A 55,690-nucleotide genomic window follows, 5' to 3' on the forward strand; every position below is an offset into this window, starting at 1 on the left:
TCGGCGTCGTCGGCATCATCTCGGCCTTCAACTTCCCGGTCGCGGTCTGGTCGTGGAACGCCGCGCTCGCCATCGTCGCCGGCAATTCCATCGTCTGGAAACCCTCCGAAAAGACCCCGCTGACCGCCCTTGCATCGCAGGCGATCTTCGAGCGCGCCCTTTCTCGCTTCGGCGACGCCCCGGCGAACCTGTCGCAGGTCCTCATCGGCGACCGCGCCATCGGCGAAGCCCTTGTCGACAACCGCAAGGTCGCGCTCGTCTCGGCCACCGGCTCCACCCGCATGGGCAAGGAAGTCGGCCCGCGTCTTGCCAAGCGCTTCGCCCGCTCGATCCTCGAGCTCGGCGGCAACAATGCTGGCATCGTCTGCCCTTCGGCCGACCTCGACATGGCGCTGCGCGCGATTGCCTTCGGCGCCATGGGCACCGCCGGCCAGCGCTGCACGACGCTGCGCCGCCTCTTCGTGCATGACAGCGTCTACGACCAGCTCGTGCCGCGCCTGAAGAAGGCCTATACCAGCGTTTCCGTCGGCAACCCGCTGGAAACCTCGGCACTCGTCGGCCCGCTCGTCGACAAGCAGGCCTTCGACGGCATGCAGAAGGCGTTGGCAGCCGCCAAGGCCGAAGGCGGCACCGTCACCGGCGGCGAACGCGTTGCCGAAGCCGGCAAGGAAACGGCCTATTACGTCAAGCCCGCCATCGTCGAAATGCCGAAGCAGGCCGGCCCGGTTCTCGAAGAAACCTTTGCGCCGATCCTCTATGTCATGAAGTATTCCGACTTCGACAAGGCGCTGGAAGACCACAATGCCGTCGCCGCTGGCCTCTCCTCGTCGATCTTCACGCTGAACATGCAGGAAGCCGAGCGCTTCCTCGCCGCCGACGGCTCGGATTGCGGCATCGCCAATGTCAACATCGGCACCTCGGGCGCGGAAATCGGCGGTGCCTTCGGCGGCGAGAAGGAAACCGGCGGCGGCCGCGAGAGCGGCTCCGACGCATGGAAGGCCTATATGCGCCGCGCCACCAACACGGTGAACTATTCGAAGGCCCTGCCGCTCGCCCAGGGCGTCTCCTTCGACATCGAGTAGGCCGTGATGGACAACCGGACCAAGACAGAGGAGGCGGGCTTTACGCCCGCCTCGCGCATCGCCGCCATCGGCGTCTCGAAAATCCTGCAGATCGGCGCCCGCGCCGCTGCCATGAAGAAGGACGGCCTGCCGGTCATCATCCTCGGCGCCGGCGAGCCGGACTTCGACACGCCGGACAATGTCAAGGCCGCCGCCAAGGCCGCCATCGACCGCGGCGAGACGAAATACACCGCGCTCGACGGCACGCCGGAGCTGAAGAAGGCGATCTCCGAAAAATTCCGCCGCGAGAACAACGTCGACTATGCAATCGACGAGATCACCGTCGCGACGGGCGCCAAGCAGATCCTCTTCAACGCCTTCATGGCGACGATCGATCCGGGCGACGAGGTGATCATCCCGACGCCCTACTGGACCTCCTATTCCGACATCGTGGAGATCTGCGGCGGCGTGCCGGTGCTGATCCCCTGCGACGGCGAGGCCGGTTTCCGCCTGAAGGCCGAGCAGCTGGAAAAGGCGATCACGCCGAAGACCCGCTGGGTGCTGTTCAACTCGCCGTCCAACCCGTCCGGCGCCGCCTATGGCGAGGCCGACTACCGTCCGCTCCTCGACGTGCTGCTGAGGCATCCGCATGTCTGGCTGATGGTCGACGACATGTACGAACACATCGTCTACGATGGATTCAGGTTCGTCACCCCCGTCGCCATCGAACCGCGCCTGAAGAGCCGCGCCCTGACGATCAACGGCGTCTCCAAGGCCTATGCCATGACCGGCTGGCGCATCGGCTATGCCGGCGGCCCGAAGGCGCTGATCAAGGCGATGGCCGTGATCCAGAGCCAGGCGACCTCCTGCCCGTCCTCGGTCAGCCAAGCCGCCTCGGTCGAGGCGCTGAACGGCCCGCAGGATTTCCTGAAGGAGCGGCAGGCAAGCTTCAAGCACCGCCGCGACCTCGTCGTCTCGGCGCTGAACGCCATCCCCGGCCTCACCTGCCGCACCCCGGAAGGCGCCTTCTACACCTTCGCCGGCTGCGCGGGCGTGATCGGCAAGGTCACGCCGAAGGGCAAGCGTATCGAGGCCGACAGCGACTTCACGGACTATCTCCTGGAAGACGCCCACGTCGCCGTCGTGCCCGGCTCGGCCTTCGGCCTCTCCCCCTATTTCCGCATCTCCTACGCCACGTCGGAAGCGGAACTATCGGAAGCGCTGAAGCGCATCGCGGACGCCTGCGCACGGCTTTCCTGAGCCACGCCCGGTAACCCGCAAAAGAAAAGGGGCCTCGCAAGAGGCCCCATTTTTATGGTCCGCGCCTTTCCGGCGTTCTCTTCTTCCCCGCGGCTGGGCCACAGATGCGAAAACGCCCCGGCATTGCACCGAGGCGTTTGAAGGGTCTGGAAGATCAGGCGGCGCGGGCGCCGTGGTTCTCCTGGGCGTAGTAGTGGCCGAAACGGTTTGCAAGGAAGGTGTCGAGGGCGATTTCCTCCTGGCGAACGAAACCCTCGGCGCGCAGCGAACCGTCGGCGAGCATGTCGAGCACGGCGCAGATAGAGCCGGCCGTCGTGATCTGGATGGCGGAATGCAGGCTGCCGGCGACCGGGGCGCTGTAGACCTTGTTGGCGTAGGTTTCCTGGATCAGGCGGCCGCCCTTGCGGCCCGAGACGGTCACGAAGATGATGACGACGTCCTGCGTGGTGGTCGGCAGGGCGTTTTCGAAGATGTCCTTCAGGACTTCGCGGCGGTGGCGCAGGCCGAGGTCGTTCAAGAGCGCCTTCATGATGGCGGCATGGCCGGGATAGCGGATCGTCTTGTAGTTCAGCGTGCGCACCTTGCCCTTCAGCGTATCGCAGAGCGTGCCGAGGCCGCCCGAGGTGTTGAAGGCCTCGTAGGTCACGCCGTCGAGCGAGAATTCCTCGCGCTCTTCGAGAGCCGGAACCTCGATCAGCGCGCTTTCGACGATGGCTTCGCAGGGCTCGATGTATTCGTTGATGACGCCGTCCGTGCTCCAGGTGAGGTTGTAGTTGAGCGCATTGGACGGGTACTGCGGCAGGGCGCCGACGCGCATGCGCACGCTTTCGAGCGAATCGAAGCGGCTGGCAAGGTCGTTGGCGACGATCGAGATGAAGCCCGGTGCAAGGCCGCACTGCGGGATGAAGGCCGTCTTCGCGTTTTCCGCGATGCGCTTGACCTGGCGGGTGGATTCGACGTCTTCCGTAAGATCGAGATAGTGCAGGCCCGCATCGGCGGCGGCTTCCGCGATGGCAACGGTCAGGTGGTAGGGCGCGGCGGAGAGAACGGCGAACTTGCCGGCGAGAAGGGCGCGGAGCGCGGCACCGTCGGCAATGTCGACGACGGCGGTCGAAACGGCAGCATGGCGCTCGATGGCAGCAAGCTGCTCGTCCGAACGGTCGGCGACGGTGACGCGGTAATCCCCGCTGTGAGCCAGCATGCGGGCGATGGTCGAGCCGATCTTGCCTGCGCCGATGACGACGATGTCCTTCATGTGATTTCCCTCCGGCATGAATTGATGTTGATATTTTGAGGGTGAAGGCTGTCGATTTAAAGCGCCACATCTGGCATAATACATTATCGATATCGGCAGAATGACGGTAGAAATGAGCATTTCGACGCTAGGCGCCAAGGATCGCGAGCTGCTTGCCATCCTCAGCGAGAACGCCCGCGAGCAGACCGCGACGATCGCCCGCAAACTGGGCCTGTCGCGCACGACCGTGCAGGCGAAGATCGACCGGCTGGAGCGGGACGGCGTGATCGCCGGCTATGGCGTCAAGCTTTCGGACGCCTATGAGAGCGGCATGGTGAAGGCGCATGTGCTGATCACCATCGCGCCGAAGACCTTGGCGCGCATCACGACGGAACTGCACGCCATCTCGGCCGTGCGCACGCTGCATTCGGTCAGCGGCAGTTTCGACCTGATCGCCGTGGTCGAGGCGGCATCGATCGCCGAACTCGACCACCTGATCGACCGCATCGGCGCGATCGACGGCGTGGAGCGCACGCTGTCGTCGATCATTCTGTCGACGCGAATTAGGCGTTAAGAAGTCGCTCGGAACTAAGGATCGCCAATCAAAGCCGGCCAACAAGGCCCGACCCCTCTCCTCTGTCATCCTCGGGCTTGACCCGAGGATGACGGAGGGTGGGGTGAGCGCGGTGGGTGATGGCGACCGATGGGATCAGGCTGGGCGACACTCCTCGCTCCAACGACGCTTTGATACCACGCAATCGCTTTCACGCGATGAACCGCTCCGGCCGATACGGCCCGATATTGATCACCGTCCGCTCGCCCAGCATCTTTTCCGCCAGCACGCGGCCGGTGATCGGGCCCAGCGTCATGCCGTGATGGGCGTGGCCGAAGGCGAACCAGAGGCCGGCATGGCGCGGGGCCTTGCCGATGATCGGCATCATGTCCGGCGTGCAGGGGCGGGCGCCCATCCAGGGCTCCTCGTCACGCCGTTCGGCGAGCGGGAAGAATTCGCGCGCCACCTTCTCCGCCCGGCGCAGCTGGACGGGGGTCTTGCGCGTGTCGCGCTTCGCGAATTCGGCTCCCGTCGTCAGGCGGATGCCGCGCAGCATGGGCGCGAGGAAATAGCCGCGCTCGGCATCAAGCACCCAGTTGTTGAGCCTCGCGCCTTCTTCCGTGCCGTAATGCATGTGATAGCCGCGCTTGACGGCAAGCGGGAACCGGTAGCCGAGCTTGCGCGTCACCGTATCGGCCCAGGGGCCGAGCGCGACCACGACTTCCTTGCCCTCGAGCGGGCCTTCAGGGGTGGCGATGCGCCATCCCTCGCCTTCGAGAACATGTTCGATGGTCGCCGCATCGCCCGATTTCAGCTGGCCGCCGAGCGACTCGAAATAGGCGAGGTAACGTCTCAACAGGCTCTGCGGATCGAGGATCGACCACGGGTCGGTCCAGCGCAGGCCCCCGGTGAGCTCGGCGCGGATGGAGGGTTCGGCCTCCGCCACCTCCCGCGTCGTCAGCTTCTGATGGTTGACGCCGAAATTGGCGGACAATTTCTCCGCATCCGCATAGGCCTTGTCCCTCTCCTTCTCCGTGCGGAAAACCTTCATCCAGCCGTCCTTGCGGATAAGCTCCTCCGCGCCGGAGGCGGCGATGAGGTCCGCATGTTCGGAAATCGAGTTCTCGATGAGCGGCGCATAGAGATGGGCGATGCTCTGGTGCTGGCGGAAGCCGGAATGCCACCAGTAGCGGGCAAGGAACGGAATGATGCCGGGGATCGCCGAAGGGTGATAGTGGGCGTCGATCGTGTTGTTCAGCGCATAGCGGAAGAGCGCGCCGAAATCGTGTGGGAAGCCATAGGGAAAGACGCCCTCGCGCTGGATGAGGCCGGCATTGCCGTAGGAGGTTTCTTCCGCCGCCCCGCGCCGGTCGACGAGCACGACCGATTTGCCGCGCCGGACGAGATGGATCGCGGTCGAGATGCCGACCACCCCCGCGCCGAGAACAATGACATCCGTCTTCATCTGCCTGCCCCACATCCATAGTCACATGCCCTGATCCATTGCATGGGCCGAATGCGTGATGCAAGCCGCTTGGCTGCATCGCGGAAGCATGGGCAGGGAGAGGTCGACACGAGCAGCATGGAGCGATAGCGTCAGGACAGGACGAGACCTTCGAAAGGAAGCGGGATGCGGCTTGGCGTGGCAAGCGAACTCTGGCGTTATCCGGTCAGCTCTCTGACCGGCGAGCGGCTCGAAACCGTCGATATCGACGACACCGGCGTTGTCGGAGACCGGCAATGGGGTCTTTTCGAAGCGGACGGCGCAGCCGTCGCGGCGCCGGAAAAGGAAAAGCGCTGGAGACCTGTCCCGGCGCTTCGCTCCCGGCTGGAAGCCGACAGGCCGGAGATAAGCCTCGACGCCATGACATGGCATGGCGTTCCCTCGCCGTCGGCCGACAGGGTTGCCTCGGATCATCTCGGATTTCCCGTCCGGTTCCTGTGTTTCGGCGCGGCGGATGCCGCGCCGCGCTACGATCGCGGGCACCTGCACATCCTGACCACGTCTTCGCTGGCACGCCTGCAAGCGCTGCTGCCGGACGCCGTCATCGATACCAGGCGCTTTCGGCCGAACATCCTGATCGGCACCGATGACGGCGATGCCGATTTCGTCGAGCAGCGTCTCGTCGGCCGAAGGCTCGGCATCGGCGAGACGGTCGTCGAGATCACCGAGCCCTGCCCGCGCTGCGCCTTCACCGCCCTTGGACAGCCGGGCATCCCCTTCGACAAGGATGTGCTGCATGCGATTGCTAAACACGGCGGCGGCGGCTTCGGCGTGCTGGCAAAGGTCGTCGCGCCGGGCAAGGTGTCTTGCGGCGACACGGTGAGCGTGAACTAGGCTACTGCCCGGCGAGCCGCAGCAGGTTCTCGATCGCCGCCCGCTCGAAACCGCCGATGCCTTCGGAAATATCGGCCTTGATCGCCGCCGCGACGGCGTCCTCGTCGCGCTTGCGCAGCGCGGCGATGGCCTCCTGGTGGCGATCGACGAAATAGAGCTGGGCGACATGCTCCATGGCGATGCCGAGGAAGGGGCCGAGCTGGAGCCAGATGCTCTCCACCATCGGCAGGATAACCTGCTCGGGATTGGCGGTGTAGAGCGCACGATGGAATTCCTGGTTCAGCAGCAGCGCGTTGGCATTGTCCTTGCGGGCGATCGCCTCGTCCTGCGCCCTGTCGATCTCTTCCAGCCGGTCGATCCGGCGCTCCGTGATGTGCGGCACCGCCCGGCGGGCGGCGTGCTGCTCCAGCACCGAGCGCAGCGAGACGAGCTCGCTGAACCGGTCCGCCGTCATGCGCGGCACCATGATGCGCCTGTTGTCGAGCACGCGCAGCGCGCCTTCGGAGGAAAGGCGGCGCAGCGCCTCGCGCACCGGCGTCGGGCTACTCTCCATCGCCTCGGCGATGCCGCGGATCGTCAGCGATTCCCCCGGCCGGATCGAGCCGACCATGATGGCCTGGCGCAGGCGCCGATGCGCATATTCATGCGTCGTCATGCCTTCCGGCCGGTCCAGCGGCTCAAGCGCCAAGTTGCCCAATCCATCCCTCCACGAAAGGCTGCCAGATGCTATCCTATGCTTTGTGACAGGTTCTAGCAGCTTGACCCCCGACAAGAAAGTGTGCATATTTTGAAAATGTGATCACAAAAATAATTATGTGATACGGAAGGGAACCATGACTCCGAACGACGATGCCAATTGGCTGATCAATGCCGACGGCGTGGAGAGCATCCAGGCCGTGGTCTGCGACCTGAACGGCATCCTGCGCGGCAAGCGCGTGCCCGTCGGGCAGGCGGAAAAGGTGCTGAAGGGCGGCATCCGCATGCCGCTGTCCATCGTGGGCGTGGACGTGTGGGGCGAGGATATCGTCGGCTCCAGCCATGTCTTCGCCTCGGGCGACATGGACGGCATCTGCAGCCCGACCGGCCGCGGCGCGCTGCCCGTCAACTGGACGCTGAAGCCGTCGGCCGTCGTGCCGCTCTGGCTGTTCAAGGAGGACGGCACCCCCTTCCTCGCCGATCCGCGCCAGGCGCTCGCCAACATCGTCCGGCAGTACCACGAACTGGGCCTGCGCCCCGTCGTCGCCTCGGAAATGGAATTCTACCTGATCGACGCCGAGCCCGACCATGCCGAGCCGCCGATCTCGCCCTATACCGGCAAGCGGCTCGATTCCGACGCCATCCTCTCGATCGACGAGCTCGACGATTTCGGCCAGTTCTTCTCCGATGTCTATGCGGAATGCGAGCGGCAGAACGTGCCGGCGGATTCGGCCGTCGCGGAAAACGGCATCGGCCAGTTCGAAATCAACCTGATGCATTCCGACGACCCGTTGAAGGCCGCCGACGACGCGCTGTTCTTCAAGCGCATCATCAAGGGCGTCGCGCGCAAGCACGGCTTTGCCGCCACCTTCATGGCAAAACCCTACGGCATGCGCTCGGGCAGCGGCATGCACATGCATTTCAGCCTGATCGACGAAGACGGCAACAACGTCTTCGACAACGGCACGCCCGAAGGCTCCGACATCATGAAACACGCCGTCGCGGGCCTGACGCGCGGCATGGCGGAATCGACGCTGCTCTTCGCGCCGCACTTCAACTCCTACCGCCGCCTGCGCCCCGACACGCACGCGCCGACCTCCGTCTCCTGGGGCTACGAGAACCGCACCGCCGCCATCCGCATTCCCGGCGGCAGCAACAAGGCGCGGCGCATCGAGCACCGCGTCGCCGGCGCGGACGCCAACCCCTACCTCGTCATGGCCGGCATTCTCGGCGCCGCCCTCGTCGGCATCCGCAACACCTGGGAGCCGCCGGCGCCAGTTTCGGGTCGCGCCTATCAATCGCAGCTGCCGCGCATTCCCTCGGAATGGGGTTCGGCCGTCACCGCCTTCGAGAACGGCTCGATCGTCTCCGAGATCTTCGACGCGGACCTCCGCTCCATGCTGATCGCCTGCAAACGGCAGGAAATCGCCGGTTTCGCCGAACAGGTGACCGACTTCGAATTCAGCGCCTATCTGGAAATCGTCTGATGGCCAACAATGCCTCCTATGCCGGCAACGGCGCCTATCCCGACAGCTACTACGCCGCCTCCCGCAATATCATCCGCACGCCGAAGGTGCTGGAGGGCGCGGTCACGGCCGATGTCGCCGTGCTCGGCGCCGGCTATTCCGGCCTTTCCACCGCCATCCACCTTGCCGAAAAGGGCTACAAGGTGGTGATGGTCGAGGGGGCGGGCATCGGCTGGGGCGCTTCGGGGCGCAATGGCGGCCAGATCGTCAACGGCCTCAATGCCAGTCTCGACACGATCAAGCGCCGCTACGGCGATCAGGCCGGCGCCTTCGTCGGCGGCCTCGTGCAGGAGGGCGGCAGGATCATCCGCCGCCTGGTCTCGCAGTATGATATCGATTGTGACCTAAAGGACGGCAACATCTACGCCGCTTACACGCCTGCCCACATGAAGGACCTCGAGCACAAGAAGGCGCTGTGGAAGAGCTACGGCATGGACGACCACCAGATGCTCGACAAGGCGGCGATGCGAAAGCTCGTCAACACCGACGCCTATATCGGCGGCATGCTGGATACGACCGGCGGCCACATGCACCCGCTCAACCTCACGCTTGGCGAGGCCAGGGCGCTGGAGACGCTCGGCGGCGTGATCTACGAGCAGTCGCCCGTCACCCGCGTCGAGCACGAGGCGGAAAAGCCCGTCATCCACACGACGAAGGGCAGCGTCACGGCAAATGTCGCCGTCATCTGCGGCAATGCCTATCTCGGCCATGTCGTGCCGAAGCTGGTTTCGCGCGTCATGCCGGTCTCCACCCAGATGATCGCCACCGAGCCGCTCGGCGCCGAGCGCGCCGATGCGCTGATCCCGAGCGACATGTGCGTGGAGGACGTGCGCTACATCCTCGATTATTTCCGCCTGTCGGCCGACAAGCGCATGATCTTCGGCGGCGGCACCGTCTACGGCGGCACGGACCCGGCCGACGTCAGGGCTAAGATTCGCCCGAACCTCGAAAAGGTCTTCCCCTCGTTGAAGGGCTTGAAGATCGATTATGCCTGGAGCGGCAATTTCGCCCTCTCCTTCTCGCGCGTGCCGCAGATGGGCAAGATCGGCAAGAACACCTATTTCGCCCATGGCTACAGCGGCCACGGCGTCACCGGCTCGCATCTCTTCGGCCGCATCCTCAGCGAGGCGATCGACGGCGACCTCTCGCGTTTCAGCCAGTTCGAGAAACTGCCCTGGATCCCCTTCCCGGGCGGGCGCATGTTCCGCGCGCAATATTCCACCATCGGCTCCTGGTGGTACCAGTTCAAGGACGCCTTCGGCCTTTGAGGCCGAATGGACAAGTCGCGCTTGCGCGAGCCCTAGGATTATTGGCGAAGTCCGCCAACCTCTCCTCCGTCATGGTCGGGCCTGACCCGACCATCCACAGTCGCGGATGACGCATGGATCCTCGGGTTAAACCCGAGGATGACGACAGAAGGCGGGGTGATGTGTGTCATCGAACCAAGCCTGGCGCCAGCACCGGCCTTCCGCTTGCCCCTTGCGCGCCGCCTCGCGCAGGATTATGCCTTGCCTTGCTCTAACGGGGTGCCCGGGGTTCTTTCCTCCGGCTGAGAGGCGGTTTCGCCAACCCGAAGAACCTGATCCGGCTCGTACCGGCGGAGGGATTAGACGGCACATCCAGCGCCCTACTCCCGTTTTGTGAACAGCAAGGAGGCGCGGATGCGCAAGACTTCTCTTTCCACCATCGCGGCACTCGCCGTTTCCCTCGCCTTTCCCGCGCTCGCGCAGGAAAAGACGCTGACCGTCTACACCTATGAGAGCTTCGTCGCCGAATGGGGCCCCGGCCCCAAGGTCAAGGAAGCCTTCGAGAAGACCTGCGGCTGCACCGTCGAGTGGGTCGGCGTCGCCGACGGCGTCGAACTTTTGACGCGCCTGAAACTCGAAGGCGAGGGCACGAAGGCCGACCTGGTGCTCGGCCTCGACACCAACCTGATCACCGAGGCCAAGGCGACCGGCCTCTTCGAGGTGCACGGCCTTTCGCCGGCGGACCTCACCGTGCCCGGCGGTTTCTCCGATGATACGTTCCTGCCCTACGACTACGGCCATTTCGCCGTCGTCTATGACAGCGAGACGCTCAAGAACCCGCCGGCGAGCCTGAAGGAGCTGGTCGAGGGCGATCCCTCGCAGAAGATCGTCATCGAGGATCCGCGCACCTCGACGCCGGGTCTCGGCCTCCTGCTCTGGGTGAAGTCGGTCTATGGCGACAAGGCGGGCGAGGCGTGGGGCAAGCTGAAGGACCGCGTGCTGACCGTCACGCCCGGCTGGTCGGAAGCCTACGGCCTCTTCACCAAGGGCGAGGCGCCGATGGTGCTGTCCTACACGACCTCGCCGGCCTACCACGTCATCGCGGAACAGAGCGAGCGCTACAAGGCCGCCGCCTTCTCCGAGGGCCACTACGTGCAGATCGAGGTCGCCGGCCTGACGCGCACCGCCGACGACAAGGACCTTGCCCGCCAATTCCTGACCTTCATGACCGGCCCGGACTTCCAGTCGATCATCCCGGAGACCAACTGGATGATGCCGGCCGCGAAGACGAAGAACCCGCTGCCGGCCGCCTTCGACGCGCTGGTGAAGCCGGAAAAGACCTTCCTGATGCCGTCGGACGAGGTCGCGGCCAACCGCAAGGCCTGGATCGACGAATGGCTGGCGGCGATGAGCGCCAGGTAGCGTGATCTTCGCCCGCACTGAGCGACGGACGCTGCGTGTCGCCGGGGGCCTCGCCCTCGGCACCGTGCTCGCCTTCGTCGGCGCGGCGACGGCCGTGCTTCTCGCCCATGCCGGCCCCGGCGCCGGCGCGCCGCTCCTCGATGCCTATATCGGACGCGTCGCGCGGTTCACGCTGCTGCAGGCGACGCTCTCCACGCTGCTGTCCGTCCTCCTCGCCATTCCCGTCGCCCGGGCGCTCGCCCGGCAGCGGGATTTTCCGGGTCGCGTCTGGATCATCCGGCTGTCCGTCGTACCGCTCGGCCTGCCGGCGCTGGTCGCCGCGCTCGGCGTCATCGAGATCTGGGGCCGGCAGGGCGTCGTCAACGACCTGCTCGGGCTTGCCGGGCTGCAGAGCCCGTTCAGCGTCTACGGGCTTGCCGGCATCCTGATCGCCCACGTCTTCTTCAACCTGCCGCTCGCCGCGCGCTTCCTGCTGGCGGCCCTCGACCGCATTCCGGCGGAATACTGGCTGACCTCCGCCAATCTCGGCATGGGCGGCGGCGCGGTGTTCCGGCTCATCGAATGGCCGGTGATCCGGCGGGTCCTGCCGGGCATCGCCGGCCTCGTCTTCATGCTCTGCGCGACGAGCTTCACCATCGTGCTGACGCTCGGCGGCGGACCGGCGGCGACCACGATCGAAGTGGCGATCTACCAGGCGCTGCGCTTCGATTTCGACCCCGAGCGCGCCGTGCTGCTCGCCTTCCTGCAAATCCTCGTCACGGCAAGCCTGCTCTGGCTGATCTCGCTGTTCGGCCGCCCGCCCGAGGAAGGCATGACGGCGGGCCGCGCCATCCGCCGTTTCGACGGCCGCGGGCGCCGCCTCCCCGATGGCCTTGTCATCCTTCTCTTCACCCTCTTCACCGCCGCCCCGCTCGCCGCCACCCTCGTCTCGGGCCTTTCCGCCGATCTCGTCCGACTGGCGCTCGATCCGCTGCTGCACCGGGCGCTCCTTACCAGCCTCGCCATTTCCTTCGCCTCGGCCTGCCTCAGCCTCGCGATCGCGCTGCCCATCGTGCTCGTGCCGCGACTTGCCGAAACGGGCGAGGCGGGCATCGCGACGCGGCTGATGGGCCGCGCACTGCCGGCAGTCGGCTCGCTCATCCTGCTCGTGCCGCCGGTCGTCGTCGCCACGGGCTGGTTCCTCGTGCTGAGGACTTTCGGCGAGACCGGGCGCTTCGCCCCCGCCGTCGTCACCGTCCTCAACGCGCTGATGGCGCTGCCCTTCGTCGTGCGCGTGCTGGAGCCGGCCTATCGCACCCATCTTGCGCGCACCGCGCGGCTCGCGCTCAGCCTCGGCGTCACCGGATTGCATCGCCTGCGATGGATCGACCTGCCGGCCCTGAAGAAGCCGCTGCTAACGGCCTTCGCCTTCGCCATGGCGCTGTCGCTCGGCGATCTCGGCGCCGTCGCCATTTTCGGCGCGGAAGGCTTCGTCACCCTGCCCTGGCTGCTTTTCTCCCGCATGGCGAGCTATCGCACGGCGGACGCCGCCGGCATCGCGCTGCTGCTCGGCGTGATATGCCTTCTCCTGACGCTACCCTCGACCACGGCGGAGCGCCCGACCGAAAGCCAAAGCGCCGATGCCTGACCTTGCCATCCGCCTCACCGACGTCACCGTGCGCTTCGAGGAGAAGCGGCTTTCCTTCGACTGCGCCATTCCCGCCGGCGCCGCAGTCGCCGTAGCAGGCCCCTCGGGCGCGGGAAAATCGACGCTGTTCAACGTGATCGCCGGCTTCCAGGCGCCAGCTTCGGGCGATGTCCGGCTGCTCGGCGAAGACATGGCAGGGCGGGACCCCGCGGAACGGCCGGTCTCGATCATCTTCCAGGACAACAACCTCTTTGCGCACCTGACGATCGCCGACAATGTCGGCCTCGGCATCGATCCAGCGCTGCGGCTGGACGCGCCGGCGCGCCAGCGCGTGTTCACGGCGCTCGCGCGCGTCGGCCTCGGCGGCTACGAGCGGCGCCTGCCGGGCTCGCTCTCCGGCGGGGAGCGGCAGCGCGTGGCGCTCGCCCGCGCCCTCGTGCGGCGCCGGCCGATCCTGCTGCTCGATGAACCCTTCGCCGCGCTCGATCCGGCCATGCGGGCGGAGATGGCGAAACTTCTGGCGGAACTGCGCGACGAAACGAAGAGCACGATGCTTTTCATCACGCATCAGCCGGAAGACATCCGCCGGCTGGCCGACCGGGTGATGTTTCTGGAGGCGGGCGCGATCCTTCTCGATGAGCCCGCCGGCGATTTCCTCTCGCGGCGCGAACCGCCGGCCGTTGCAAAATTCCTCGGTCATTCCGCGCTTTAGCAGCACGGCCGGCAGGGCATCCCGGCGGCACGCCACAATTTGGACGCCCCCCTGTGTCACCGGAGCCACAAGGGAAGCGTTTGTCGAATCGGGAGTTGCCGGCCAGGTATGGTGCGTCTATCTCATCCATTCGAGGACCCGGTTCGGGCTGTGGGCAAGAGATATGGCGAGAGCAACGCAGGAAGCTGCAATGGTATGCGGACGCGGGGTTTTGAAGCCCCTTGCGGCGTTGATGCTTGCCGGCACGCTGCTGTCAGGCTGCCAGTCGATCATCGAGCAGACCTATGAGCCGACGATCTCGCCCTCGTCCAATCCGCAGATCGTCGAAGAGGTGCAGAAGAACGACCCGCGCGCCCAGATGGGCGCCCGCGAGCACCCGCGCATCGTGGCGAGCTACGGCGGCGAATACAAGGACGCCAAGACCGAGCGGCTCGTCGCCCGCATTGCCGGCGCGCTGACGCTCGTTTCGGAAAACCCGAACCAGTCCTACCGCATCACCATCCTGAATTCTCCCGCGATCAACGCCTTCGCGCTGCCGGGCGGCTATCTCTACGTCACCCGCGGCCTGCTGGCGCTCGCCAACGACGCCTCGGAGGTCGCCGCCGTGCTCTCGCACGAAATGGCGCACGTCACCGCCAACCACGGCATCGAGCGCCAGAAGAAGGAAGAGGCCGAGGTCATCGCCAGCCGCGTCGTGGCCGAGGTGCTTTCCAGCAACATCGCCGGCAAGCAGGCCCTGGCGCGCGGAAAGCTGCGCCTTGCCGCCTTCTCGCGCAACCAGGAACTCCAGGCGGACGTCATCGGCGTGCGCATGCTTGGCGAAGCGGGCTACGATCCCTATGCCGCCGCGCGCTTCCTCGATTCCATGGCGGCCTATGCCCGCTTCACCGCGGTCGATCCCGATTCCGACCAGAGCCTCGACTTCCTGTCGAGCCACCCGAACGCGCCGCAGCGCGTGGAGCTGGCGCGCCTGCATGCCCGGGCCTTCGGCGCAGAAGGCTCGATCGGCGACCGCGGCCGCGACTACTACCTCGCCGGCATCGACGGCCTGCTCTACGGCGATGCGCCGGAAGAGGGCTATGTGCGCGGCCAGACCTTCCTGCACGGCAAGCTCGGCATCCGCTTCGACGTGCCGGCCGGCTTCCAGATCGACAACAAGGCTGATGCGGTGCTGGCGACGGGTCCCGGGGATGTCGCGATCCGCTTCGACGGCGTCGCCGACAGCCGCAAGCAGAACCTCGTCAATTATATTTCGAGCGGCTGGGTGACCGGCCTTCGGCCGGAGACGATCCAGCCCATCACGATCAACGGGCTGGAGGCGGCGACGGCCAAGGCGGCGGCCGACCGCTGGGAATTCGACGTCACGGTCGTGCGCATCGACAACCAGATCTACCGCTTCCTGACCGCGGTACCGGTGGGCTCGAAGGCGCTGGAGCCGACCGCGGCGATCCTCAGGGCCTCGTTCCGCAAGCTGACGCCGCCCGAAGTCGCCTCGCTGAAGCCGCTGCGCGTGCGCGTCGTCACGGCGCGGGCGGGCGACACCGTCGCCTCGCTCGCCGGGCGGATGATGGGCACGGACCGCAAGCTCGACCTCTTCCGCCTGATCAACGCGATGACGGCGGCAAGCACCGTCCGCCCCGGCGAAAAGTTCAAGATCATCAGCGAATAGGCATCTTGCCAAACAGAAACCCCGCCGGAAACGGCGGGGTTTCTGTTTGTTTACGTACCTCGCCTCACCCCCGACGTCATCTTCGGCCTTGAGCCGAGGATCCACCGGCGTGCCCCGGATCGTGGATGGTCGGGTCAAGCCCGACCATGACGGAGGAGAGGTTTGGCGGACTGTCTCTCTTCGAAGTGAGACCCCGCCGTCTCCGGCGGGGTTCTTTCATTCAGCCATCCATCCGGCTTGGCGTTACTCGCGGTTGCCGAGGAAGCGCAGCAGGAACAGGAAGAGGTTGATGAAGTCGAGGTAGAGCGTCAGCGCGCCCATGATGGCCTTGCGGCCGGCCACGGCGACGTCGTCGGCTTCAAAATACATTTCCTTGATCTTCTGCGTGTCCCAGGCCGTCAGGCCTGCGAAGACCAGGACGCCGATCGCGGAGATCGCGAAGTCGAGCGCCGAGGACTGCAGGAACAGGTTGACGAGCGAGGCGATGATCAGGCCGAACAGGCCCATGATCAGGAACGAGCCGATCGCGGACAGGTCCCGCTTCGTCGTGTAGCCGAACAGCGACAGCGCGCCGAAGGCGGCGGCGGAGACGAAGAAGGTCTGCGCGATGCTCGCGCCGGTATAGATCAGGAAGATCGACGACAGCGACAGGCCCATCAGGCCGGCATAGACCCAAAAGGTCGTCTGCGCGGCTGAAACGCTCATCGTATGGATGCGGAAGCTCAGGAAGAAGACCAGCGCCAGCGGGGCGAGCATCACGACCCACTTCAGCGGGCTCACATAGATCGCATAACCGAAGCTCGTGAGCTGGCCACCGGCAAAGGCGGCCTGCGAGGCGAAATACGCCACGACACCGGTGATCGCGAGACCCAGGGCCATCAGGTTGTAGACCCGGAGCATATAGGCGCGCAGGCCCTCGTCGATGACGGCACCGGCCTGAGCGCCGGCATTGGCCGTTCGGGTCTGGTAGTTGCGGAGATCAGCCATGTTTTCCTCTCGTAAAGCCCCCTCGTGGTGACGGTGTCGGGTTCCCGTTTATTCGCCGAGGGTCCGGCGCAAGGGATCCGGGCAGCCGCTGCGGGGCTCCAGCTTGCCTGCACTCAATATGCGCATGAATTGTGTCTCGTACAAGACCCGCGCGCCCTGCGGGAGCCCGGATCCTGCCGATGTCAGAGCTCGCGCAGCACGGGCGCGGCCTTCTGCCCCAGGATGCGCCAGGTCCCGGCAAGGCCGATGCCGACGGTCATGACGAGCGCCGTGACGACCGTCATGACGGCCACGTCCGGCAGGAAGCTCGACGGCAGCGTCATGATGCGGCTCACAACGAACCAGGCCGCCACCCCGCCGGCGAAGAGCGCGAAGACCGCCGTCGCCAGCCCGAGCATCAGATATTCGTAGCTGAAGGCGCGGATCAGCGTGGCGCGCGTCGCACCCAGCGTCTTGAGGACCACCGCATCGTGCACGCGCGCCCGGTTGCCGGCGGCGAGCGCCCCGGCGAGCACGAGGATCGAGGCGATGAGCGCGACGGCAGCCGCCGCCCGGATCGCGGTGGCGAGCTGGCCGACCAGCTCGTTGACCACGTCGAGCGCATCCTTGACGCGCACGCTGGTGATCGTCGGGAAGGCATTGGTGACGGCCTTCAAGGTCGCCGCCTCCTGCCCGGCCGTCGCCTGCGGGTCGATCACCGTCGCCAGCCAAGCATGCGGCGCGCCGGCAAAGGTGTTCGGCGAGAAGACCATGACGAAGTTGATCGACAGCGATTCCCATTCGACATTGCGGAAGTTCGCGATGCGCGCCGTGATGTTGCGGCCGAGCACGTTGACCGTCACGCTGTCGCCGATCTTGAGGCCGAGCTCGCGGCCCTCCTCGGCGGCGAAGGAGACGAGCGGCTCGCCGGAATAATCCTCCGGCCACCATTCGCCCTCGGCAAGCGTGGAGTTTTTCGGCGTGCGCTTGGCATAGGTGATGCCGCGGTCGCCGCGCAGCACCCATTGCCCCTCCGGCGGCACCTTGACCTTCGAGACCTCGACGCCGTTCAGCTCCATGACGCGGCCGCGCAGCATGGGCACCTCGATGATCTTGCCGTCGGGCATGTTCGCCTGCAGCACGGTGCGGAACCCGTCGAGCTCGCTGCCCTGGATATCGACGAAGAAGAAGTTCGGCGCGCGCTCCGGCAGGTTGCCGGTCAGTTCTCGCCGCAGGTTGCCGTCGATCAGCGTCAGCGTGACGAGAAGCGCAAGGCCGAGGCCGAGCGACAGCACGACGGACGCGGTAAGCGCGCCCGGCCGGTGGATATTGCCGACCGCCAGCCGCAAGGCGGGCGAATTGACGCGCGGGCTGCGTTTCGCGACCGCGGTGATCAGCATGGCGACGACGCGCAACACGACGAAGGCGAAGGCGATCGCCCCGAGGAAGACGACGGCGATGTAGCGGTCATAGGCCGTGGCGATGGCAAGCCCGGCCAGCGCCGCAAGAAGCAGCGCCGCGCCCGCGACATAGGGCCAGCTCGGCAGGCGGCCGGCCTCGAAACCCTGCTCGCGGAAGAGCGCCGTCGCCGGCACCTCGCGGGCATGGCCGAGCGGCATGATGGCGAAGGCCAGCGCCGTCAGGAGGCCGAAGACGGCGGCAAGCAACAGGGCCGGGGGATAGATCGTCGCCTCCGCCGGCACCGGCAGCACGTCGTCGAGGAAGCCCATCGCCACCACGGGCATCAGCGCGCCCGCCACGAGGCCGATCAGGATGCCGACCGCGGCGATCAGCGCGATCTGCGCAAGATAGACCAGCGCCACCAGCGAGGCCGGCGCGCCGAGGCACTTGAAGGTGGCGATGACGGAGCGCTTGGAATCGAGATAGGCGCGCACCGCATTGGCAACGCCGACGCCGCCGACGATCAGCGCCGTCAGGCCGACCAGCGTCAGGAACTGCGAGAAGCGCGTGATGTTGTTGGTGAGCGAAGGCGCCGCGCTGTTGGAGGTGCGGATCGACCAGCCGGCCTGCGGGAAGGCTTTCGTGGCGTCCGCCCGCACCCTGGACAGCGATATGCCGGCATCGGCAAGCCGGATGCGATAGGCGTTCTCCACGAGGCTGCCGGTCTGCACGAGACCGCTCGCCTGCATGGCCTCTTCCGAGATCATCAGCCGCGGCGCGAAGCCAAACCCTTCCGAAACCGCGTCGGGCTCGCGCACCAGCGTCGCCGTCACCTTCAGCCGGGCCGTGCCGAGCAGGATCTCGTCGCCGACGGCAATGCCGAGACGGTCGAGCAGCAGCGGCGCGACGACCGCGCCGTAGCTCTCCCCCTCCCTGGCGAAGAGCGCGGCGGACGGCTGCTGCGGGCTGGTCTCCAGCGTGCCGTAGAGCGGATAGGCTCCGTCGACGCCTTTCGCCTCGACCAGCGTCTGGTCGGACCCGTCGGGCAGGCGCGCCATGGAGCGCAGGCTGGAGGAGAGGGAAACATCGCCCAGCCCCTGGAAGTGCTTCAGCTCTTCCGGGGTCGCGAAGCGGTTGTTGAATTCGAAGCGCACGTCGCCCGCAAGCAGGCTCTGCCCCTGCGAGGCGATCGCCTGGGCGATGGCGCTCGACACCGAGTTGACGCCCGCGATCGCCGCCGTTCCGAGCGCGATGCAGGCGAGGAAGATGTAGAACCCCTTGAGGCCGCCGCGCATTTCGCGCAGTGCCAAGCGAAGCGCCAGCGGAAACTGTCTCAGGACCGTGCCGATCCTCATGCCGGCACCGCCTCGGCCAGCGTCGCCTTGATCGGCGCCGCGCCGGAAACGATCTCGCCGGAGCGCATGGCGACCTGCCGGCTGCACCGGGCGGCGAGCGAGGGATCATGCGTCACAAGCACCAGCGTCATGCCGCGCTCGGCCTGCTTGGCGAAGAGAAGATCGGCGATCTGCCGGCCGGTCTCGGTGTCGAGGTTGCCGGTCGGCTCGTCGGCGATCAGCAGTTTCGGCGAGGGCGCGAGCGCCCGGGCGATCGCCACGCGCTGCTGCTCGCCGCCCGAAAGCTGGCCGGGATAGTGCGACAGGCGCTCGCCGAGGCCGACCGCCGTCAGTTCCCGCCGGGCGATCTCGAAGGCGTCCCGCACATTGGCGAGCTCCAGCGGCACAGCGACGTTTTCCAGCGCCGTCATGTTGGGAATGAGGTGGAAGGACTGGAAGACGATGCCGATATTGCGGCCGCGGAAATCGGCCACCTGGTCCTCGGTCATGCCGTGCAGGCCTGCGCCGTCGATATGGATCTCACCGCTGTCCAGCCGTTCGAGCCCGGCCAGCACCATCAGGAGCGTCGACTTGCCGGAGCCGGACGGGCCGACGATGCCGACCGATTCGCCCCCCTCGATCGAAAGGTCGATCCCCTTCAGCACATGAACGGAGGCGGCCGCCCGGCCGAGGGTGAGATCGGCTTTTTTGAGATCGATGATGGTTTTGGCCAAGGAATTCTGCCCTATATGTCTTGAAGCAACTGGAATGCCAGCAATCTAGGATCAGCGACATGTCGTTTAAAGCGGCGCTTGGATTTTTCGCCTCACTTGCAATCACAGCTTTGTTATCCGTGAATGCCGCCCGGGCGGAGCCCGTGAAGCTCGTCGGCTTCGGCGACAGCCTGATGGCCGGCTACCAGCTACCCGCGACGGACGCCTTTCCGGTGAAGCTGGAGAAGGCGCTGCGCGAAAAGGGCTACGAGGTCGAGATCGCCAATGCCGGCGTTTCCGGCGACACGAGCTCCGGCGGCCTTGCCCGGCTCGACTGGTCGATCCCCGAGGGCACGCAAGGCGTGATTCTGGAACTCGGCGCCAATGACGCGCTGCGCGGCATTCCGCCGGAACAGACGGAGAAGAACCTCGACGCCATGCTGACGCGCCTCAAGGAGCGCGGCATCGCGGTGCTGCTTGCCGGCATGCTGGCTCCGCCGAACATGGGCCCCGACTACGGCGAGCGCTTCAACGGCATCTACCGGCGCATGGCGGAAAAGCATGGCGCCGCGCTCTATCCGTTCTTCCTCGACGGGGTCGTCACCAAGGCGAACCTGCAGCTCGACGACGGCATGCATCCGAATTCCGAGGGGGTGGACGTGATGGTCGCGACGATGCTTCCGGCCGCCGAAGCGTTCATCAAATCGATACCGGCGAAGGAGTAGTTTTCGCGGGTGCGAAATAAGGGTTGCGCAAAAATCCATTGCGTGATTCGCTGACAGTACATTCCAGCAGGGAGAAGTCGCCATGCCGAGACTTTTCGTCGCCCTCGAAGTGCCGCGCAATGCTGCCATGAGCCTCTCCTTGCTGAGAGGCGGACTTCCCGGAGCCCGCTGGATCGATGTCGAGAACTTCCACATTACCTTGCGTTTCATCGGCGATATCGACGGCCGCACCGCCGACGAGGTGGTCGACAAGCTCGACCGCATCGAGCGCCCGGAATTCCAGCTCGCCCTGTCGGGCCTAGGCTCCTTCGGCTCGAAGAAGCCGCATTCCGTCTTCGCCGGCGTGACGCAGGCGCCGGAAATGTACGCCCTCCAGGGCGAAATCGAGCGCATCTGCCAGCGCCTGGGCCTTCCCGCCGATCCGCGAAAGTTCACGCCCCACGTCACGCTCGCCCGCCTGCGCAACGCCCGCATCGAGGACGTCGCCCACTACCTTTCCGGTCGCGGCAATTTCCACACCGCCCCCTTCACGGTGAACCGCTTCGTGCTGATGTCCTCGAAGGAATCCGTCGGCGGCGGGCCATACCTCACGGAAGAGGTTTTCCCGCTTTACGAGTCCGGCGGCGGCTGGGACGGCGCGGACCTGCGCGACCATCCGGTTTGACCGGCGATACGGCGCACATCTCCAGGAGAGGACCGCCCTAACCGGGCAGCGGCGGCAAATCGGGTGCGTTCAGTCCCTGAAAGGGATCGCGCCACGCATCCAACTTTTCGAGCCGCTCGTTCCAGCGTTCTATCGCGGGATATTCGGTAAGCGGCAGCCGGGCGGCGTCGTTGAACGGCAGAAACGTCGCCATGCGGAAATCCGCAAAGGAAACCGCATCGCCGACGAGCCATGCACGGTTTGCCAGTTCGCTCTCCAGCATGGCGGCGGCCTTGTGAAACTGCTGCAGTCCCTCTTCAACCATCCGCTCGTCGCAAGGGCCGAAGCCGTAACGCTGTTTCGTGCCGCGCTCCCAATGCACGATGTCGCATGCCTTGACGAAGTTTTCCTTCGCCCAACTGATCCAGCGGATCATGTCCGGTTCCTCGTCGTCCGTCCGCCAGAAGTTCGAACCGGTGCTGCGGGAGAGCCAGCAGACGATGGCATCGCTCTCCCACAATGTCCGGCCGGGCAATTCCAGAATTGGCAACAGCAGGTTCGGATTGAGTGAAATGTAACGCTCCGCCTGGCCCGGGGCACGGGGAGCGGCGAACTCGAATTCGACGTCGGCGTCCAAGAACCGGGCCGCAGCGACCGTCAGGCGAGGGTTGGGATTACGGCTGAAATGGATCTTCATCTGGCTTGTCTCCGCTTGTCACGCCTCAAGGACGAACGAAGCGGTCACGGTCCGACACGGGAAGATGGAATCATGGCCGCTCGCGACTTCGCTTCGCGCCGGTCGGCCCATCAGGGCGCAGCCGCATCGCGCTTAATCCTTGATGCGATTCGGTATTTCGTGGCGCCGCAGCCAACCCCGCCAGTCCATTGTGGTGAACAAACCCTGAATCATCCCATGTCAGCGATTCGTCTCCGATTTGTTCGCAGACTGTTCCAGGCGCCGTTCAATGCTGGAGAAAAGCGGCGCTTTTCGCCTTGCCCCTTGCCATTGTCCGCCTCGATGGGCATCTGTTGCCTGCCGGATGCGTCCGGCGAGAGTTGAAACCTGCCGGGGCGTGACTTGTCGCAAGCACCCATGATCTTGAGCGGCCGCGGGGTCACCGCGGTGCTCGGCCCGACCAATACGGGCAAGACCCACTACGCAATCGAACGCATGGTGGCACATGAGACGGGCATCATCGGCCTGCCTCTGCGCCTCTTGGCGCGCGAGGTCTATACGCGCCTCGTCGACAGGGTCGGCCAGCACAATGTGGCGCTCGTCACCGGCGAGGAGAAGATCACGCCGCACATGGCGCGCTATTCGGTCTGCACGGTGGAGGCGATGCCGCGCGAGACGCGCGCCTCCTTCGTCGCGATCGACGAGGTGCAGCTTGCCGGCGATCTCGAACGCGGCCACATTTTCACCGACCGGGTGCTGCATCTGCGCGGCCGCGACGAGACGCTGCTGCTTGGCGCCGCCACCATGAAGCCGATCCTCGAACAGTTGCTGCCGGGCCTCAACGTCGTCGAGCGCCCGCGGCTTTCCCAGCTCTTCTATTCCGGCTCCAAGAAGATCACCCGCCTGCCCCAGCGCACGGCTATCGTCGCCTTCTCGGCCGACGAGGTCTACGCGATCGCCGAACTGATCCGCCGCCAGCGGGGCGGGGCGGCGGTGGTGCTCGGCGCACTTAGCCCCCGCACCCGCAACGCTCAGGTCGCGCTCTACCAGGAGGGCGACGTCGAATATCTCGTCGCAACCGATGCGATCGGCATGGGCCTCAACCTCGACGTCGACCATGTCGCCTTCGCCCAGGACCGCAAGTTCGACGGCTACCAGTTCCGCAACCTCAATCCCGCCGAGCTCGCCCAGATCGCCGGCCGCGCCGGCCGGCACCTGCGCGACGGCACCTTCGGCGTGACGGGCCGCGTCGATCCCTTCGACGACGAGCTGGTCAAGCGCATCGAGACGCACCAGTTCGACCCGGTGCGCGTCCTGCAATGGCGCACGCCCCGCTTCGACTATTCGTCTCTTGCAAACCTGCGCAAGTCGCTCGATGCGCCGCCGCCGATAGGCGGGCTGACGCGGGCGCTGCCGGCCGTCGACCAGCAGGCGCTGGAGCACCTGTCACGCTACCCTGACGTCCGTGATCTCGCGACGACGCCGGAACGTGTCGAAAAGCTCTGGGAGGCCTGCGCGCTTCCCGACTACCGCCGCATCACCCCCGCCCAGCACGCCGACCTCATCTCGACGCTCTATGCGGACCTCATAAAACGCGGCACGGTTAACGAAGACTTCATGGCCGACCAGGTGCGCCGCGCCGATAGAACCGATGGCGAGATCGACACGCTTTCGGCACGAATCGCACAGATAAGGACATGGACCTATGTGTCGAATCGGCCCGGATGGCTTGCCGATCCGACACACTGGCAGGAAAAGACGCGGGAAATCGAAGACCGATTGTCCGATGCGCTACATGAACGGTTGACGAAACGCTTTGTTGATCGCAGGACATCTGTGCTCATGAAGCGCCTGAGAGAGAATGCGATGCTGGAAGCTGAAATCAGTGTGAATGGCGATGTCTTCGTAGAGGGACATCATGTCGGGCAGTTGGCCGGTTTCCGGTTTACGCTGGCCTCCGGAACGGAAGGTCCCGATGCGAAGGCCGTGCAGGCGGCTGCGCAGAAGGCGCTCGCGCTGGAGTTCGAAGCCCGCGCCGCACGCCTGCACGCCGCCGGCAACAGCGATCTCGCGCTCGGCTCCGACGGCACCGTACGCTGGCTCGGCGATCCCGTCGCGCGCCTGGCGGCAAGCGACCACGTCATGCGCCCGCGCGTCATCCTGCTCTCCGACGAGCAGCTGACCGGCAATGCGCGCGACCACGTCGCCGCCCGCATCGAGCGTTTCGTGAACCATCACATCGCGACCGTGCTGAAGCCGCTCGACGACCTTTCGCGCGCCGAAGACCTGCAGGGCCTCGCCAAGGGCCTCGCCTTCCAGCTCGTCGAAAACCTCGGCGTGCTCTTCCGCCGCGACGTGGCGGAGGACGTGAAGTCGCTCGACCAGGAAGCCCGCGCCTCGATCCGCAAGCACGGCATCCGCTTCGGCGCCTACCACATCTTCATGCCCGCGCTCCTGAAGCCGGCCCCGGCCGAGCTCATCACCCTGCTCTGGGCGCTGAAGAACGACGGCCTCGACAAGCCGGGTTACGGCGACCTCATCCCGGTGCTCGCCGCCGGCCGCACCTCCGTCGTCACCGATCCGAGCTTCGAGCGCGCCTTCTACAAGCTCGCCGGCTTCCGCTTCCTCGGCAAGCGGGCCGTGCGCATCGACATCCTGGAGCGCCTTGCCGACCTCATCCGCCCGCTGCTGCAGTGGAAGCCGGGCACGCCGCGCCCCGAGGGCGCCTATGACGGCCGCCGCTTCATGGCGACGACCGCCATGCTCTCCATCCTCGGCGCGACGCCGGACGACATGGAAGAGATCCTCAAGGGTCTCGGCTACCGTGCCGACAGCGTGAAGGCCGAGGAGGTCGCCGCCCATCTTGCCGCCGCGACCCCGGCTCCGGCCGATGCCGCCGCCGCAGCGCCCGCCGAAGCAAATACGGAAGTGTCCGACGAACACGACGCCGATGCGGCGGAGGGCGAAACCGAGGCCCCGGCCGTCGCCGCAGAGGCATCGGCCGCCCCGGCCGAAGCCCCGGCCACCGAGACCGCCGAAACCGCGGAAGCACCGGCAGCGGCGGAAGCCGCCGCCGAAGGCGAGCCGGCCGAAGCCAAGCCGGTGCTGCTCTGGCGTCCGGGCTCGCGCCATGACAACCAGCGCCAGGGCCACCGCCACGGCGGGGAACGGCAGGGCGATCGCCAGGGCCAGGGGGCGCGTCGTGGCGGCGAGCGCCATCGTGGCCAGCCGGCCGGGGAGCGCGGCGAGCGGCGCGACGGCGGCCGCGGCCGTCCGGACCAGGCCAAGGGCCGCGACGGAAAGCCGCAGGGCGGCAATCGCCCCGATCGCAATGAGCATCGCCCCGATCGCAACGATCGCGGCGGCAAGCCGCAGCAGGCGAAATTCGAGGCCCGGCCGCCCCGCAAGGAAAAGCCGATCGACCCGGATTCGCCCTTCGCCAAGCTTGCGGCGCTCAAGGAGCAGCTGAAGAAGTAAGCCGATGGCGCGCGACGAGGAACAGCCGGCAGGTCAGGCGCGACAGCGCATCGACAAATGGCTGTTCTTCGCGCGGCTGCGCAAGTCGCGCTCGCTGGCGGCGAAATCCGTGGAAGCGGGCGATGTCAGCGTCAACGGCCAGAACATCCGCCAGCCATCGCATATGGTGCGCCCCGGCGATGTCGTGGTGCTCTCGCTCGACCGGCACGACATGGTGGTGAAGGTGCTGCAGGCCGGCGAACGCCGCGGGCCCTACGAGGAAGCCCGCCTTCTCTACAGCGACATGACGCCGCCCCCGCCGCCGCGCGAGGAGCGCTCGCTCTTCGAGCAGGCGACACGCGAGCGCGGCGCCGGCCGGCCCACCAAGCGGGAACGCCGCGAAACCGACCGCCTGCACGGTTTTCCCGGCGACGACGAGGATTAGAATTCTATACCTCGCATGCGCCCGGCAGCGCATGTATTACGCTTGCAAACCGCCCGCAAAGCCTTTACCTCAGCCACCGGACGGCCCTCGATGCGCGCGGCCTCTCCTGTCCGGCAAGCCGGTCGCGTAACGGGTTCTGTGGTGACGGACGGCCTCGTCCGCGCCCGCCTTATGACGTTTCTGGAGTTCCTCATGACGTATGTCGTGACCGACAACTGCATTCGCTGCAAGTACACGGACTGTGTGGAAGTGTGCCCCGTCGACTGTTTCTACGAGGGGGAGAATTTCCTCGTCATCCACCCCGACGAATGCATCGATTGCGGTGTCTGCGAACCGGAATGTCCCGCCGAGGCGATCAAGCCGGATACCGAGCCGGGCCTCGACAAGTGGCTGCAGATCAATGCGGAATTCGCATCCGTCTGGCCGAACATCACGGTCAAGCGGGACGCGATGCCGGAAGCGAAGGAAATGGACGGCGAGGAAGGCAAGTACGAGAAGTACTTCTCTCCCAATCCGGGCCAGGGCGATTGATCGCCGCGCAGGGCGGCAACCGAAGCTGGGGAAAAAGACCTGCTCCCGCCAAAAGGCGATGGGACAGGCTTGATGACCCATGCGAAGCAAATTATTGATTTCGGCACTTTTTTGTGGTAGGGTCCCGATACTGATCCACATCGCGGCATTTTGCGTGCCCGAACACCACCACGAAAGCAAACGATCCCTCAACGCCGCTCACCTCCCATAGGCAGCCCCGGTTGCTCAAATGTGAACGCGTCGCAGTGGACCTTTTTGCGCATGGCGGACGGACCAGAGTGGTGACACCGCAACGGTGCCCCCCGTCTTTCCCGGGTCCCCGGACCCACCCGGCCATGCCGGGAGCGTAACAGGGAGTATTTGAACAGAATGACGACCCAGCAGAAGAAATCTTCCACGCGCCAGGGCTTCAAGACCGGTGAATCGATCGTCTATCCCGCTCACGGCGTCGGCCAGATCGTCGCCATCGAGGAGCAGGAAGTCGCCGGCATGAAGCTTGAGCTTTTTGTCATCGATTTCGAAAAGGACAAGATGCGTCTCAAGGTGCCGGTTGCCAAGGCCGTTTCGATCGGCATGCGCAAACTGTCGGAGACCGATTTCGTCGACCGCGCGCTGAAGGTTGTCCAGGGCAAGGCCCGCGTGAAGCGTACCATGTGGTCGCGCCGCGCGCAGGAATATGATGCCAAGATCAATTCGGGCGACCTGATCTCGATCGCCGAAGTGGTCCGCGACCTCTACCGTGCGGAAAACCAGCCGGAACAGTCCTATTCCGAGCGCCAGCTCTACGAAGCCGCGCTCGACCGCATGGCCCGGGAAATCGCCGCCGTCAACAAGATGTCGGAAACCGAGGCCGTCCGCCTCGTCGAGACGAACCTTGCCAAGGGCCCCAAGCGCGGCAAGGCGATCGAAGAGGACGACTCGCAGGACGAAGCCGCCTGATCTAGGGCAGCGCTTCCGATTTTAAAGCCCGGCTGGCAACAGCCGGGTTTTTTATTGGAACTTTTCCGGCGGCAGGCCGTTTGGCGATCGAGGACGATCCGGCTTCGGGCGGCCGGCGGGGTGGCTTGGTCACTTTATTTTCTCGAAAACCGTTTTCGAGTGATCCGTTGGTCTTTCCGAAACGTCATCGTCAAGCAGGGCGCAAGGCCAGGAGCAGGAATGGGCCTGCTTGCGCCGGTTCGGTTTACGTGGAGAGACCCGCCATGGCTACGACGACCGCAGACCGCCGCATGATCAAGCTCGCAATGTCCGCGCCCTATCTCGAACGGGACGAGGAGCAGGCGCTGGCCCAGGCCTGGAAGAACAACAAGGACCAGGAAGCCCGCAACCGCATCGCCATGGCCCATATGCGGCTGGTGGTCTCGATGGCCGGAAAGTTCAGGAACTTCGGCCTTCCGCTCGGTGATCTCGTGCAGGAGGGCTATATCGGTCTCTTGGAAGCCGCCGCCCGTTTCGAGCCGGAACGGCAGGTGCGCTTTTCCACCTATGCCAGCTGGTGGATCCGCGCCTCGATCCAGGACTACGTGCTGCGCAACTGGTCGATCGTGCGCGGCGGCACCAGTTCGGCGCAGAAGGCGCTCTTCTTCAACCTCAGGCGCCTGCGCGCCCGGCTTGCCCGCGGCGACATCCATCTGACCGCCGAGGCGATGCACCAGGAGATCGCGGCCGCGCTCGGCGTCAGTACCGCCGACGTGCGCACCATGGATGCCCGTCTTTCCTCCTCCGATGTCTCGCTTCAGGCGCCGATCTCCTCCGCCGAGGGTGAGGGCTCGAACCGGCTCGACTTTCTCACCAGCGACGCCCCCCTTCCCGACGAACAGGCGGAAGGCAGCATCGACGGCGAACGCCGCCATCACTGGCTGCATGCCGCGCTCGGCCAGCTCAACGAACGCGAGATGAAGATCATCCGTGCCCGGCGGCTGGCGGAAAACGGTGCGACGCTCGAGGAACTCGGCGCCGTGCTCGGCATTTCCAAGGAGCGTGTACGCCAGATCGAGAATCGCGCGCTGGAGAAGCTGCGCGCCGTGCTGGTCAGCAAGACCACGGATTTCGCCTACGCCTGACGGCAAGGCTGACCTCAGGGTCCCGGGACGGCCACGGGACCCACGCTGCAAGATCGCGCCGTTTCGCCCGGCAATCAAACGTGATCATCCCCGTTCATTGACGTTCCTGCCGATTCATGCGCATTGCTACGCAATCGTGCATGTTTGGATTCGACGATGTCGGGACAAGACCTTCTTCTGCTCGGGGAACGGCAAGACCTGATCCGCGCGCGGCTCGACCTTTCGGGGCGGGTGATCGCGGCGGAACTGGCACAGGAGCTCGGCGTGTCGGAAGACACGATCCGGCGGGACCTGCGTGAAATGGCGGCCTCCGGCCTCTGCCGCCGGGTCTATGGCGGGGCCCTGCGCATGACGCACGCTTCCACCACGATGAACGAGCGCATGGCGATTGCCGGCGCGCGCAAGGCGGCGCTCGCCCGCGCGGCCGCCGGGCTCATCCCTGCCGGCACCACCGTCTTCCTCGATGCCGGCAGCACCAATGTCGCGCTCGCCCGCGCCTTGCCGACGGCCTCCGGCCTCACCGTCGCCACCAACGGGCCGGCCATCGCCGCGGCGCTTCTCGAGCGCGACATCGCGACGATCCAGCTCGGCGGGCTGATCGATGCGCGCTCGGGCGCGGCGATCGGCGCCAAGGCGATGCGCGATGCGGAGGCCCTTCGGCCTGACATCCTGGTGCTCGGCGTCTGCGGCATCGATCCGGAGGCCGGCGTCACCGCCGACAGTTTCGAGGAGGCGGAATTCAAACGCTTCGTCGCCTCGCGCAGCCGGACGGTGATCGTCATCGTCACCAACGACAAGCTTTTCACCGCAGCCCCCTATTCGGTCGCCCCCCTTGCCCGCGTGGCAAGCGCCGTGATCGAAGCGGATGCGGGCGAGGCCGAGGCGGCAGCGCTCGCCGCCGCCGGCATCGACATCCTGCAGGCCGGATAGGCGCCCCTCCCAGAATCCTGAAACGGACCTCCCATGACGACGCCCGAAAATGCCATCAAAGGCACCGCCTTCGCGAGAACCCATTTTCCCCCGACACGGCTGGCCGTCTCCGGCCTTTTCCTGCTGAACGGCACCTTCGCCGGCGCCTGGGCGCCGAAAATCCCGGAGTTCGCCAGCCGCCTGTCGCTCTCCGAATCCGGCCTCGGCCTGATGATCATGTGCTTCGGCATCGGCTCGCTCGTGCTGATGCCGATCGCCGGCATCCTGATCGCCCATTACGGCACGACGCGCACGGTCAAGGGCGCTGCGGTCCTCTTCCTGTCCACCCTCATCCTGCTTTCCCTTGCTCCGACCGTCCTGCTCGGCGCGCTCGCCATCTTCCTCTTCGGCGGCCTGATGGGCGCGATGGACGTGGCGATGAACGGCAATGCGGTCGAGGTCGAAAAAACCATGCGGCGGGCGATCATGTCGTCCTGCCACGCCTTCTGGAGCCTCGGCGCCTTCATCGGCGCCACGACCGGCGGTTTCCTGATCGAGACGCTCGGCGTGACGGGCCATGCGGCGCTGCTCACCGCGCTCGGCGCCGTCGCGCTCGGCCTTGCCTGGCCCTTCGTGCTGCACGACGCGCCGCACCCGAACGAGGAGCGCCAGAAGGTGCGCCTGCCGATGACGCTCCTGCCCTGGCTGATCGGCCTCATGGCGCTGTTCTCCATGGTGCCGGAAGGCGCGATCCTCGACTGGGGCGCGCTCTACATGCGCGACGAGCTCGGCGCCTCGCTGGCAGTCTCCGGCTTCGCCTTCGGTGCCTTCTCGCTCACCATGGCCGCCATGCGCTTTGCCGGCGACCATGTGCGCGACCGTCTCGGCGCGGTGAAGACGCTGCGGTTCTGCACCGTCATGGCGATGATCGGCATGGTGGTATCGGGCATGGCGCCGAATGCCTATGTGGCGGTCCTCGGCTTCGCCATCTGCGGCATCGGCATTTCCAACATGGTGCCGATCGCCTTTTCCGCCGCCGGCAACCTGCCGGGCTTCGCGCAGGGCGTGGCGCTCTCCGTCGCGACGGTCATGGGCTATTCGGGCTCGCTCTTCGCACCCTCCGTCATCGGCTTCATCGCCGAGCATACGGGCTTCTCCATCATCTTCGCCCTGCTGCCGGTGCTCTTCGTCGTCGTGCTGCTGCTCTCGCACCATGCCGTGCATGCGGACGTGCGCGAACGGCCTTGAGCGCGCAACGCGCGGCGATCAAATCGTCGCGCGTTCCGGCCCCGGCGGTTGACAAGCCCCGTTTCCTGATCCACCTGAGGGCAAAGGCTGCACGAGCGATGCCGCGTGCGGCCGGTTTTCGAGCAAGAGGCTCCAGAATGTCCTTCTCCTTCGACTTTGAACCGAAGCCGCGGCGCCGGTCCGTCGGCGTCGATGTCGGCGGCGTGCTTGTCGGCGGCGGTGCGCCGGTCGTCGTGCAGTCGATGACCAATACGGATACGGCCGATATCGACGGGACGGTGGCGCAGGTCGCCGCCCTCCACCGCGCCGGCTCGGAGATCGTGCGCATCACGGTCGACCGCGACGAGAGCGCGGCGGCGGTGCCGAAGATCCGCGAACGCCTCCTGCGTCTCGGCATGGACGTGCCGCTCGTCGGCGACTTCCACTATATCGGCCACAAGCTGCTCGCCGACCATCCGGCCTGCGCCGAGGCGCTGGCGAAATACCGCATCAATCCCGGCAATGTCGGCTTCAAGGACAAGAAGGACAGGCAGTTCGCCGCCATCGTCGAGACGGCGATCCGCCACGACAAGCCGGTGCGCATCGGTGTCAACTGGGGCTCGCTCGACCAGGAGCTCCTGACCCGGCTGATGGACGAGAACCAGGACAAGGGCTTTCCGCTTACCGCCCAGCAGGTGATGCGCGAGGCGATCTGCCAGTCGGCGCTGCTGTCCGCCGAGCTTGCCGAGGAGATCGGCCTGCCGCGCGACCACATCATCCTCTCGGCGAAGGTCTCCAACGTGCAGGACCTCATCGCCGTCTATGCGATGCTCTCGGCACGCTCCGACCATGCACTGCATCTCGGCCTGACGGAAGCCGGCATGGGCACGAAGGGCGTCGTCGCCTCCTCCGCCTCGCTCGGCATCCTCATGCAGCAAGGCATCGGCGACACGATCCGCATCTCGCTGACCCCGGAGCCCGGTGGCGACCGCACCCGCGAGGTGCAGGTGGCGCAGGAACTGCTGCAGGTCATGGGCTTCCGCCAGTTCATACCCGTCGTCGCCGCCTGTCCGGGCTGCGGGCGCACCACCTCCACGGTCTTCCAGGAACTCGCCCAGAAGATCCAGGACGACATCCGCAAGAACATGCCGGTCTGGCGGGAAAAATATCCCGGCGTCGAGGGATTGAAGGTCGCGGTCATGGGCTGCATCGTCAACGGCCCGGGCGAGAGCAAGCATGCCGATATCGGCATCTCGCTGCCCGGCACCGGCGAATTGCCGATCGCTCCCGTCTATGTCGACGGCAAGAAGGCCCTGACGCTGCGCGGCACCAACATCGCCGGTGAATTCGAGACGCTCGTCAACGACTATATCGAGAAGCGCTACGGCCAGGGCCAGGCGGCCGCCGAGTAGGCGGCGGTCCTGGAGGATTTGTCGCATTTCCAGGAAAACCGGTATCCGCTTTTCCTGGAAGTGCTCCAAACCTCAGACGATCTCCTCGACAGCCGCGATCAGCCGGTCGCATTCCTCGGGCGTGCCGATGGTGATGCGCAGGAAATCGGAGATGCGCGGCTTGGCGAAATGGCGCACCAGCACGGCGCGCTCGCGCAGGCCCCTCGCCAGCGCCTCGCCGCTCACGGCCGGATGGCGGGCGAAGACGAAATTCGCCTGCGAGGGCAGCACCTCGAAGCCGCGCTGACGGAGCGCGCCTGTGACGCGCTCGCGCGTGTCGATGACCTTGCCCCGCATCTCGTCGAACCATTCGCGATCGTCGATGGCGGCCGCGGCGCCGGCCTGCGCGATGCGGTCGAGCGGATAGGAGTTGAAACTGTCCTTCACGCGCTCCAGCGCGTCGATCAGCGGGCGCTGGCCGATGGCATAGCCGACGCGCAGGCCCGCCAGCGAGCGGGACTTCGACAGCGTGTGCACGACCAGCAGGTTGTCGTATTTCCTGGTCAGCGGGATCGCGCTTTCACCGCCGAAGTCGATATAGGCCTCGTCGACCACCACCGGCTGGTCCGGGTGTGCGGCAACCAGCGCCTCGATGGCGGCAAGCGGCAGGCCGATGCCGGTGGGGGCGTTCGGATTCGGCAGGATGATGGCGCCGCAGGGCCGATCGTAGTCAGCAAGATCGATGGTGAAGTCGTCCTTCAGCGCAATCTCCTCCGCCTGAATGCCGAAGAGCCGGCAATAGGTCGGGTAGAAGCTGTAGGTGATATCAGGATAGACGAGCGGCTTGTCGTGCTTGAGGAGCGCGACGAAGGCGTGCGCCAAGACTTCGTCCGAACCGTTTCCGACAAAGACCTCATCCACGTCCACGCCGTGGAAACGGGCGATCGACTGGCGCAGCGCCAGCGCGCTCGGATCCGGATAGAGCTTCAGGCTGTCGGCGACGGCGGCCTGCATGGCGGCGATCGCCTTCGGCGACGGGCCGTAGGGGTTTTCGTTGGTGTTGAGCTTGATGAGGTTTTGAATGCGCGGCTGTTCGCCAGCGACATAGGGCTTGAGCGTGGCGACGATCGGCGACCAGAATTTGCTCATGACGTCAATTCCTGCGATTGGCAATGAAATGGGCGGTTTCGATCAGGATGCCGGCGCGATGGCTGAACGGCGCAAGAAGCGCCTCGGCCTCCGCCACGAGTTCCCGAAGACGGTTTTCCGCCCAGGCCTGGCCGCGCCGGGCGACGAGCGTCGCCTTGCCGCGATCGGCATCCTTGCCGGTCGCCTTGCCCATGGTCGCGGCATCGGCGGTGAGGTCGAGCAGGTCGTCGGCGATCTGGAAGGCAAGGCCGACCGTCTCCCCGTAGCGGCGCAGCGTCTGCCGGTCCCCCGCCGAGGCCCCCGCGACGATGGCGCCGGCCTCGCAGGCGAAGCGCAGGAGCGCGCCGGTCTTCATCTTCTGCAGCGTCACGATGCCCGCCTCGTCCGGCGCATCGGTCTCTGCCGCAAGGTCGAGCGCCTGGCCGCCGGCCATGCCGCCGATGCCGGCGGCGCGGGCGAGCGCCAGCACCAGCGCCGTCTTGGTGGCATCGGGCAGACGCGTTTCGGGCGCCGCAACGATATCGAAGGCCAGCGTCAGCAGGCTGTCGCCGGCAAGGATCGCCGCCGCCTCGTCGAAGGCGATATGCACGGTCGGCTGGCCGCGGCGCAGGTCGTCGTCGTCCATGGCCGGCAGGTCGTCATGCACGAGCGAATAGCAGTGGATGCATTCGAGCGCGGCGCCGACGCGCAGCGCCGCCGTGCGCTCCACGCCCGGAAAGAGCGCGGCGGATTCGATGACGAGGAAGGGCCGCAGCCGCTTGCCGCCGTTGAGCACGCCGTGGCGCATGGCGGCGAGCAGCCGTTCGGGGCGGGCGATCTCGTCCGCCGAGACGCTGCCCGACAGCAGCGTTGCCAGCAGTGCCTCCACCGCCTCGGCATTGCCCTTCAGCAGGGACTGGAATTCCTGGTAACGTTCGCTCATGGCCGCTCTTTGGCATGGGCTCCGGGCCGAAGCAACGGCCATGCCCGGGCTGCTTCAAAGAATCGCGCCGCAGACTGGTTTTTGGCGAGCCGTGACGGTATGAAGGCGCAACGACGGAAGGACGGACGCCGGCTCTTGGACATCGTACCGGAAACACGCACAGATTCGGTCAACACGGAGGCAGAAGCCGGTGAAAGGGACGGTTGGATGAGCCGGCTTCGCCGGAACTGGCGACGCCTCGTGCTTGTCGTCCTGGCCATCGTCGCGCTGCCCTATGTGCTGATCCTGCTCTACACGATCGAATTCGTGCGCCCGGTTTCCACGCTGATGCTGCGCGATCTCGCCCTCCTGCGCGGCTACGACCGGCAATGGGTGGCGTTCGACGAGATCTCGCCCAACCTGGTGCAGGCGGTCATGATGTCCGAGGACGGCCAGTTCTGCCGCCATGGCGGGGTCGACTGGGGCGAGATGCGCGCCGTCGTCAACGAGGCGCTGGCCGGCGAGCAGACGCGCGGCGCCAGCACGATCCCGATGCAGACGGCCAAGAACCTGTTCCTCTGGAACGGCCGCTCCTTCGTGCGCAAGGCGATGGAACTGCCGCTCGCCGTCGCGGCGGATTTCGTCTGGAGCAAGCGGCGGCTGATGGAGATCTACCTCAACATCGCCGAATGGGGCCCCGGCATCTACGGCATCGAGGCCGCCGCGCAGCACCATTTCAAGGTACCGGCCGCCAAGCTCTCGCGCCGGCAGGCCGCCCTTCTCGCCGTTTCCCTGCCCAACCCCTACGAGCGCAATGCCGGAAAGCCGGGACGCGGCCTGCAGCGCCTCGCCCGCCTGATCGAGCGGCGCGCCAGCCGCTCGGGCGAATATATCAAGTGCCTTTATGAGTGAGTTCAGGCCTTTTCATTGGTGCCGGCCCCGGTGAAGGCCTAGGGTCTCCGCCGTATCAAGAGCGCGCGGGAGCACCATGTCGGACCTCATCCTCTATATCGGCAACAAGAACTATTCCTCCTGGTCCTTCCGGCCCTGGATCGCCATGACGGCGGCCGGCGTGCCGTTCACCGACAAGGTCATCCCCTTCGACTTTCCCGCCGGCAACCCGGAATTCAGCAAGATCTCGCCGACGGGGAAGGTGCCGGTGCTGCATCACGGCGCGGTGCGGGTGTGGGAATCGCTCGCGATCATCGAATATGTCGCCGAGCTCTTTCCCGATGCCGGGATCTGGCCGAAGGACGGCGCGGCACGGGCCGAGGCGCGGGCAATCTCGATGGAGATGCTCTCCGGCTTCCGGGCGCTGCGCAATGCCTGCCCGATGAACATCCGCCGCAAGCCGGGCGAAATCGACCTGCCGGACGGCGTGACGGATGACGTCGCCCGCATCGAGACGATCTGGAAGACGGCGCTCGCGCGCTCCGGCGGGCCGTTCCTGTTCGGCGCCTTTTCCGCAGCCGATGCGATGTATGCGCCGGTCGTCAACCGGTTCGAGGCCTATTGCTTGACCCGCGACGAAACCGTATTGGCCTATATGGCGCGCATGAAGGCGCATCGGGCCTGGCAGACGTGGCAGGCGGCGGCGCTGGCCGAGCCGTGGATCGTGCCCGAGGACGAGGCGTGACCGGCGGAATCGAAAAAAACCGCCCGGGGACTGGTCAAGCGGGATTTTGCTGTGTATAAGCCGCCCCAATTTCCGAGATAAAGACATGTCCCTGTCGCCCATCCGGTGGCCCGTGGATGTGTTTGCCCGATAAGTGGAGTTAGTGAAATGGCTGTACCGAAAAGAAAAACGAGCCCGTCCAAGCGCGGTATGCGCCGTTCCGCAGACGCTCTGAAGGGTTCGACCTACATCGAAGACAAGAACTCGGGCGAACTGCGCCGTCCGCACCATATCGACCTGAAGACCGGCATGTACCGCGGTCGCCAGGTTCTGACGCCGAAGGAAAACGCATAAGCGTTTTCGGCATCAGCTGATATCAGGGGCCGGCTTGCCGGCCCTTTTCTTTTGGGCCATCCGCCCCCCCCGAATGCCTGTCGTCGCGGCGGCGACATTTTCTTGCGCCGATTCGTGGGCTAAGAGAGAAACGGGGCCGCTCGTGCGAAGACGGTCGTTGGAGCATTTCCGCTTTTCTTCGAATCGTAAAAACGCTCTATCTGTTTGTTTTACGCAATTCCGGATGCAAGACCGCTTCGCACTTTTGCTGGAATTGCCCTGGATTCTTGTTTTCCGCATTATCCGGCGCCGAAGCGACTTCGCTTCGGCTGGAAATGCTCTAGGAGACCGCCGCCCATGCTTCTGGCCATACCGCTGCTGATCATCCCGTTCGCCCTCTACAACCTCGCCATGACCGGCCTTTTCGGCGACGGCGGCGTCGCCGTGCTCGACAGCGAGGTGATGGCGGTCAACATGTTGTCCGGCACGACCTGGACCATGGCCTTCGGCGACCTCCTTATCCTCATCGCGCTCGTGCTGCTCTTCGTGGAGATCCTGAAGGCCACGCGCCCGGGCTCGCGCGCGCTGCTCGATCACATGCTCTCGATGGTGCTGTTCGTGGTGTTCCTCGTCGAGTTCCTGCTGGTGCAGGGCGCGGCGACGCAGATCTTCTTCATCCTGATGACGATCACCTTCATCGATGTCATCGCGGGTTTTGCCGTGTCGATCCGCACGGCGAGCCGGGATCTTTCGATCGGGCTGTGACGGGCGCGGGGCAGGCCCGCGCCGGCCGTGTCGTCAGCTCAAGCTGTCGAGCTTCGTCTGGAGCGCGCGCAATTGCTCCTTCAATTCGTCGAGGTCCTTGGCGTCCGCCTTGCGGGTCTCCTTCGGCGGCGCAGCATTGGCGAAGGGCGAGAACATCTTCATCGCCTGCTGGAACAGCTCCGTATTGCGCCGCGTCGTCTCCTCGATCAGCGCCATCGGCACCTGCAGGTTCTTGCCGAGCGGCGTATCGCCGAAGGTCTTGTTGATCTGCTCGCGCATCTGCGACTGCTGCTCGGTGAAGGCCTGCATGGAGTGTTCGAGATAGCTCGGCACCACCATCTGCATCTGGTCGCCGTAATAGGAGATCAGCTGGCGGAGGAACGAGATGGGCAAAAGCGTGTTGCCGGTCTTCGATTCCTGCTCGAAAATGATCTGCGTCAGCACCGAATGGGTGATGTCCTCGCCGGATTTGGCGTCCTGCACGGTGAAATCCTCGCCCTTCTTCACCATGACCGCGAGATCGTCCAGCGTCACATAGGTGCTGGTGCCCGTATTGTAGAGCCGCCGGTTCGCATATTTCTTGATGACGATCTGACCGTCGTTCCTGGCCATTAGGGTCTCCTCATCCCCGTATTTCCATTTCTTTTTTGGTCCTGACGAGTATCGGCAAAAAGACGCGCGCTGACAATCGAATTGTGCGATGCGGCGAGCAATGCTGCGCAACATGGATTTTCATGCTGCACGCCGCGCCGATGAAATTTTAGCGGCATCGGATATCCCGTTTGACTCTCCTCCTCCGCTTTGCCAGTTTTGATTTCGGGAGAACCGCCGGGCTCGCGCCGTTCGTGCGCCGGGCCTGGTTCCAAGGCCGGCCGCAAGGTCGTCAGAACTGAGGAAGCACACATGAGCACCCCATCCATCGTCATCGCCAGCGCCGGCCGCACCGCGGTCGGTTCCTTCAACGGAGCTTTCGCCAACACGCCCGCCCACGAGCTCGGGGCGGCGGTCATTTCGGCGGTTCTGGAGCGCGCGGGCGTTGCGGCGGGCGAGGTGAACGAGGTGATCCTCGGCCAGGTCCTGCCGGCCGGCGAAGGCCAGAACCCGGCCCGCCAGGCCGCCATGAAGGCCGGCGTCCCGCAGGAGGCGACCGCCTGGGGCATGAACCAGCTCTGCGGCTCGGGCCTGCGCGCCGTGGCGCTCGGCATGCAGCAGATCGCCACGGGCGATGCCGGCATCATCGTCGCCGGAGGCATGGAATCCATGTCCATGGCACCGCATTGCGCGCACCTGCGCGGCGGCGTGAAGATGGGCGATTTCAAGATGATCGACACGATGATCAAGGACGGCCTGACCGACGCCTTCTACGGCTACCACATGGGCATCACCGCCGAGAACGTCGCCAAGCAGTGGCAGCTTTCGCGCGACGAGCAGGATGCCTTCGCCGTTTCCTCGCAGAACAAGGCCGAAGCCGCCCAGAAGGAAGGCCGCTTCAAGGACGAGATCGTTCCCTTCATCGTCAAGGGCCGCAAGGGCGACGTCACGGTCGACGCCGACGAATATATCCGCCATGGCGCCACGCTCGATTCGATGGCCAAGCTGCGGCCCGCCTTCGACAAGGAAGGCACCGTGACGGCGGCCAATGCCTCCGGCATCAATGATGGCGCGGCCGCCGCCCTCCTGATGAGCGAGGCGGAAGCCTCCCGCCGCGGCATCCAGCCGCTCGCCCGCATCGTCTCCTGGGCGACCGCCGGCGTCGATCCGAAGATCATGGGCACCGGCCCGATCCCGGCCTCCCGCAAGGCGCTCGAGCGCGCCGGCTGGAAGATCGGCGACCTCGACCTCGTGGAAGCCAACGAGGCCTTCGCCGCCCAGGCCTGCGCCGTCAACAAGGATCTCGGCTGGGATCCGTCGATCGTCAACGTCAACGGCGGCGCCATCGCCATCGGTCACCCGATCGGTGCCTCCGGCGCCCGCATCCTCAACACGCTCCTCTTCGAGATGAAGCGCCGCGGCGCCTCGAAGGGCCTCGCCACTCTCTGCATCGGCGGCGGCATGGGCGTGGCGATGTGCGTTGAGAGCATGTAAGCAAAAGCTTACAAGCTACTTTGCCAGGACCCGCCGCCGGCGGGGCGACGGGTCGACTCGAAAAACAGTTTCAGGGGAGTGAGCCACATGAGCAGGGTAGCATTGGTAACGGGCGGATCGCGAGGCATCGGCGCGGCCATTTCGGTGGCGCTGAAGGCCGCCGGATACAAGGTGGCCGCGAACTATGCCGGCAATGACGACGCCGCGAACGCCTTCAAGGCGGAGACCGGCATCCCGGTCTACAAATGGGACGTTTCGAGCTACGAATCCTGCGTCGAGGGGATCGGCAAGGTGGAGGCCGATCTCGGACCGGTGGACATCCTCGTCAACAATGCGGGCATCACCCGCGACGCGATGTTCCACAAGATGACGCCGGACCAGTGGGGCGCGGTGATCAACACCAACCTCACCGGCCTCTTCAACATGACCCATCCGGTGTGGTCCGGCATGCGCGACCGCAGCTTCGGCCGCGTCATCAACATCTCCTCGATCAACGGCCAGAAGGGCCAGATGGGCCAGGCGAACTATTCCGCCGCCAAGGCCGGCGACCTCGGCTTCACCAAGGCGCTCGCCCAGGAAGGCGCCGCCAAGGGCATCACGGTCAACGCCATCTGCCCGGGCTACATCGGCACCGAGATGGTGCGCGCCATCCCGGAAAAGGTGCTGAACGAGCGGATCATCCCGCAGATCCCGGTCGGCCGCCTCGGCGAGCCGGACGAGATCGCCCGCATCGTCGTCTTCCTCGCCTCGGACGATGCCGGCTTCATCACCGGCTCGACCATCTCGGCCAACGGCGGCCAGTTCTTCGTCTGACCGCCTTTCATCACAAACGGAACACGGCGCCTTCGGGCGCCGTTTTCCATGGTAGGATCGACCGGAAAGGAGCGCGCCATGAAACAGGAAAAGTTGAGCGAAGAGGCGATTTCCGCGGCGATCGCGGCCCTTGACGGCTGGACCCGCTCGGATGACGGCATCGCCATCGAGAAGAAATTCAAGTTCAAGACCTTCCGCGAAGCCTTCGGCTTCATGACCGAGGGCGCGCTGGCGGCGGAAAAATTCAACCATCATCCCGAATGGTTCAACGTCTACAACCGCGTCGAGGTGCGCCTCACGAACCACGATGCGGGCGGCCTCACCGAGCTCGACGTCAAGCTGGCGACGGCAATGGACAACGCGGCGGCCGCGCGCACGAAGAGTTGAAGACCTGTGAAGCCGTTCCCATATCATTCCCGCCGGGTTTTTTCCGGCATCGCCACCTGAAGGAGGCCGTGCATGGATGATGTGAAGATCGGCGAGATTCTTCTGCCGGGAGACGAGGACGAGCAGGAGCGTCAGGAGAACCGCGTGAAGAAACGGTTCTGGCCGGTCCTCAAGCGCGCGATGCGGCAGGTGCCGTTCTCCCGCGACCTCGTCGCCGCCTACTATTGCGCGCTGGATTCCCGCACGCCCACCAAGGTGCGCGGCATCCTGCTCGCCGCCCTCGCCTATTTCGTATTGCCGCTCGACGGCATTCCGGATTTATTCGCCCTTGTCGGCTTTTCCGATGACATCGCCGTGCTGACCGCCGCCTTCGCCGCCATCCGCGGGCATATCCGCGAGGACCACTACGTGGCCGCCGACAAGGCGCTCGCGGACGAGCCGGATGTCCAACCGGCCGGCTGAGCCCGGCCGCCGCCCGTCCTGCACTCGACCCGCGGTGGCGAAGTCAAATTCTTGCCCTATTCCTTGTGCCTTAAATGGCTTCGACGGGTTCTATCTCACCAAATGGGGACTGGGCACGCTCGCCTTTCTCAGCGAATCCAGCAAACGTGCATAGCGGTTTTGCGCCCGGGATTGCGCCGACAGGAGCGGGAGCGTTTTCACGACCGGCGGAAGCGCTCCGGAAGGCAGCAGCGGAAACTTGACGCGAATTTGTCCCGGTGCGGCGCGGATGACCTTTGTAAAATGAGCGCATGTTGACGGTTTGGTAACCTGAATTAAGTCAAAATGAATCAAATCGTCATCATGCGTGGCCGACACCGGCATCGAGGGCACCGCCTTCGGCCGGGCAATCACTGGCAAGACAACCGGCAGGAAAACATGTTCGTAAGAAAGCTCGCAACCGCACTCGCCCTCGTCGTCGTGACCGCAGGCGTTGCCTCGGCCCAGACGCCGACGCGCATTCAGCAGTTCAATGCCTGGGGTGCCTATTCCTACCAGGCGAAAGGCGGCAAGGTCTGCTACGTGCTGTCGGTGCCGAAGGAGAAGAACCCGGCCGGCGTCGACCATGGCGACGTCTTCTTCCTCGTCTCCCAGCGCCCGGGCCAGAACATCAGCTACGAGCCGCAGGCGATGATGGGCTATCCGCTGCAGGAGGCCTCCAAGGTCAACGTCGTCATCGACGGGCGCACCTTCGTGATGTTCACCAAGGGCAATTCGGCCTGGGTGGAGAACGCCGCAGAAGAGCCGGCCTTGGTCGCGGCCATGAAGGGCGGCAGGGACATGCAGGTCCAGGCGAAATCCCGCCGCGGCACGGGCACGTCCTACTCCTATTCGCTGTCGGGCATTTCGGCGGCGCTGAAGCAGATCGAAAGCTGCCGCTGATTTCCCTGCGGGCAGAAACGGAAAGGGCCGGCGTTCGCGCCGGCCCTTTCGTTTGCGGAATGCTCAGGCCTTGCTTTGCGCAAGAAGGATGAGGGCCGCAAGGACAAGCGCCGCCGCCACCGCGAAGGTTATGTGCATGCCTGTGGCGATCGCCGCGGGGTCCGCGCGCGTCACCGCCTTCGTGCCGACGGCGAGCGTGAAGATCGCGCCCATCAGGGAGGCGCCGGTGATGAGGCCGAGATTGCGCGACAGGACGAGCAGGCCGGACGTGACGCCACGCTCCCCGGCGCCGACGCCGCCCATGACGGCCGCATTGTTGGCAGCCTGGAAAAGCTGGTAGCCCGGCGTCAGCACGGCGATGGCCATGACATAGCCGGCAAGGCCGAAGAGCGCGGACAGAACGGACAGCCCGAGCGCCCCCGCGACCATTACGGCAAGCCCGCCCAATGCCATGCGCCGGGCGCCGAACCGGTCGACGAGGCGTCCTGCGACAACGCCGCTTGCCGTGGAGACGAAGGGCCCGACCGCCAGCACGAAGCCGACGCCGGCCGGGCCTAACCCCAGCGCGCCGGCAAGATAGAACGGCCCGACGACGAGCGTCGCCATCATCACCGTGGCGACCAGTCCATTGGCGGCAAGGCTTGCGCGAAACCCGGCGCGGTGGAATGCGGCGGGCCGGATCAGCGGCACCGCCGCCCGCTGCTGCCGCAGGATGAAGAGAGCCATGCCCACCGCAGAAGCGGCAAGGAAGACGGCATTGACCGGCCCGAAGGCGCTCGTCCCCATGGTCATCGCCAGCGCATAGGCCGTGAGCGTTGCGGCGAGCAGGCCGGCGCCCGGAAAATCGAAGCGGGCGACCGCCGCGCTGGCGCGATCGGCGGGCAGGAAGCGCCAGGCCAGTGCCAGCGCGGCAAGGCCGAAGGGGACGGCGACGAGGAAAATCGCCGGCCAGCCGAAGCCGGCGATCAGCAAACCGCCGAGCGAGGGGCCGAGAGCAGTGCCGATAGCAGACATGGTGCCGATGAGGCCCATGCCGCTACCGATCCGCTCCCGTGGCACGGTCTCGCTGACGAAGGCCATGGCGAGCGCCATCATCGCCGCCGCCCCCAGCCCCTGCAGGGCCCGGGCGGCGATCATGAGCGGCAGCGTCGGAGCCAGACCCGCCAGCGCCGACGCGGCGGTGAACAGTGCAAGCCCGGCCAGAAGCAGCCGGCGACGACCGAAAAGGTCGCCGAGGCGGCCGAGGCCGACGACCAGCACCGTGCTCGCCAGAAGATAGGCCAGTACCACCCACTGCACCTGCCCGAACGGCGCGGCAAAGGTTTCCGCAAGCGTCGGCAGGGCGACATTGGCGATGCTGGTGCCGAGCGAGGAGAGCAGGATGGCGAGCGACAGCCCGCAAAGCGCGCCGGTCGTGCGGCGTGTCGTCGTGATGGTCGGTGTATCCGCCATGGCGCTCTCCTGTCGTTGTCTCCTCCGACAGATAGATTCTCACCGGATAGGGCGGAAGGCGCATCGCCTGCACTTCATTCGTGCATCTGGCGCCATGTCATCCTCCTGGGAAAATGCTAGGATCGCGCCATGGCCCGGCCCGATCTCAACCTTCTCGTCACCCTCGACGTGCTGCTCGCCGAAGGCAGCGTCGCGCGCGCGGCGCAGCGGCTGCGGCTCAGCCCTTCCGCCATGAGCCGGGCGCTCGCCCGTCTTCGCGACGTGACCGGCGATCCGCTCCTGGTGCGCGCCGGGCGCGGCCTTGTGCCGACGCCGCGGGCGCTCGTCCTGCGCCAAGCGGTCGGGCGCGTCGTCGAGGAGGCCGAAACCCTGCTGCGGCCGGCCGAACTGCTCGACCCCAAAACCCTCGTGCGAACCTTCACGCTGCGCAACCGCGAGGGTTTCGTCGAGACCTTCGGGCCCGCCCTCCTGGCGTGCGTCGCCCGGGAGGCGCCGGGCGTGAAACTCCGCTTCGTGGCGAAGCCCGACAAGGAGAGCACGCCTTTGCGGGACGGCGCGGTGGATCTCGAAACCGGCGTGATCGGCAGCACGACAGGGCCGGAAGTACGGGCGCAGGCACTGTTTCGCGACCGGTTCATCGGTGTCGTGCGTAAAAAGCATCCGCTCACCGAAGGCCCGGTGACGCCTGAGCGTTATGCAGGCGGAACGCACATCCTCGTCTCCCGACGGGGACGCGATGGCGGCCTAGTCGACGAGGCGCTCGCCCGGCTCGGCCTGGCGCGCCGCATCGCCGTCACCGTCGCGAGCTTTTCCGAGGCTTTGGCACTCGCCCGGGACTCGGACCTCGTCACGGAGGTGCCGGAGCGCTATACGGCGCGGCTGCGGGAGGGCATGGCGGACTTCGCCCTGCCGCTTGCCCTGCCCGAGCACACCGTCTCCATGCTCTGGCATCCACGCGTCGATGCCGATCCGGCCCATCGCTGGCTGCGGGCGTGCCTGCGCGCCGTCTGCACGGAGAGGTGACTTTCCGCCGGAACAGTGCTAAAGGGCCGGCAACCGGGCCGCAAGCCGCGTTTTCAGACGCTCCTGGCCCCCAATGAACTTCTATCGAGCATGGACCGCTTGCGGCGCAGGAACCTGCGCCGGCGTGCCATGATCTTGAGGATGACCCGATGGCAAGCATGGACTTTCTCAACACGGCCGAGCCCGTCAAGGCGCCGCTGGTGCGCACCCTTCCCGCCGCTGAAAAGCCCTCGCTGATCGGCCTTTCGCGCGAGGAGATGGGCCGCGCGCTCGTCGAAAAGGGCGTCAACGAGCGCCAGGTGAAGATGCGCGTCAGCCAGCTCTGGCACTGGCTCTATGTGCGCGGCGTTTCCGATTTCGACGACATGACCAATGTCTCCAAGGACATGCGCGAAATGCTGAAGACGCATTTCACCATCGCCCGCCCCGAGATCGTCGACGAGCAGATCTCCAGCGACGGCACGCGCAAATGGCTCTTGCGTTTTCCCCCGCGCGGCGCCGGCCGGCCAGTCGAGATCGAGACCGTCTATATTCCCGAGGAAGGCCGCGGCACGCTCTGCATTTCCAGCCAGGTCGGCTGCACGCTCACCTGTTCCTTCTGTCACACCGGCACGCAGAAGCTGGTGCGTAACCTGACGGCCGAGGAGATCCTCTCGCAGCTGCTGCTCGCCCGCGACCGGCTGGGCGATTTCCCGGACCGCGACACGCCGGCTGGCGCCATCGTACCGGCGGAAGGGCGCAAGGTCTCCAACATCGTCATGATGGGCATGGGCGAACCGCTCTACAATTTCGAGAGCGTCAAGACGGCGCTGCTGATCGCCACCGACGGCGACGGCCTGTCACTCTCCAAGCGCCGCGTGACGCTGTCGACCTCGGGCATCGTGCCGGAGATCTATCGAACCGGCTCGGAGATCGGCGTCATGCTGGCGATCTCGCTGCATGCCGTGCGCGACGACCTGCGCGACATGCTGGTGCCGATCAATAAAAAGTATCCGCTGAAGGAGCTGCTCGACGCCTGCCGCGCCTATCCGAGCCTGTCGAACGCCCGGCGCATCACCTTCGAATATGTGATGCTGAAGGACGTCAACGACACGCTGGAGGACGCCAAGCTGCTGGTGCAGCTGCTGAAGGGCATTCCTGCGAAGATCAACCTCATCCCCTTCAATCCCTGGCCGGGCACCAACTACCAGTGTTCCGACTGGGAGCAGATCGAGCGTTTCGCCGATTTCATCAACCAGGCCGGCTACGCCTCGCCGATCCGCACCCCGCGCGGCCGCGACATCCTCGCCGCCTGCGGCCAGCTGAAATCGGAATCCGAGCGCATGCGCAAGGTCGACCGCATGGCCTTCGAGGCGATGATGATCGTCGGGCACGGCGAGGACGACTGAAAGGCCCCTCATCCGGTTGCGCCGGGGCCGCGTCCTCCCGAGGTGAGAACCTCTCCTCCGGCATGCTCGGGCTCGACCCGGGCGTCCACGCCGCGGGTGCCGACACTTTGCCGCACCCATCTCATCATGAATTGTGATTGAAGCAGTCGATTCCGAGAATTGATTTGAAGGCACGTTTTGCCTAGAACCGGCCTAAAATCATTCTAGGGAGACCATCCATGCGCCATCTTCTGCTCGCTTTCGCGGCGACGCTCGCGATTTCGCTGCCGGCCAAGGCCGAGGACGTCACGGTTGCCGTGACCGCCATCGTCGAACATCCGGCCCTCGACGCCGCCCGTGACGGCGTGAAGGAAGCGCTGGAGGCCGCCGGCTACAAGGAAGGCGAGAACCTGAAGTTCCTCTACGAATCGGCGCAGGGCAACCCCGCGACGGCCGCGCAGATCGCCCGCCAGTTCGCCGGTGAAGACCCGAGCGTCATCGTGCCGATCTCCACGCCCTCCGCCCAGGCCGTGGTTTCCGCGACGAAGGACATCCCGATCGTCTTCACGGCCGTCTCCGACCCGCTCGGCGCGCAGCTCGTCAGGGACATGGACAAGCCCGGCGGCAACGTCACCGGCCTTTCGGACATGTCGCCGGTCGCCGAGCACATCGCGCTGATCCAGGAAATCCTGCCCGAAGCCAAGACGGTCGGCTACCTCTACAATTCGGGCGAGGCGAACTCCGTCTCGCTGCTCGCCGTCTTGAAGGAAGAAGCCGAAAAGGCCGGCCTGACAGTCGTCGAATCCGCCGCGACCAAGTCCGCCGAAGTCCAGGGCGCCGCCCGCGCGCTCGTCGGCCGTGCCGACGCGATCTATATCCCGACGGACAACACGATCATCTCGGCCCTCGAAGGCGCGGTTGCCGTCGCCGAGGAAGCCAAGCTGCCGCTCTTCACCGCCGACACGGATTCCGTTTCGCGCGGCGCCATCGCGGCGCTCGGCTTCAACTACAAGGACGTCGGCAAGCAGACAGGCGAGATCGTCGTGCGCATCCTCAAGGGCGAGACCCCGGGCGACATCGCCGTGAAGGTTGCCGCCGGCACCGACCTCGTCGTCAATAAGGGCGCGGCTGCCAAGATGGGCGTCACGCTTCCGGAAGCCGTCGTCGGCCGTGCGACCCGCGTGATCGAATAAGCCCGGGTTATCCGGACATTCCCAATCGGAATCAACCGCTGCCGGATCGCCCGGCAGCGGTTGATCTGTTAAGAAGACCCCTCCCGCGGAAAATGCGGAACGGGTGACAAAGAGAAAGCCGAAACCGTGAGCCTGATTGCCTTCTGGGGTGCCGTCGAACTGGGGCTGGTCTATGCCTTCGTCGCGATCGGCGTCTACCTTGCCTTCCGCGTGCTGGATTTTCCGGACCTGACGGTGGACGGCTCGTTTCCGCTCGGCGCGGCCGTCGCGGCCGTGCTGATCATCGCCGGCGTCAACCCGTGGATCGCCGCGGCGGTCGCCATGGTGGCCGGCGCCATTGCCGGCCTCGTCACGGCGACGCTGAACGTGCGCTTCCGCATCCTCAACCTGCTCGCCTCGATCCTGACCATGATCGCGCTCTTCTCGGTCAACCTGCGCGTCATGGGCAAGCCGAACGTCGCGCTGATCAATGCCGACACGATGATCAGCCCGTTCTTCGGCCATGGGCTGCGCGATTTCTATGTCCGCCCGCTCTTCGTCGGCATCCTGGTCGTCGTCGCGGTCGTGGTCGTCTGGCGCTTCCTGGAAAGCGATGCCGGCCTCTCGATGCGCGCGACGGGGGCGAATGCCCGCATGGCCCGCGCGCAGGGCGTTAACACCAACCGCCAGATCTATCTCGGCATCGCGCTCTCCAATGCGCTCGTCGCACTGGGCGGTGCGCTCTTCGCCCAGACGAACGGCTTTGCCGACGTCACTTCGGGCGTCGGCACCATCGTCGTCGGCCTTGCCGCCGTCATCATCGGCGAGACGCTGTTCGGCGCCAGGGGCATCCTCATCGCGCTGATCGGCTGCGTGCTCGGCTCGATCCTCTACCGCATCGCCATCCAGCTCGCGCTCTCCTCCGACGTGCTCGGCCTCCAGGCCTCCGACCTCAATTTCGTGACGGCCCTGCTCGTCACCGTGGCGCTCGTCCTGCCGCGCCTTCGCCGCGGGGGAGCCGCCTGATGATCTCCGTCTCCGATATCAAGGTCGTCTTCGGCAAGGGCACGCCGCTGCAGAAGCAGGCGTTGAACGGCGTCAGCCTCACCATCGAGGAAGGCCAGTTCGTCACCGTCATCGGCTCGAACGGCGCCGGCAAGTCGACGCTGCTCGGCGTTCTCGCCGGCGACGTCATCGCCACCGAAGGCCAGGTCAAGATCGGCACGACGGACGTGACCCGCCAGGGCACCGCCGCCCGCGCCGGCCGCGTCGCCCGCGTCTTCCAGGACCCGCTGACCGGCAGCTGCGGCGCGCTCTCCATCGAGGAGAACCTTGCGCTCGCCGCCCGCCGCGGCGAACGGCGCGGCCTTGCCTCCGCCCTCGGTCCCCAGCGCCGCGCACTTTTCCGCGAGCGCATCGCCGAACTGAACCTCGGCCTCGAAAACCGCATGCGCGACCGGATGGACCTGCTCTCCGGCGGCCAGCGCCAGGCCGTCTCGCTCGTCATGGCGACGCTCGCCGGCTCCGACGTGCTGCTGCTCGACGAGCACACCGCGGCGCTCGACCCCGGCATGGCCGAGTTCATCATGACCCTCACGCAGAAGATCGTCTCCGAGCGCAAGCTGACGACGCTGATGGTGACGCACTCCATGCGCCAGGCGCTGGACTACGGCCACCGCACCGTCATGCTGCACGGCGGCGAAATCGTTCTCGACGTCTCCGGCGACAGCCGCAAGACGCTGCAGGTCGAGGACCTGATCGCCATGTTCCGCAAGATGCGCGGCCAGACGCTGGACGACGACGCGCTGCTGATCGGCTGAGGCGCCACCAAAGCGCCCGATTCCCTGCGCAGCGTGCGGCGTCGGAGAAGGAGGCGCCCATGCTGTTTCGTCGCGCGCTGCTTGCAGGCGGCCTGGCCTCGGGGGCCGCCCTCGTTTTGCCGGCGGGCTTGCGGGCACAGCCAGCCGAAGACGACGCGCAAAAACTCGTGGCGGCGGCGCGGCGACAGATCGGCGTTACGCTGACCTATGATCCCGCCTATTCCCGGCTGGACTATCCCGGCGGCGACGTGCCGCGGGAGCGGGGCGTGTGCACCGACGTGATCGTGCGCGCCTATCGCGACGGCCTTGCCGTCGATCTCCAGGTCCTCGTGCACGAGGACATGCGCAAGGCCTTTTCCGCCTATCCGCCGCTCTGGGGCCTGAAGCGCACCGACCGCAACATCGACCATCGCCGCGTGCCGAACCTGCAGACCTTCCTGAAGCGGGCGGGTGCCGCCCTGCCGGTCAGCAGGGACGGCGCGGACTACCGGCCGGGCGACATCGTCTCGCAGATGCTGCCGGGCAACCTGCCGCATATCGGCATCGTGGCGGACGACCGCAGCGCCGACGGCGCGCGCCCCCTCCTCGTGCACAATATCGGTGCCGGGGCGCGGCTGGAGGACGTGCTCTTCGCCTATCCCCTCACCGGCCACTACCGCTATCGGGTGTGACCCTGCTCAGCGCGCCTGCGTGAACAGGATCTTTGCCGCGAAGACGGAGAAGACGCCGGCAAACGTATAGTCGATGCCGCGCAGCACCCTGGGGTTCTGCTGGAGCCAGGACGCCAGCTTGTCGGCGGCGAGGATCACCAGGATGTTCACGGGAATGCCGACGACGATGAAGAACAGGCCGAGGAAGATCAGCTTGCCGGTGACATCGGGATCGCCCGCGCTGATGAACTGCGGCAGGAAGGTCATGAAGAAGATGATGACCTTCGGATTGAGCAGGTTCACCCAGAAGCCGCTGGAAATATTGGCCAGCGCCGTGCCGCGCGGCCCCGCCGTCGCCTTGACGGAGAGGCTGGAGCCGTAGCGGATCGCCTGGATGGCCAGCCACAGGAGATAGGCGGCGCCACCGGTCTTCAGCATCAGGAAGGCGGTCGGCGAGGCGGTGATGAGGGCGGAGATGCCGAAGGCGACCAGCAGCGTGTGCACCACGATGCCGAGGCTGGTGCCGGCCACCACATAGAGCGCCGGCCCGCGCCCCTGCGAGAGCGCACGGCTGATCGACAGCGTCATGTCGGGGCCGGGCGTCATAGCGAGCAGCAGGCTCGCGGCCGTGAAGGCGAGAAGCGTCGGAAGCGTGGGCAGGAAGTCCATGGTGAAGCCCTGAAAGCCGGAGGAAGTGAGAAACCTCTAATCCGGCTTTCCGGAAAATGCCAATCAAAGTCTATGATCGGCTGTAACGGCGATCCTTTGTCACCCGCCCTCCGCCATGACGGGATGCCTGGGCAAGGCTCGCCGGCATCAGGCGCCTTCGACGAAGGCGCGGAACTTTTCGGCATAGTCCTTGTGCCAGCGCGACAGCGGCGGACGGTTCTCGATCACGTCGCCGATCGCCCAGGCCATGCGGCGCTCGTCGAGCGCGCGCGGCACGTCGTTGTCCGGGCACAGGATGTAGAAATCGCCGCGCTCCAGGCTCTCCATCATGAAGGCGACGGTCTGGGCCGGCGTCCAGGCGGCATCCGGCTTCTCCGTCCGGTCGCCCTTCGTCAGCTCTGTGAAGACGAAACCGGGGATCAGGAGATGGGCCGAGAGCCGGGCCCCCGCCGTATTGCGCAATTCGTGCTGGAGCGCCTCGGTGAAGACCTTCACGCCGGCCTTGGAGACATTGTAGGCGGGGTTGCCGGGCGGCGTGGTGATGCCCTGCTTGGAGCCGGTGTTGATGATGAGGCCCGCTTCGCCATGGGCCAGCATGTTCGGGCCGAAGACCTGCGTGCCGTGGATGACGCCCATCAGGTTGACGGCGAGGATATGGTCCCAGTTCGCCTCGGCGCTGAAGATGGAGGTGTCCGGCTGGATGCCGGCATTGTTCATCAGCACATGTACGCGCCCGAAACGCTGCAGCACGGCGCGCTCCAGCGCCTCCAGCTCATGCCGGTGCGCGACGTCCGTCTCCACGGCCATGACATTCGCCTCGCCGGCAATGGCCTCGAGTTCGGCGCGCGCCTCGCCCAGCCGGTCGGCGTTGAGATCGGCGATGGCGATGCACATGCCGGCCTCGGCGAAGCGCCGTGCTGCGGCAAGGCCGATGCCGGCCGCGCCGCCCGTGATGACGGCGACATTGGATTCCTTGATGATGTCTCGCATGTTCGTCATGGGATCATCCCCTTCAATGGTCCACTCAGGGAAATATGGGACCTGCGCCGGCCGGGTCAAATCACCCTTGCGTCACGTCGCGTCGGCACGCGCCCTTGCGTCACGCGCCAATCTCGCTAAAAGTGCCGCGATACCGGGCCTTCGCGGGTTTGCCGCGCCCCTTCATGCAACGGACCTCATCACCATGGCATCACATAAAGACGTGAAGAAAGTCGTGCTGGCCTATTCGGGCGGCCTCGACACCTCGATCATCCTGAAATGGCTCCAGACCGAACTCAACGCGGAAGTCGTGACCTTCACCGCCGATCTCGGCCAGGGCGAAGAACTGGAGCCGGCGCGCAAGAAGGCCGAGATGCTCGGCATCAAGGAGATCTTCATCGAGGACGTGCGCGAGGAATTCGTGCGCGATTTCGTCTTCCCGATGTTCCGCGCCAATGCCGTCTACGAGGGCGTCTACCTGCTCGGCACCTCGATCGCCCGCCCGCTGATCTCCAAGCATCTCATCGAGATCGCCGCCAAGACCGGCGCCGACGCCATCGCGCACGGCGCGACCGGCAAGGGCAACGACCAGGTCCGCTTCGAGCTGTCCGCCTATGCGCTGAACCCCGACATCAAGATCATCGCGCCCTGGCGCGACTGGTCGTTCAAGAGCCGCACGCATCTCCTGGAATTCGCCGAGCAGCACCAGATCCCGGTCGCCAAGGACAAGAAGGGCGAAGCGCCGTTCTCGGTCGACGCGAACCTCCTGCACTCCTCCTCCGAGGGCAAGGTGCTGGAAGACCCGGCCGTCGAGGCACCGGAATATGTGCATATGCGCACCATTTCCCCGGAATCCGCACCGGACAAGGCGACTATCATCAAGGTCGGCTTCGAGCGCGGCGATGCCGTCTCCATCAACGGGGTGCGCATGTCGCCGGCGACGCTCTTGGCGACGCTCAACAATTACGGCCGCGACAACGGCATCGGCCGCCTCGACCTCGTGGAAAACCGCTTCGTCGGCATGAAGTCGCGCGGCGTCTACGAGACGCCCGGCGGCACGATCCTGCTCGCCGCGCACCGCGCCATCGAGAGCATCACGCTCGACCGCGGCGCCGCGCATCTCAAGGACGAGTTGATGCCGCGCTACGCCGAACTGATCTACTACGGCTTCTGGTTCTCGCCGGAGCGCGAGATGCTGCAGGCGCTGATCGACAAGAGCCAGGAGCATGTCGAGGGCGAAGTGACGCTGAAGCTCTACAAGGGCAATGTCATGGTCATCGGCCGCGAATCGGACAAGTCGCTCTACTCCGACACGCTGGTCACCTTCGAGGACGACCAGGGCGCCTACGACCAGAAGGATGCCGCCGGCTTCATCAAGCTGAACGCGCTGCGCCTGCGTACGCTCGCCGCCCGCAAGCGCCGCGGCTGATCACCGGATCGCGACCAGACCAGAGGCCCGCTGCCGGGAACGGCAGCGGGCCTTTTCGTTTCCGGCAGGCGTTATTCCGCCGGCTCGGCGGCAAGCTGCGCATCGCGGCTGCAGATCGCACGATACCAGGCGTAGGCAAGGATCCCCACCAGGCCCATGGCGGGAATGATGGTGCCGAAGGCGAAGAGCGGCATGCCGATGGCGGCGGCAAGCAGGCCCGCAAGAAAGCCGGCCCCCATCTGGATGAAGCCCATGGCCGCGGAAGCCGAACCGGCGATCTCGGGGAAGGGCTCCATGGCGGCCGTCATCATATAGGGCATGACGAAGGCGATGCCGAAGGCATAGATGCCGACCGGCCCCATGACGCTGAGGAAGCTCGGCGTCAGCAGATGCGACGTGAGCGCGATCAAAATGCTGGCAAAGCCGATGAAGCAAAGGCCGGGCAGCACGATCCGGGCGGGCGCGACCGTGCGCAACAGAAGGCGCACGCAGACCGTGCCGGCGAAGAAGAAACCCGACTGCATGAGCATGCCGACGCCGAACTCCGTCGGCGTCAGGCCGACCGTGCCGATCAGGACGAAGGGCAGCATGGTCGCCTGGCCGTAGAGCGCCCCGACCGCGCCGGCCATGACGAGCGTGGCGGAAACGAAGCGGCGGCTCGTGGCAAGCGCTGCATAGCCGGCAAGGATCGGGCCGATGCGTCCCTTCGCCGGATCCGGCACCGTGGTCTCGGCCATAAAGAAATAGACCGCGCCGCAGGCCGCCAGCGCAAAGCCCACCATCAGGAAGAAGATCGACTGCCAGCCGAACAGGCCGAGCGCGAAACCGCCGAGCGTCGGCGAGACGGCCGGGCCGACGGCGAGCATCATGCCGACCATGTTCATGATGCGGGCGGCCTCGGTGCCGGTGAACTGGTCGCGCACGATGGCGCGCGAGACGGTCATGCCGACCGACGCGCCGATGCCCTGCACGAGACGGCCGGCCAGGAGCACGCCGACGCTCGGCGCGAAGGCCGCCATCAGGCTGCCGGCGAGATAGACGGTCATGAAGATCAGCGTGGTCTTCCGCCGGCCGAGCACGTCCGACATGGTGCCGGAGACGAGCTGCGACAGCGCGAAACCGGCGAAATAGAGCGAAAGCGTCAGCTTGATCGCCGATTCCGTCGAGGAGAAGGCGCGCACCAGCTCAGGCATGGCCGGCGTATAGAGCGCCATGGAAACGGGGCCGAGCGCAACGAGGAAGGCGGCGATGATGCTGGTGCGGCGCTCGCTCATGCGCGGCGTCGTCATCGGCCGGCTTCCTTTGCCAGCACGGGTGCGGCGCCGTCTTCCTCGAGGGCGCAGAGATTCGCGCGCAGCCGCTTCAGCCGGTCGCGCATCAGTTCCAGCTCCTCCGGGCCGATGCCGCTCGTCACATGCTCCATCAGCTCGATCTGCTCGGTGCGGATACTGGCGATGAGGGCGCCCGCGATCGGCGTAGTGAAAATCAGCTTGGCCCGGCGATCGGCCGGGTCGGGGCGGCGCTCGATGTAGCCGAGGCTCTGCAGGCGGTCGAGATAGGTCGAGAGCGTCATCGGCTCGATACCCATGCGCTGGGCGATGTCGAGCTGGCGACTGCCTTCCAGCGTGGCGATGCGCACGAGGGTGCGCGCCTCGCCCGGTGTGAGGCCGAGACCGGCGGTGGCGATGCGGCGCTCGAAGGCGCTGCGCAGCATGCGGGCAACGTCGATGAGGACGAAACCGAGGGCGTCGGGATCGGGTCGAGAGGACATGTTCGCTTTCTGGCTTATTGTAAGCGTAGCTTACTATGCATTGCCGGAAGGAACAACCGCCCAGCTACGGCCACAACGCATGGCTGCCTTGCGAAACGGCAAATTTTGCCGGGCACCGCTCGGATGAAAACAACCGGAATGCTGAAAATTCAACAGGATAGCCAGAATCCTCGACCTGCTATTCGGCATCGTCATGGCTGCCCTGCTTCAAGCTCGGCACTCCTTCCCCGTAGCAGAAGGCAGGGGAGAGGGGCGGTGGCAAGGCACGCATTCCCGGACAGCAGGGTCCTAACCATCCACCGCAGGGAAGCGGATCGTCACGCAGAGGCCCCGGCCGTCCGCACCGCTGTCCAGCACCATCGTCGCATCGAACAGGGCGGCGATTTCCTCCACGATGGGCAGGCCGAGGCCCATGCCCGGCGCATCGCGGTGCTCGCCGCGGGAGAAGCGCTGGCGCACGAGGCCGCGGCGCTCGGGCGGAATGCCGGGACCGTTGTCCTCCACGCCGAGAAGCACGGCATCCGCGGCGCGGCGCACGCGAACCGTCACCTCCGCCCCGTTGCCGGCATAGGCGATGGCGTTTTCCAGGAGATTGCGCAGGAGCTCGCCGAAAAGCAGCGGCTCAGCCCGGGCGAAGGCAGGCCCCTCTCCCTCGAAGCCGAGATCGATGCCGGCCTCGGCGGCCGTGGGCACGCGGTCGGCGGTGAGCTGCTGGGCGAGCGCGGCGATATCGACCGGCGCCGTCTTCTGCGGCTCGTTGGAGCCGGCGGCATCGATCTTGGCCATCAGCAGGAGCTGGGCGAGGATGCGCTCGGCATGGGCGACGGCGGCATCACCCTTGCGGGCGGCCTCCTGCGCCTCCTCCAGCGTGCCGGCGCGGCTCGCCAGCGCGAGCTGGGTGCGGATGATGGCGAGCGGCGTGCGCAGCTGGTGGCTGGCATTGCCGGAAAAATGCCGGAGCGCGTCGAGCGCCGATTGCAGGCGCACCATGAAGGAGTTGACGGTATCGACGAGGCCCTGCACCTCGCTCGGCACGCGCTGCTCGATCGGGTGCAGGTCGTTCGGGCTGCGTTCGGCAATGGCGTCGCTAAGCCTGTAGAGCGGCCGGAGCGACACGGTGACGGCGATCCAGACGATGAGGGCGGCCCCCGCGATCATCATGGCAAGCCGCAGCGCCGACCGCAGCAGGATCGTCTGGGTCAGCTGGCGGCGGGCGATGGTGGTCTCGGCGACGGTGACGGCAAAGGGCACGGAATTGATGCCGGTCGACGCCGAACGCTGCAGCACCGCGATGCGGATCGGCTCGCCGCGGAAGGTCGCATCCGCAAAACCCATCGGCTGGCCCGCCGTCTCCGGGATCGTTGGCAGGGTCTGGTAGCCGGTGATGAACTGGCCGGGTGGTCCGTCTACGCGGTAGAAGACCCGATCCTGCGCGGCCGATGTCAGCATTTCCAACGCGACATAGGGAATGTCCACCTCGAGCGTGCCGTTCTCCGTCACCACGACGCGTTCGGCGATCGCCAACGCGGACCCGGCCAGCACCCGGTCGGAAACCTCGTTCGCCGTCTTGACGGCCTCGTGATAGGTATCGACGAGCGCGACCGTGCCGATCACCGCCGTCGAGACGAGCAGCCAGAGCAGCAGGCGGCGACGCAGCGATGAGGCCGGAAGGAGCGTCAAGCGGCGGGCGCCTTGTCGAGATAGTAGCCGATGCCGCGGGCGGTGCGCACGGTCAGCCCGTGCGGCGCCAGCCTCTTGCGGAGCCGGCTGACATATTGCTCGATGGCATTGGCCGAGAGATCGTCGTCGAAGGCGGCGAGCGATTGCATGATCGCTTCCTTGGCGACCACCTTTCCGGCGCGCATGAAGAGGATTTCGAGCAGGCCGAGTTCACGGGCGGGAATGTCGAGCGGCGCGCCGTCGGCGGAAAAGCTGCGCGAGTTGAGATCGAGCACGACGCCGCCGAAGGTGATCGCCGCCGAACGCAGCCCCGCCTGCCGGCGCAGCAGCATGCGCACGCGCGCCTCGAATTCCGAGATGTCGAAGGGTTTTATCATGTAGTCGTCGGCGCCGAGGTCGAGGCCGCGCACCCGCTCCTCCGGC

Annotated in this window: 53 protein-coding genes and 1 riboswitch (2 of these 54 running past the window's edge); of the genes, 36 read left to right on the plus strand and 17 right to left on the minus strand. The window is 66.0% G+C overall.

Annotated elements, in window-relative coordinates:
• Both amaB and WMC41_RS19795 read left to right on the plus strand, forming a co-directional pair.
• Positions 1-1,082, plus strand: the 3' portion of a protein-coding gene (amaB, locus tag WMC41_RS19790; RefSeq protein ID WP_432345879.1) for an L-piperidine-6-carboxylate dehydrogenase. The gene continues 442 nt to the left of window position 1, outside the view; 1,082 of the gene's 1,524 nt are visible here — the last part of the coding sequence; the start codon falls outside the window, past its left edge; its stop codon occupies positions 1,080-1,082.
• Between the two features lie 6 nt (positions 1,083-1,088).
• Positions 1,089-2,321: a pyridoxal phosphate-dependent aminotransferase gene (locus WMC41_RS19795; protein WP_244769205.1), complete on the plus strand. Its 1,233-nt coding sequence runs from the start codon at positions 1,089-1,091 to the stop codon at positions 2,319-2,321.
• 154 nt (positions 2,322-2,475) lie between these two features.
• On the opposite strand, the gene WMC41_RS19800 is transcribed toward WMC41_RS19795, so the two are convergent.
• Complete coding sequence (locus tag WMC41_RS19800; RefSeq protein ID WP_432345882.1) at positions 2,476-3,576, minus strand: saccharopine dehydrogenase NADP-binding domain-containing protein; 1,101 nt, start codon at positions 3,574-3,576, stop codon at positions 2,476-2,478.
• 112 nt (positions 3,577-3,688) lie between these two features.
• On the opposite strand from WMC41_RS19800, the gene WMC41_RS19805 reads away from it, so the two are divergent.
• On the plus strand, positions 3,689-4,129 hold the full coding sequence (locus WMC41_RS19805) for an Lrp/AsnC family transcriptional regulator (RefSeq protein ID WP_206362188.1): 441 nt from the start codon (positions 3,689-3,691) through the stop codon (positions 4,127-4,129).
• A 190-nt stretch (positions 4,130-4,319) separates the two neighbouring features.
• Here WMC41_RS19805 and WMC41_RS19810 read toward each other — a convergent pair whose 3' ends face one another.
• On the minus strand, positions 4,320-5,573 hold the full coding sequence (locus WMC41_RS19810) for an NAD(P)/FAD-dependent oxidoreductase (RefSeq protein ID WP_432345884.1): 1,254 nt from the start codon (positions 5,571-5,573) through the stop codon (positions 4,320-4,322).
• Positions 5,574-5,738: 165 nt separating this feature from the next.
• On the opposite strand from WMC41_RS19810, the gene WMC41_RS19815 reads away from it, so the two are divergent.
• A complete protein-coding gene (locus tag WMC41_RS19815) occupies positions 5,739-6,446 on the plus strand; it encodes an MOSC domain-containing protein (RefSeq protein ID WP_432345886.1) in 708 nt (235 codons plus the stop codon).
• Between the two features lies 1 nt (position 6,447).
• Here WMC41_RS19815 and WMC41_RS19820 read toward each other — a convergent pair whose 3' ends face one another.
• Positions 6,448-7,101, minus strand: a complete 654-nt coding sequence (locus tag WMC41_RS19820; protein WP_244769419.1) for a GntR family transcriptional regulator — start codon at positions 7,099-7,101, stop codon at positions 6,448-6,450.
• A 178-nt stretch (positions 7,102-7,279) separates the two neighbouring features.
• Between WMC41_RS19820 and WMC41_RS19825 the strand changes: the two genes are divergently transcribed.
• From WMC41_RS19825 to WMC41_RS19850, 6 genes are all read left to right on the plus strand, one after another.
• A complete protein-coding gene (locus tag WMC41_RS19825; RefSeq protein WP_432345888.1) occupies positions 7,280-8,629 on the plus strand; it encodes a glutamine synthetase family protein in 1,350 nt (449 codons plus the stop codon).
• The gene (locus WMC41_RS19830; protein ID WP_432345890.1) at positions 8,629-9,936 is read left to right on the plus strand and encodes an NAD(P)/FAD-dependent oxidoreductase; all 1,308 of its coding nucleotides are present in this window, start codon (positions 8,629-8,631) and stop codon (positions 9,934-9,936) included. The genes WMC41_RS19825 and WMC41_RS19830 overlap by 1 nt, the downstream gene beginning before the upstream one ends.
• Positions 9,937-10,180: 244 nt before the next feature.
• Positions 10,181-10,291: riboswitch (TPP riboswitch) on the plus strand.
• Between the two features lie 38 nt (positions 10,292-10,329).
• On the plus strand, positions 10,330-11,337 hold the full coding sequence (gene thiB / locus WMC41_RS19835; protein WP_432345892.1) for a thiamine ABC transporter substrate binding subunit: 1,008 nt from the start codon (positions 10,330-10,332) through the stop codon (positions 11,335-11,337).
• A 1-nt stretch (position 11,338) separates the two neighbouring features.
• Entirely contained in the window at positions 11,339-12,964 is a 1,626-nt protein-coding gene (gene thiP, locus WMC41_RS19840; RefSeq protein ID WP_432345894.1) for a thiamine/thiamine pyrophosphate ABC transporter permease, read from the plus strand.
• Entirely contained in the window at positions 12,957-13,676 is a 720-nt protein-coding gene (thiQ, locus tag WMC41_RS19845) for a thiamine ABC transporter ATP-binding protein (protein ID WP_288081155.1), read from the plus strand. The genes thiP and thiQ overlap by 8 nt, the downstream gene beginning before the upstream one ends.
• 190 nt (positions 13,677-13,866) lie before the next feature.
• Positions 13,867-15,345 carry a M48 family metalloprotease gene (locus tag WMC41_RS19850; RefSeq protein WP_244769196.1) on the plus strand — a complete coding sequence of 493 codons (1,479 nt, stop codon included), beginning with the start codon at positions 13,867-13,869 and terminating at the stop codon, positions 15,343-15,345.
• 243 nt (positions 15,346-15,588) lie between these two features.
• On the opposite strand, the gene WMC41_RS19855 is transcribed toward WMC41_RS19850, so the two are convergent.
• The 3 genes from WMC41_RS19855 to WMC41_RS19865 form a co-directional block, all read right to left on the minus strand.
• Positions 15,589-16,332, minus strand: a complete 744-nt coding sequence (locus WMC41_RS19855; protein WP_244769195.1) for a Bax inhibitor-1/YccA family protein — start codon at positions 16,330-16,332, stop codon at positions 15,589-15,591.
• 182 nt (positions 16,333-16,514) lie between these two features.
• On the minus strand, positions 16,515-19,067 hold the full coding sequence (locus WMC41_RS19860) for an ABC transporter permease (protein ID WP_432345897.1): 2,553 nt from the start codon (positions 19,065-19,067) through the stop codon (positions 16,515-16,517).
• Positions 19,064-19,780 carry an ABC transporter ATP-binding protein gene (locus WMC41_RS19865; protein WP_244769193.1) on the minus strand — a complete coding sequence of 239 codons (717 nt, stop codon included), beginning with the start codon at positions 19,778-19,780 and terminating at the stop codon, positions 19,064-19,066. Before WMC41_RS19865 ends, WMC41_RS19860 begins: the two co-directional genes overlap by 4 nt.
• A 59-nt stretch (positions 19,781-19,839) precedes the next feature.
• Here WMC41_RS19865 and WMC41_RS19870 point away from each other — a divergent pair, with 59 nt between their 5' ends.
• Positions 19,840-20,484 carry an arylesterase gene (locus WMC41_RS19870; protein ID WP_133034468.1) on the plus strand — a complete coding sequence of 215 codons (645 nt, stop codon included), beginning with the start codon at positions 19,840-19,842 and terminating at the stop codon, positions 20,482-20,484.
• A gap of 82 nt (positions 20,485-20,566) precedes the next feature.
• Positions 20,567-21,148 carry an RNA 2',3'-cyclic phosphodiesterase gene (gene thpR, locus WMC41_RS19875; RefSeq protein ID WP_064331857.1) on the plus strand — a complete coding sequence of 194 codons (582 nt, stop codon included), beginning with the start codon at positions 20,567-20,569 and terminating at the stop codon, positions 21,146-21,148.
• 37 nt (positions 21,149-21,185) lie between these two features.
• On the opposite strand, the gene WMC41_RS19880 is transcribed toward thpR, so the two are convergent.
• Complete coding sequence (locus tag WMC41_RS19880) at positions 21,186-21,824, minus strand: glutathione S-transferase family protein (protein WP_432345899.1); 639 nt, start codon at positions 21,822-21,824, stop codon at positions 21,186-21,188.
• Between the two features lie 396 nt (positions 21,825-22,220).
• On the opposite strand from WMC41_RS19880, the gene WMC41_RS19885 reads away from it, so the two are divergent.
• From WMC41_RS19885 to ispG, 8 genes are all read left to right on the plus strand, one after another.
• Positions 22,221-25,280 carry a helicase-related protein gene (locus tag WMC41_RS19885; protein WP_432345901.1) on the plus strand — a complete coding sequence of 1,020 codons (3,060 nt, stop codon included), beginning with the start codon at positions 22,221-22,223 and terminating at the stop codon, positions 25,278-25,280.
• A 4-nt stretch (positions 25,281-25,284) separates the two neighbouring features.
• Positions 25,285-25,704, plus strand: coding sequence for an RNA-binding S4 domain-containing protein (locus WMC41_RS19890; RefSeq protein ID WP_272807049.1), 420 nt, complete (start codon positions 25,285-25,287; stop codon positions 25,702-25,704).
• Positions 25,705-25,896: 192 nt separating this feature from the next.
• Complete coding sequence (fdxA, locus tag WMC41_RS19895; protein ID WP_425314253.1) at positions 25,897-26,235, plus strand: ferredoxin FdxA; 339 nt, start codon at positions 25,897-25,899, stop codon at positions 26,233-26,235.
• Positions 26,236-26,604: 369 nt separating this feature from the next.
• A complete protein-coding gene (locus WMC41_RS19900) occupies positions 26,605-27,174 on the plus strand; it encodes a CarD family transcriptional regulator (RefSeq protein ID WP_119257839.1) in 570 nt (189 codons plus the stop codon).
• A gap of 263 nt (positions 27,175-27,437) precedes the next feature.
• The gene (locus tag WMC41_RS19905; RefSeq protein WP_244769187.1) at positions 27,438-28,298 is read left to right on the plus strand and encodes an RNA polymerase factor sigma-32; all 861 of its coding nucleotides are present in this window, start codon (positions 27,438-27,440) and stop codon (positions 28,296-28,298) included.
• A 156-nt stretch (positions 28,299-28,454) separates the two neighbouring features.
• Positions 28,455-29,228 carry a DeoR/GlpR family DNA-binding transcription regulator gene (locus WMC41_RS19910; RefSeq protein WP_432345904.1) on the plus strand — a complete coding sequence of 258 codons (774 nt, stop codon included), beginning with the start codon at positions 28,455-28,457 and terminating at the stop codon, positions 29,226-29,228.
• A 33-nt stretch (positions 29,229-29,261) separates the two neighbouring features.
• Positions 29,262-30,455, plus strand: a complete 1,194-nt coding sequence (locus tag WMC41_RS19915) for an MFS transporter (RefSeq protein ID WP_432345906.1) — start codon at positions 29,262-29,264, stop codon at positions 30,453-30,455.
• A gap of 137 nt (positions 30,456-30,592) precedes the next feature.
• A complete protein-coding gene (ispG, locus tag WMC41_RS19920) occupies positions 30,593-31,846 on the plus strand; it encodes a flavodoxin-dependent (E)-4-hydroxy-3-methylbut-2-enyl-diphosphate synthase (protein WP_244769184.1) in 1,254 nt (417 codons plus the stop codon).
• Positions 31,847-31,918: 72 nt separating this feature from the next.
• Here ispG and hisC read toward each other — a convergent pair whose 3' ends face one another.
• Together hisC and WMC41_RS19930 are read right to left on the minus strand one after the other, a co-directional pair.
• Complete coding sequence (gene hisC / locus WMC41_RS19925) at positions 31,919-32,974, minus strand: histidinol-phosphate transaminase (RefSeq protein ID WP_244769183.1); 1,056 nt, start codon at positions 32,972-32,974, stop codon at positions 31,919-31,921.
• Positions 32,975-32,978: 4 nt separating this feature from the next.
• Positions 32,979-33,896 (minus strand): polyprenyl synthetase family protein, encoded by a 918-nt coding sequence (locus tag WMC41_RS19930; RefSeq protein ID WP_244769182.1) that lies wholly within the window; start codon positions 33,894-33,896, stop codon positions 32,979-32,981.
• Positions 33,897-34,031: 135 nt separating this feature from the next.
• Here WMC41_RS19930 and mtgA point away from each other — a divergent pair, with 135 nt between their 5' ends.
• The 4 genes from mtgA to WMC41_RS19950 all read left to right on the plus strand — a co-directional run bounded on the left by mtgA (position 34,032) and on the right by WMC41_RS19950 (position 36,588).
• Positions 34,032-34,787 carry a monofunctional biosynthetic peptidoglycan transglycosylase gene (gene mtgA, locus WMC41_RS19935; RefSeq protein ID WP_398431242.1) on the plus strand — a complete coding sequence of 252 codons (756 nt, stop codon included), beginning with the start codon at positions 34,032-34,034 and terminating at the stop codon, positions 34,785-34,787.
• Positions 34,788-34,863: 76 nt separating this feature from the next.
• A complete protein-coding gene (locus WMC41_RS19940) occupies positions 34,864-35,511 on the plus strand; it encodes a glutathione S-transferase family protein (RefSeq protein WP_244769180.1) in 648 nt (215 codons plus the stop codon).
• A 147-nt stretch (positions 35,512-35,658) separates the two neighbouring features.
• On the plus strand, positions 35,659-35,844 hold the full coding sequence (rpmF, locus tag WMC41_RS19945; RefSeq protein WP_064331868.1) for a 50S ribosomal protein L32: 186 nt from the start codon (positions 35,659-35,661) through the stop codon (positions 35,842-35,844).
• Positions 35,845-36,180: 336 nt separating this feature from the next.
• Positions 36,181-36,588 carry a hypothetical protein gene (locus tag WMC41_RS19950; protein WP_064331869.1) on the plus strand — a complete coding sequence of 136 codons (408 nt, stop codon included), beginning with the start codon at positions 36,181-36,183 and terminating at the stop codon, positions 36,586-36,588.
• Between the two features lie 33 nt (positions 36,589-36,621).
• On the opposite strand, the gene phaR is transcribed toward WMC41_RS19950, so the two are convergent.
• Complete coding sequence (phaR, locus tag WMC41_RS19955; protein WP_244769179.1) at positions 36,622-37,200, minus strand: polyhydroxyalkanoate synthesis repressor PhaR; 579 nt, start codon at positions 37,198-37,200, stop codon at positions 36,622-36,624.
• A 291-nt stretch (positions 37,201-37,491) separates the two neighbouring features.
• On the opposite strand from phaR, the gene WMC41_RS19960 reads away from it, so the two are divergent.
• The 5 genes from WMC41_RS19960 to WMC41_RS19980 all read left to right on the plus strand — a co-directional run bounded on the left by WMC41_RS19960 (position 37,492) and on the right by WMC41_RS19980 (position 41,256).
• Positions 37,492-38,673, plus strand: a complete 1,182-nt coding sequence (locus tag WMC41_RS19960; protein WP_244769178.1) for an acetyl-CoA C-acetyltransferase — start codon at positions 37,492-37,494, stop codon at positions 38,671-38,673.
• Positions 38,674-38,760: 87 nt separating this feature from the next.
• Entirely contained in the window at positions 38,761-39,486 is a 726-nt protein-coding gene (locus tag WMC41_RS19965) for a beta-ketoacyl-ACP reductase (protein ID WP_244769177.1), read from the plus strand.
• 78 nt (positions 39,487-39,564) lie between these two features.
• Entirely contained in the window at positions 39,565-39,873 is a 309-nt protein-coding gene (locus WMC41_RS19970) for a 4a-hydroxytetrahydrobiopterin dehydratase (protein ID WP_244769176.1), read from the plus strand.
• Positions 39,874-39,945: 72 nt separating this feature from the next.
• Positions 39,946-40,335 carry a YkvA family protein gene (locus tag WMC41_RS19975; protein WP_432345911.1) on the plus strand — a complete coding sequence of 130 codons (390 nt, stop codon included), beginning with the start codon at positions 39,946-39,948 and terminating at the stop codon, positions 40,333-40,335.
• Positions 40,336-40,752: 417 nt separating this feature from the next.
• Positions 40,753-41,256: an invasion associated locus B family protein gene (locus WMC41_RS19980; protein ID WP_064331875.1), complete on the plus strand. Its 504-nt coding sequence runs from the start codon at positions 40,753-40,755 to the stop codon at positions 41,254-41,256.
• A 63-nt stretch (positions 41,257-41,319) separates the two neighbouring features.
• Here the strand turns inward: WMC41_RS19980 and WMC41_RS19985 are convergent, their stop codons facing one another.
• Positions 41,320-42,708 (minus strand): MFS transporter, encoded by a 1,389-nt coding sequence (locus WMC41_RS19985; RefSeq protein ID WP_432345913.1) that lies wholly within the window; start codon positions 42,706-42,708, stop codon positions 41,320-41,322.
• 129 nt (positions 42,709-42,837) lie between these two features.
• On the opposite strand from WMC41_RS19985, the gene WMC41_RS19990 reads away from it, so the two are divergent.
• The 6 genes from WMC41_RS19990 to WMC41_RS20015 all read left to right on the plus strand — a co-directional run bounded on the left by WMC41_RS19990 (position 42,838) and on the right by WMC41_RS20015 (position 48,761).
• Complete coding sequence (locus WMC41_RS19990; RefSeq protein WP_432345915.1) at positions 42,838-43,731, plus strand: LysR family transcriptional regulator; 894 nt, start codon at positions 42,838-42,840, stop codon at positions 43,729-43,731.
• Between the two features lie 149 nt (positions 43,732-43,880).
• Positions 43,881-45,119, plus strand: a complete 1,239-nt coding sequence (rlmN, locus tag WMC41_RS19995) for a 23S rRNA (adenine(2503)-C(2))-methyltransferase RlmN (protein WP_064331876.1) — start codon at positions 43,881-43,883, stop codon at positions 45,117-45,119.
• Between the two features lie 218 nt (positions 45,120-45,337).
• Complete coding sequence (locus WMC41_RS20000) at positions 45,338-46,291, plus strand: ABC transporter substrate-binding protein (protein WP_272807060.1); 954 nt, start codon at positions 45,338-45,340, stop codon at positions 46,289-46,291.
• A gap of 126 nt (positions 46,292-46,417) precedes the next feature.
• The gene (locus WMC41_RS20005) at positions 46,418-47,296 is read left to right on the plus strand and encodes an ABC transporter permease (RefSeq protein ID WP_432345917.1); all 879 of its coding nucleotides are present in this window, start codon (positions 46,418-46,420) and stop codon (positions 47,294-47,296) included.
• Positions 47,296-48,090: an ABC transporter ATP-binding protein gene (locus WMC41_RS20010; RefSeq protein ID WP_244769170.1), complete on the plus strand. Its 795-nt coding sequence runs from the start codon at positions 47,296-47,298 to the stop codon at positions 48,088-48,090. Before WMC41_RS20005 ends, WMC41_RS20010 begins: the two co-directional genes overlap by 1 nt.
• Positions 48,091-48,149: 59 nt before the next feature.
• The gene (locus WMC41_RS20015; protein WP_432345919.1) at positions 48,150-48,761 is read left to right on the plus strand and encodes a DUF1287 domain-containing protein; all 612 of its coding nucleotides are present in this window, start codon (positions 48,150-48,152) and stop codon (positions 48,759-48,761) included.
• Between the two features lie 6 nt (positions 48,762-48,767).
• Here the strand turns inward: WMC41_RS20015 and WMC41_RS20020 are convergent, their stop codons facing one another.
• Positions 48,768-49,409, minus strand: coding sequence for a LysE family translocator (locus WMC41_RS20020; protein WP_244769168.1), 642 nt, complete (start codon positions 49,407-49,409; stop codon positions 48,768-48,770).
• A gap of 147 nt (positions 49,410-49,556) precedes the next feature.
• A complete protein-coding gene (locus WMC41_RS20025) occupies positions 49,557-50,408 on the minus strand; it encodes an SDR family NAD(P)-dependent oxidoreductase (RefSeq protein ID WP_432345921.1) in 852 nt (283 codons plus the stop codon).
• A gap of 184 nt (positions 50,409-50,592) precedes the next feature.
• Here WMC41_RS20025 and WMC41_RS20030 point away from each other — a divergent pair, with 184 nt between their 5' ends.
• Positions 50,593-51,816 (plus strand): argininosuccinate synthase, encoded by a 1,224-nt coding sequence (locus WMC41_RS20030; RefSeq protein WP_244769166.1) that lies wholly within the window; start codon positions 50,593-50,595, stop codon positions 51,814-51,816.
• 71 nt (positions 51,817-51,887) lie between these two features.
• Here the strand turns inward: WMC41_RS20030 and WMC41_RS20035 are convergent, their stop codons facing one another.
• The 4 genes from WMC41_RS20035 to WMC41_RS20050 form a co-directional block, all read right to left on the minus strand.
• Positions 51,888-53,105 carry a multidrug effflux MFS transporter gene (locus WMC41_RS20035; protein ID WP_432345923.1) on the minus strand — a complete coding sequence of 406 codons (1,218 nt, stop codon included), beginning with the start codon at positions 53,103-53,105 and terminating at the stop codon, positions 51,888-51,890.
• Positions 53,102-53,587, minus strand: a complete 486-nt coding sequence (locus tag WMC41_RS20040; RefSeq protein ID WP_244769164.1) for a MarR family winged helix-turn-helix transcriptional regulator — start codon at positions 53,585-53,587, stop codon at positions 53,102-53,104. Before WMC41_RS20040 ends, WMC41_RS20035 begins: the two co-directional genes overlap by 4 nt.
• A 288-nt stretch (positions 53,588-53,875) precedes the next feature.
• Positions 53,876-55,267: a sensor histidine kinase gene (locus WMC41_RS20045; protein ID WP_432345925.1), complete on the minus strand. Its 1,392-nt coding sequence runs from the start codon at positions 55,265-55,267 to the stop codon at positions 53,876-53,878.
• Positions 55,264-55,690: the 3' portion of a response regulator gene (locus WMC41_RS20050; protein ID WP_064331887.1), read on the minus strand. 248 nt of this gene lie beyond the right edge of the window; 427 of the gene's 675 nt are visible here — the last part of the coding sequence; the start codon falls outside the window, past its right edge; its stop codon occupies positions 55,264-55,266. The genes WMC41_RS20045 and WMC41_RS20050 overlap by 4 nt, the downstream gene beginning before the upstream one ends.

Source organism: Shinella yambaruensis, from assembly GCF_050859155.1.
GTDB classification, from domain to species: Bacteria; Pseudomonadota; Alphaproteobacteria; order Rhizobiales; family Rhizobiaceae; genus Shinella; species Shinella yambaruensis.

Excerpts from the sequence above, each read along its gene's own strand:
- phaR (WP_244769179.1), bottom strand. The coding sequence starts at position 37,200 with ATGGCCAGGAACGACGGTCAGATCGTCATCAAGAAATATGCGAACCGG.
- rlmN (WP_064331876.1), top strand. The coding sequence starts at position 43,881 with ATGGCAAGCATGGACTTTCTCAACACGGCCGAGCCCGTCAAGGCGCCG.
- thiQ (WP_288081155.1), top strand. The coding sequence starts at position 12,957 with ATGCCTGACCTTGCCATCCGCCTCACCGACGTCACCGTGCGCTTCGAG.
- WMC41_RS19980 (WP_064331875.1), top strand. The coding sequence starts at position 40,753 with ATGTTCGTAAGAAAGCTCGCAACCGCACTCGCCCTCGTCGTCGTGACC.
- WMC41_RS19940 (WP_244769180.1), top strand. The coding sequence starts at position 34,864 with ATGTCGGACCTCATCCTCTATATCGGCAACAAGAACTATTCCTCCTGG.
- WMC41_RS19885 (WP_432345901.1), top strand. The coding sequence starts at position 22,221 with ATGATCTTGAGCGGCCGCGGGGTCACCGCGGTGCTCGGCCCGACCAAT.
- WMC41_RS19870 (WP_133034468.1), top strand. The coding sequence starts at position 19,840 with ATGTCGTTTAAAGCGGCGCTTGGATTTTTCGCCTCACTTGCAATCACA.
- WMC41_RS19930 (WP_244769182.1), bottom strand. The coding sequence starts at position 33,896 with ATGAGCGAACGTTACCAGGAATTCCAGTCCCTGCTGAAGGGCAATGCC.
- WMC41_RS20000 (WP_272807060.1), top strand. The coding sequence starts at position 45,338 with ATGCGCCATCTTCTGCTCGCTTTCGCGGCGACGCTCGCGATTTCGCTG.
- WMC41_RS19910 (WP_432345904.1), top strand. The coding sequence starts at position 28,455 with ATGTCGGGACAAGACCTTCTTCTGCTCGGGGAACGGCAAGACCTGATC.
- WMC41_RS19960 (WP_244769178.1), top strand. The coding sequence starts at position 37,492 with ATGAGCACCCCATCCATCGTCATCGCCAGCGCCGGCCGCACCGCGGTC.
- WMC41_RS20010 (WP_244769170.1), top strand. The coding sequence starts at position 47,296 with ATGATCTCCGTCTCCGATATCAAGGTCGTCTTCGGCAAGGGCACGCCG.
- WMC41_RS20025 (WP_432345921.1), bottom strand. The coding sequence starts at position 50,408 with ATGACGAACATGCGAGACATCATCAAGGAATCCAATGTCGCCGTCATC.
- hisC (WP_244769183.1), bottom strand. The coding sequence starts at position 32,974 with ATGAGCAAATTCTGGTCGCCGATCGTCGCCACGCTCAAGCCCTATGTC.
- WMC41_RS19890 (WP_272807049.1), top strand. The coding sequence starts at position 25,285 with ATGGCGCGCGACGAGGAACAGCCGGCAGGTCAGGCGCGACAGCGCATC.
- WMC41_RS19860 (WP_432345897.1), bottom strand. The coding sequence starts at position 19,067 with ATGAGGATCGGCACGGTCCTGAGACAGTTTCCGCTGGCGCTTCGCTTG.
- WMC41_RS19810 (WP_432345884.1), bottom strand. The coding sequence starts at position 5,573 with ATGAAGACGGATGTCATTGTTCTCGGCGCGGGGGTGGTCGGCATCTCG.
- WMC41_RS19985 (WP_432345913.1), bottom strand. The coding sequence starts at position 42,708 with ATGGCGGATACACCGACCATCACGACGACACGCCGCACGACCGGCGCG.
- WMC41_RS19815 (WP_432345886.1), top strand. The coding sequence starts at position 5,739 with ATGCGGCTTGGCGTGGCAAGCGAACTCTGGCGTTATCCGGTCAGCTCT.
- WMC41_RS19795 (WP_244769205.1), top strand. The coding sequence starts at position 1,089 with ATGGACAACCGGACCAAGACAGAGGAGGCGGGCTTTACGCCCGCCTCG.
- ispG (WP_244769184.1), top strand. The coding sequence starts at position 30,593 with ATGTCCTTCTCCTTCGACTTTGAACCGAAGCCGCGGCGCCGGTCCGTC.
- WMC41_RS19950 (WP_064331869.1), top strand. The coding sequence starts at position 36,181 with ATGCTTCTGGCCATACCGCTGCTGATCATCCCGTTCGCCCTCTACAAC.
- WMC41_RS20015 (WP_432345919.1), top strand. The coding sequence starts at position 48,150 with ATGCTGTTTCGTCGCGCGCTGCTTGCAGGCGGCCTGGCCTCGGGGGCC.
- WMC41_RS19855 (WP_244769195.1), bottom strand. The coding sequence starts at position 16,332 with ATGGCTGATCTCCGCAACTACCAGACCCGAACGGCCAATGCCGGCGCT.
- WMC41_RS19905 (WP_244769187.1), top strand. The coding sequence starts at position 27,438 with ATGGCTACGACGACCGCAGACCGCCGCATGATCAAGCTCGCAATGTCC.
- WMC41_RS20040 (WP_244769164.1), bottom strand. The coding sequence starts at position 53,587 with ATGTCCTCTCGACCCGATCCCGACGCCCTCGGTTTCGTCCTCATCGAC.
- WMC41_RS19965 (WP_244769177.1), top strand. The coding sequence starts at position 38,761 with ATGAGCAGGGTAGCATTGGTAACGGGCGGATCGCGAGGCATCGGCGCG.
- WMC41_RS19990 (WP_432345915.1), top strand. The coding sequence starts at position 42,838 with ATGGCCCGGCCCGATCTCAACCTTCTCGTCACCCTCGACGTGCTGCTC.
- thiB (WP_432345892.1), top strand. The coding sequence starts at position 10,330 with ATGCGCAAGACTTCTCTTTCCACCATCGCGGCACTCGCCGTTTCCCTC.
- fdxA (WP_425314253.1), top strand. The coding sequence starts at position 25,897 with ATGACGTATGTCGTGACCGACAACTGCATTCGCTGCAAGTACACGGAC.
- WMC41_RS19800 (WP_432345882.1), bottom strand. The coding sequence starts at position 3,576 with ATGAAGGACATCGTCGTCATCGGCGCAGGCAAGATCGGCTCGACCATC.
- WMC41_RS19805 (WP_206362188.1), top strand. The coding sequence starts at position 3,689 with ATGAGCATTTCGACGCTAGGCGCCAAGGATCGCGAGCTGCTTGCCATC.
- WMC41_RS20020 (WP_244769168.1), bottom strand. The coding sequence starts at position 49,409 with ATGGACTTCCTGCCCACGCTTCCGACGCTTCTCGCCTTCACGGCCGCG.
- rpmF (WP_064331868.1), top strand. The coding sequence starts at position 35,659 with ATGGCTGTACCGAAAAGAAAAACGAGCCCGTCCAAGCGCGGTATGCGC.
- WMC41_RS19830 (WP_432345890.1), top strand. The coding sequence starts at position 8,629 with ATGGCCAACAATGCCTCCTATGCCGGCAACGGCGCCTATCCCGACAGC.
- WMC41_RS19850 (WP_244769196.1), top strand. The coding sequence starts at position 13,867 with ATGGTATGCGGACGCGGGGTTTTGAAGCCCCTTGCGGCGTTGATGCTT.
- WMC41_RS19915 (WP_432345906.1), top strand. The coding sequence starts at position 29,262 with ATGACGACGCCCGAAAATGCCATCAAAGGCACCGCCTTCGCGAGAACC.
- WMC41_RS20030 (WP_244769166.1), top strand. The coding sequence starts at position 50,593 with ATGGCATCACATAAAGACGTGAAGAAAGTCGTGCTGGCCTATTCGGGC.
- WMC41_RS20035 (WP_432345923.1), bottom strand. The coding sequence starts at position 53,105 with ATGACGACGCCGCGCATGAGCGAGCGCCGCACCAGCATCATCGCCGCC.
- WMC41_RS19825 (WP_432345888.1), top strand. The coding sequence starts at position 7,280 with ATGACTCCGAACGACGATGCCAATTGGCTGATCAATGCCGACGGCGTG.
- WMC41_RS19820 (WP_244769419.1), bottom strand. The coding sequence starts at position 7,101 with ATGACGACGCATGAATATGCGCATCGGCGCCTGCGCCAGGCCATCATG.
- WMC41_RS19975 (WP_432345911.1), top strand. The coding sequence starts at position 39,946 with ATGGATGATGTGAAGATCGGCGAGATTCTTCTGCCGGGAGACGAGGAC.
- WMC41_RS19970 (WP_244769176.1), top strand. The coding sequence starts at position 39,565 with ATGAAACAGGAAAAGTTGAGCGAAGAGGCGATTTCCGCGGCGATCGCG.
- WMC41_RS19900 (WP_119257839.1), top strand. The coding sequence starts at position 26,605 with ATGACGACCCAGCAGAAGAAATCTTCCACGCGCCAGGGCTTCAAGACC.
- WMC41_RS19880 (WP_432345899.1), bottom strand. The coding sequence starts at position 21,824 with ATGAAGATCCATTTCAGCCGTAATCCCAACCCTCGCCTGACGGTCGCT.
- thpR (WP_064331857.1), top strand. The coding sequence starts at position 20,567 with ATGCCGAGACTTTTCGTCGCCCTCGAAGTGCCGCGCAATGCTGCCATG.